Raw genomic sequence first — 57,671 nt, 5'->3', positions numbered from 1 at the left:
GGCGCTGCGCAAGCACCACCCGCCGCACACCGAGATCCTGCCGCTGTTCGCGCGGCTGTCGGCGGCCGACCAGGACAAGGTGTTCAAGGCGTCGAACGCGCGCCGCATCGTGCTCGCGACCAACGTGGCCGAAACGTCGCTGACGGTGCCGGGCATCCGCTACGTGGTCGATACCGGTCTTGCACGCGTGAAGCGCTATTCGTACCGGAACAAGGTCGAGCAACTGCAGGTCGAGTCGATCTCGCAGGCCGCCGCGAACCAGCGCGCGGGCCGCTGCGGCCGCGTGGCCGACGGCGTGTGCATCCGCTTGTACGAGGAAAGCGACTATCAGGCGCGCGCGCGCTTCACCGATCCGGAAATCCTGCGCTCGTCGCTCGCGTCGGTGATCCTGCGGATGAAGTCGCTGCACCTCACCGCGATCGAATCGTTCCCGTTCCTCGAACCGCCGCCCGGCCGCGCGATCGCGGACGGTTATCAATTGCTCAACGAGCTCGGCGCGGTCGATGACGACAACGCGCTGACGCCGCTCGGCCGCGAGCTCGCGCGGCTGCCGCTCGACCCGCGCGTCGGCCGGATGATTCTCGCCGCGCGCGACCAGCAGTCGCTGCGCGAGGTGCTGATCATCGCGAGCGCGTTGTCCGTGCAGGACCCGCGCGATCGCCCGATCGAAGCGCAGGAGCAGGCCGACCAGGCGCATCGCCGGTTCGCCGACGAGCGCTCCGAATTCCTGCAGTGGCTGAAGATCTGGGCGTGGTTCGAAGAGGCCGTCGCGCACAAGAAGTCGAATCGCCAATTGATCGACGCATGCCGGCAGAATTTCCTGTCGCACCTGCGGCTGCGCGAATGGCGCGACGTCCATTCGCAGCTGCTGACGGTCGTGCGCGAGCACGGCTGGCGGCTCAACGAAGCCGAAGCCACGTACGAGCAGATCCATCTGGCCCTGTTGACGGGCCTGCTCGGCAACCTTGGGATGAAGGCCGACGACGATCCGCATTACCTCGGCGCACGCGGAATCAAGTTCTACCTGTGGCCGGGCTCCGCGCTCGCGAAGAAGGCCGGCCGCTGGGTGATGGCGGCCGAGCTTGTCGAGACGAGCCGGCTGTACGCGCGCTGCCTCGCGAAGATCGAGCCGGAGTGGGTCGAGAAGATCGGCGCGCACCTGCTGAAGAAATCGCTGTCGGAGCCGCACTGGGAGAAGCGTCCGGCGCAGGTCAGCGCGTTCGAGCGCGCGACGCTGTACGGGCTGCCGATCTACCACCGGCGGCGCGTCGCGTTCGGCAAGCAGGACCCGGCGCGCGCGCGCGAGCTGTTCATCCGCGGCGCGCTGGTCGAAGGCGAATTCGACACGAAGCTGCCGTTCTTCGCGCACAACCGCAAGCTGCTCGCCGACATCGAGCAGCTCGAGCACAAGTCGCGCCGCCAGGACGTGCTGGTCGACGACGAGCTGATCTACGCGTACTACGACCACGCGATCCCGGAAGGCATCCATACGGGCGCCGCGTTCGAGCGCTGGTATCGCGACGAGGTGAAGAAGGGGGGCCAGTCCGAGGACAAGCAGCGGCTGCTGTACCTGTCCCGCGACGACCTGATGCGCCATGAGGCGGCCGGCGTGACGACCGACCTGTTCCCGAAGCGCGCGACGATGGCCGGCGTCGAGATGGCGCTCACGTACCACTTCGAGCCCGGCACGCCGCGCGACGGCGTGACGCTCGCGGTGCCGCTCTACGCGCTGAACCAGGTCGACGCACGCCGCTGCGAATGGCTTGTGCCCGGGATGCTGAAGGAGAAGGTGCAGCTGCTGCTGAAGTCGTTGCCGCAGAAGCTGCGCCGGCACTGCGTGCCGCTGCCCGAGTACGCGGCCGGCTTCGTCGAGCGGATGGGCCGCGAGCGCTTCGGCGCGGGCGGGCTCGTCGAGGCGCTGATCGCCGACGTGCGCGGCGAGACGCAGGTCGCGATGAAAACGGCCGACTTCAAGCTCGAGACGCTGCCCGCGCACCTGTTCATGAACTTCAAGGTGATCGACGAGCACGGCCGTCAGCTTGCGATGGGGCGCAATCTCGCGCAGCTTCGCCAGGAGCTGGGCGCGCAGGCGCAGCAGCAGTTCCAGAAGATCGCGGCGGCATCGACGATCGCGACCGGCGGCGACGCCGGCGCGGGCGACGCAGTCGACACGGCCGCGCCCGCCGCCACGCCGGGTTTGGCGGCGCGGGGCGGCAAGCCGGGCAAGGGCGGGGCGCCGCAGACGGCCGCTCCGGCCGACACCGGCGCAACCGCGCTGTACGAGAACCTGACGACGTGGAATTTCGGCAAGCTGCCCGAGCTGCTGGAGATCCGCCGGCGCGGCCAGACGCTGTACGGCTACCCGGCGCTCGTCGACCGCGGCACGCATTGCGACGTCGAGGTGTTCGATTCGCCGGAGGAGGCCGCGCGCATCCACCGGGCCGGCTTGCGGCGGCTGTTCGCGCTGCAGCTGAAGGAGCCGATCAAGTTCCTGGAAAAGAACCTGCCGGGCCTGCGCGAGATGGCGATGCAGTACATGTCGCTCGGCACGCAGGACGAGCTGCGCGACCAGCTGATCGACACGGCGCTCGACCGCGCGTGCCTGCAGGACCCGCTGCCCGACGACGACGCGAGCTTCCATGCGCGCCGCGACGAGGGCCGCAGCCGCCTGAACCTGCTCGCGCAGGAAATCGCGCGGCTCGTCGGGCAGATCCTGGCCGAATACGCGGGCCTCGTGAAGAAGCTCGCGCAGGCGAAGCCGTTCGCGCAGGCCCATGCGGACCTGCAGCAGCAACTGGCCGCGCTGGTCGGCAAGCGCTTCGTGATCGACACGCCTTACGCGCAGCTTGCGCACTTCCCGCGCTACCTGAAGGGCATCGCGCTGCGGATCGACAAGCTGAAGGCCGATCCGGCGCGCGACGCGAAGCAGTCGGCCGAGCTGCTGCCGCTCGCCCAGCAGTACCAGCGCGCGGTGTCGCAGCGCGGCGGCGTCGCCGATGCGCGGCTCGCGGAATTCCGCTGGCTGCTCGAGGAACTGCGGATTTCGCTGTTCGCGCAGGAACTGCGCACGCCGATGCCGGTCTCTGTCAAGCGTCTGCACAAGGTCTGGGAGTCGATGCAGCGCTAGCGCGACATCGGTAGGCCGGGCCTGCACCGTGGCGCACGCCGCTGCGGCTCGTCCCGCCGCCGCGGCGTGCGGCGAGGTGACGCAAAGGCGGCGCAAAAGCGGCGCAATACCGGCATGGGTCAACCGGAGGGGCCCGCCGAACGTTCTACAATGACTGCTGTTCCACGACGTGAGTCTTCATGCGCACTTTCCTTTCCTTCGGCCGCACGCTTGCGCTGGCCGCCGCCGTGCTGGCGCCTGCCGCACACGCGAATAACGTGATCGTCCTCAATTCGGCCGAAGCGACGCTTTCCCTGATCGACCAGCAGTCCCGCGAGGTCGTCTCCACGATGCCGACCGGGAAGGAGCCGCACCATTTGATGGCGACGCCCGACAATTCGTCGCTCATCGTCGCGAATTCGGTCTCGAACAGCCTGATGTTCGTCGATCCGAAGACGGGCAAGCTGCAGCGCACGGTCGAAGGCATCGAGGATCCGTACCAGCTCGGCTTCTCGCCGGACAAAAAGTGGTTCGTGTCGACCGGGCTGCGTCTCGACCGGCTCGACATCTACAGCTACGACGGCCGCGACCTGCATCTCGTGAAGCGCCTGCCGCTCGCGGTGATGCCGAGCCACCTCGCGTTCACGAAGGACAGCAAGACCGTGCTCGTGTCGCTGCAGGTGTCCGGCGAGATCGCGGCGGTCGACCTCGCGACGCAGACGGTCAAGTGGAAGATGCCGGTCGGCAAGGTGCCGGCGGGCCTGTGGATGACGCCGGACGACAAATACCTGCTGGTCGGCATGACGGGCGCCGATTACGTCGCGGTCGTCGACTGGCGCAATCAGAAGGTCGTGAAGACGATCCAGACGGGCAAGGGCGCGCACAACTTCCGCTCGCTCGCCGACGGCACGCACGTCGCGATCACGAACCGCGTCGCGAACACGATCAGCATCATCGACGAGATCACGCTCACCAAGGTCGGCGACATCACCGGCCTGCTGCCGGGCCCCGACGACATGGAGCTGTCCGCCGACAAGAAGACGCTGTGGGTGACGTTCCGTTTCGCGAAGAAGGTCGGGATCATCGATCTGGCGTCGCGCAAGCTGGTGCAGACGATCGCCGTCGGCCGCTCGCCGCACGGCATCTACTTCTACGACCGCGCGCCGTGGAAGGCGGCGAACGGCGCGTGACGGGCGGAGGCGGACGATGCTGCACCTGATCGATGCGTTCGTGTCGGACATCCAGACCTGGCTGTACGTCGACGTCGTGCAGCCGCTCCTCTTCAAGTTCAACCTGATGGACTATGACGAGGACACCTACGATGCGCTGTACTGGGTGATCGTCGGCGCGCTGCAGATGGTGCTGATGTTCGCGCTGCTGCGCCCGCTCGAGGCGCTGCTGCCGGTCGAGCGCTGGAAGAACCGCCGCGCGGTGCGGGTCGACGTGATCTACACCGCGATCTCGAAGCTCGGCATCTACACGCTGTTCTTCTTCTTCGCGCTGCAGCCGGTGTTCGACAACCTCCAGGCGTGGCTGCGCCTGCACGGCGTCGCGAACGTGAACCTCGACTATCTGTGGCCGGGCGTGACCTCGCGGCCGATCGTCGCATTCGCGATCTACCTCGTCGTGCTCGATTTCGCCGGCTACTGGTATCACCGCTGGCAGCACAAGTTCGGCATCTGGTGGGAGCTGCACGCGGTCCATCACAGCCAGCGGCAGATGTCGCTGTGGTGCGACGACCGCAACCACCTGCTCGACGACGTGCTCCAGTCGTGCTTCTTTGCGGCGATCGCGCTCGTGATCGGCGTGACGCCGTCGCAGTTCGTCGTGCTGACCGCGGTCACGAACTTCCTGCAGAGCGTTCAGCATACGAATGCGCGGCTGTCGTACGGCCGCATCGGCGAGCGCCTGCTCGTCAGCCCGATCTTCCACCGCCGGCATCATGCGGTCGGCTATGGCCACGAAGGCACCAAGTACGGCTGCAACTTCGGCGTGCTGTTCCCGTGGTGGGACATGCTGTTCGGCACCGCGTCGTGGAACCGCACCGTCGAGCCGACCGGCATCCGCGAGCAGGTCGACGGCGTGTCCTACGGCGACGGCTTCTGGTCGCAGCACGGCCTCGCGTTCGTGCGGATCTTCCGGCGCCTGTTCCCCGCGAAGCGCGGCGCGGCGTCGGCCTGATCCCGACCGGGCCTTTCTCCCGTTGAACGGCTTTCCCACGCGGCCCGCCTGCGCTTTGGCGCATGCGGGCCGTGTGGTTTATCCTTTCCCCGTTTTTCTCCATCGATACAGGTCCGCATGAACGACTTGCTGCGCTCCTTCGTCCGGGCGCTCGCCAGCGCGCTGCACCCGCGCATGCTGTGGCTCACCCTGATGCCGTTCGTCGTGTCGGCGCTGCTGTGGGGCGTCGTGCTGTGGTTCTCGTGGCAGACGCTGCTGGATCTGGCGCGCGGCGCGCTCGACGGTTTCGTGCTGACGGCCGCGCTGTATCGCGCGTTCGATGCGATCGGCATGTCGCAGCTGCATGCGGTCGTCGCGCCGTTCGTGGTCGTGTCGCTCGCGATCCCGCTGATCGTGCTGACCGTGCTGCTGCTGATCGCGACGATCTCGATGCCGGTCGTGATCAAGCACCTGTCGAACCGCCAGTTCGCGGCGCTCGAGCCGAAGCGGGGCGGCACCTTCATCGGCAGCGTGGTCAATTCGCTCGGCGCGGCGATCGTCGGCGTCGTGCTGCTCGTCGTCACGATCCCGCTGTGGCTGATTCCGCCGTTCTTCGCGCTGCTGCCGCCGGTGATCTGGGGCTGGCTCACGTACCGCGTGATGACCTACGACGCGCTCGCGCTGCACGCGAGCCGCGACGAGCGCCGCGCGCTCGTGCGCCGGCATCGCTGGCCGCTGATCGGCATCGGCGTCGCGACCGGGCTGCTCGGCACCGTGCCGACCTTCGTATGGGTCTCGTCCGTCTGGATGATGGTGCTGTTCCCGTTCGTCGCGGCCGCCATGATCTGGGTTTACGCTTTCATCCTCGTCTTCTCGGCGCTGTGGTTCGGGCACTACTGCCTGCGCGCGCTGGAAGACCTGCGCGCCAGTGCGCGCGCCACCGCAATCGACATGGGGCAGGCATGAGCATCGGCATCATCATCATCGGCGACGAAATCCTTTCGGGCCGCCGGCAGGACAAGCACCTGGCGAAGGTCATCGAGCTGCTCGGCGCGCGCGGCCTCGCGCTCGACTGGGCCGAATACGTCGGCGACGATCCCGCGCGCATCACCGCGACGCTCGCGCGTGCGATCGCGTCGGGCGACATCGTGTTCTCGACGGGCGGGATCGGCGCGACGCCGGACGACCATACGCGCCAGTGCGCGGCCGCCGCGCTCGGCGTGCCGCTCGAGCTGCATCCGGACGCGAAGGCGCTGATTGCGGAGCGGATCCGCGAAACGCACACCGATCCGGCCACGCCGGTCGACTTCGAGTCGCCGGAGAACCGGCATCGCTTCAACATGGGCGTGTTCCCGGCCGGCGCGACGATCATCCCGAACGGCTATAACCGGATTCCGGGCTTCTCGGTCGGCGATCTCCACTTCGTGCCGGGCTTCCCGGTGATGGCGTGGCCGATGATCGAATGGGTGCTCGATACGAAGTACGCGCATCTGCATCACGCGACGCCGCATGCCGAGCGCTCGCTGTACGTGTTCGAGCTGCCGGAATCGACGCTCACGCCGCTGATGGAGAGGATCGAGCGCGATTTTCCGGGCGTGCGCGTGTTCAGCCTGCCGAGCGTCGGCGACGCGGAGCGCGGCGGCATCTATGCGCGCCGTCACATCGATCTCGGCGTGAAGGGCGAGCCGGAAGCGGTCGCGGCCGCATTCGTGAAGCTGCGCGAAGGCGTGCACCTGCTCGGCGGCGACGTCGTCGAGCCCGATACGCCGCGCGCCTGAGCGGCGGCCTGCAACAACACGGCCGCACCAAAAGCAACGGGCCGCGCAACGCGGCCCGTCATCGGCATGTCATCGCCCGGCTCGACGATGAGGCTGTCGCAACCGGCGGGCGCGGCGCGCCGTCAGGCGCCGATCCACGGCAGTTTGCGGAAGCACCAGCCGTCGACCGTCTTGCGGTGGCCTTCGGCGTCCTTCGCGCCTTCGAAGCCTTCGAGCAGGTCGAACGCCTTCGTGAAGCCGGCCTGCGCGGACGCGACCGCGGCGAGCTTCGAGCGCGCGGCGCTGCGACACAGGAACAGGATCGGCGTATCGGCCGGGAGGGCGGCCTTCAGTTCGTTGACGAATTCGGCGTTCGGCACGCCGCCCGGGTAGCGCGTCCATTCGACGTGCAGGTACTGGCCGTCGCCGACGAGCGGCCGGCCGACCCAGTCGAGCTCGGCGCGCGTGCGCACGTCGACGAGGCGCGCGGACGGGTCGAGCTGCAGCAGTTCGAATGCCTCGACCGGCAGCAGCGCGCCGGCATAGTTGAGCGCGCCTTGCGCGCGGCGTTCGTCGGCCTTCGCGTAAAGCTGGTCCAGCGTACTCATGACGGGAAGTCTCCGTATCGGTCAAACGACCATTCTAGCGCGACGGCACCGCACGGACGTCCGCATGCGGCACGGTGCATGCGCCGGACACGCACTCACCAAAACGGTGCAGAATGGGCGGCATGCACCAGAATGGTCGCATTGCGCGGGTGCGCTCGATCGGTTGCACCATCGCGGTGCGATGTCGCCATCGCCGGTGCGGCGCCCGGCCCCGGAATCGCGCAGCGAAGCCCCGCTGCGGCGCGGGCCGGCGCGATTCGCGTCGGTTTTGCGATGGTTGGCACGGAAGCTGCTATATAGAATTCGGTCGAATCGGGGCGCGCTGCGCCAAAGCAAGACCCCGGTCAGCTCGATAAACGAGGCGGTTTCCCAGTCCGCCGGAATTGTTCAATCAGGAGAAGAGGTTATGAGTAAAACCGTCGCCGACGTCATGCAGCTCGTGAAGGACGAGGACGTCAAGTTTGTCGATTTCCGCTTCACGGATACGCGCGGCAAGGAACAGCACGTGTCGGTGCCGGTTTCGGCGTTTGACGAAGACAAGTTCGAAAGCGGTCATGCATTCGACGGTTCGTCGATCGCGGGCTGGAAGGGCATCGAGGCGTCGGACATGCTGCTCATGCCGGATCCGAGCGCTGCCTTCGTCGACCCGTTCTACGAAGAGTCGACCCTCGTGCTGACCTGCGACGTGGTCGAGCCGGCCGACGGCAAGGGCTACGAGCGCGATCCGCGTTCGCTCGCGAAGCGCGGCGAAGCGTACCTGAAGAGCACGGGCATCGGCGACACGGCGTACTTCGGTCCGGAACCGGAATTCTTCATTTTCGACTCGGTCCAGTGGAACACGGACATGTCGGGCTGCTTCGTGAAGATCAACTCGGAAGAAGCGCCGTGGTCGGCAGGCAAGGAATTCGAAGGCGGCAACACGGGCCACCGTCCGGGCACGAAGGGCGGCTACTTCCCGGTCGCGCCGGTCGACACGTTCCAGGACATGCGTTCGGAAATGTGCCTGCTGCTCGAACAGCTCGGCATCCCCGTCGAAGTGCACCACCACGAAGTGGCGGGCCAGGGCCAGAACGAAATCGGCACGAAGTTCTCGACGCTGGTTCAGCGCGCCGACTGGACGCAATGGTCGAAGTACATCATCCATAACGTCGCGCACTCGTACGGCAAGACGGCGACGTTCATGCCGAAGCCGGTCGTCGGCGACAACGGTTCGGGCATGCACGTTCACCAGTCGATCTGGAAGGACGGCCAGAACCTGTTCGCGGGCAACGGCTACGCGGGCCTGTCGGAACTGGCGCTGTTCTACATCGGCGGCATCATCAAGCACGCCCGTGCGCTGAACGCGATCACGAACCCGACGACGAACTCGTACAAGCGTCTGGTCCCGCACTTCGAAGCACCGGTCAAGCTCGCTTATTCGGCACGCAACCGTTCGGCATCGATCCGCATTCCGCACGTGTCGAACCCGAAGGGCCGCCGTATCGAAACGCGCTTCCCGGATCCGATGGCGAACCCGTACCTGTGCTTCACGGCGCTGATGATGGCCGGCCTCGACGGGATCCAGAACAAGATCCATCCGGGCGAAGCCGCGGACAAGAACCTGTACGACCTGCCGCCGGAAGAGGATGCAAAGATCCCGACCGTGTGCGCGGGCCTCGACCAGGCACTCGAAGCGCTCGACAAGGATCGCGAGTTCCTGACGCGCGGCGGCGTGTTCACGGACGGCATGATCGACGCGTACCTCGCGCTGAAGGAGCAGGAGTTGGCGAAGTTCCGCATGACGACGCACCCGATCGAGTTCGAGATGTACTACTCGCTCTAATCGGCGATGGCGCTTCGATTCAGCGCCGTCATGCCGGTTCGTTCCCGTCGCGCGGCTTGCGGCGGGAACGGCGGAGTCTGAAAGGGGACGGCGTCCGGCCGTCCCTTTTTTGTTCCGACGATTTTCATTTTCTGGCCCGGTGAGGCGCGACAAGCACGCAGATGGTTCTGAAGAATCTGATCAAGGCGAAAACGGGGCAGCCCGAACGACTGACGGACGACGAGCGGCTCGCGCGCTCGGGTCTGCTGGCGGGGCTCGAAGCACTGCCGACGGTCGTGATCGTGCTCGACCGCAAGACGCTGCGGGTCGCGTTCGCGAACCCGTCCGCGGAGGCGATGCTCGACATCTCGCGGCGGCAGCTCGCGCAGCGGCCGTGGGGCGAGATTTTCCCGAACGCGAACGAGCTCGCGTCGACGATCACCGCGATCGGCCAGGAACGCTTTCACGCGACGCACCTCGATACCGTGCTCGACCGGCCCGGCCGCGAACCGCTGCATGTGCATGCGATCGTCGGCTTCCTCGAGAGCGCACCCGATTTCGTGCTCGTCGAACTGTTCGAGAACGAACGGCAGTCGCGCACCGATCGGGAAGAGCGCATCCACGACCTGACCGCGGTCAACAAGCAACTGATCCGCAACCTCGCGCACGAGATCAAGAATCCGCTCGGCGGCATTCGCGGCGCAGCCCAGCTGCTCGAATTCGAGTTGGGCGAGCGCGAGCGCGGCGAGTTGCGCGAATACACGCAGGTGATCATCAAGGAGTCCGATCGCCTGCAGACGCTCGTCGACCGGTTGCTGGAGCCGCACCGGCATCCGCACATCGTCGGCGACGTGAACATTCATGAAGTATGCGAACGCGTGCGCGCGGTGATGCTCGCGGAATTCCCGCGCGGGCTCACGATCGAGCGCGATTACGACGTGAGCGTGCCGGACCTGCGCGGCGACAAGGAGCAGTTGATCCAGGCGCTGCTGAACATCGTGCGCAACGCCGCGCAGGCGCTGCGCGAACGAATCGCGCAGGGCGACGCGAAGATCGAGCTGCGCACGCGCATCGCGCGCAAGGTGACGATCGCCAAGCGCCTGTACCGGCTGGCACTGGACTTGCACGTGATCGACAACGGGCCCGGCATTCCGGAAGAGATCCGCGACCGGATCTTCTACCCGCTCGTGTCCGGACGCGACGACGGCAGCGGTCTCGGCCTCACGCTCGCGCAGACGTTTGTCCAGCAGCACGACGGGATGATCGAGGTCGAAAGCCGGCCCGGACGTACCGAATTTCAGATTCTGCTGCCGCTCGACCATTGAGCGGCGGCATTGCGATTCACCCATACCTGACCGACCTATGAAGCCGATCTGGATAGTAGACGACGACCAATCGATCCGCTGGGTGCTTGAAAAGGCACTCGCCCGGGACAGCTTCGCGACGAAGAGCTTCGCGAACGTGCGCGACGCGCTGGCCGCGCTCGACCACGAGACGCCTCAGGTGCTCGTGTCCGACATCCGGATGCCGGGCGGCTCGGGCCTCGAGTTGCTGCAGGCGATGCACGAGCGGCTGCCGGGCCTGCCCGTCATCATCATGACGGCGTTCTCCGATCTCGACAGCGCCGTCGCGGCGTTCCAGGGCGGCGCGTTCGAATATCTCGCGAAGCCGTTCGACGTCGACAAGGCGGTCGAGCTGATCCGTCGCGCGGTGGAAGAAAGCCTGCGCGGCGGCGCGCCGCAGGACGAGCGGGTGGCCGAGGCGCCCGAGATGCTCGGCCAGGCGCCCGCGATGCAGGACATGTTCCGCGCGATCGGCCGGCTGTCGCATTCGGCCGCGACCGTGCTGATCACCGGCGAATCGGGCACCGGCAAGGAGCTCGTCGCGCGGGCGCTGCACCGTCACAGCCCGCGCGCGAACGGGCCGTTCATCGCGCTGAACACGGCGGCGATTCCGAAGGATCTGCTCGAATCCGAACTGTTCGGCCACGAGCGCGGCGCGTTCACCGGCGCGCAGACGACGCGGCAGGGCCGCTTCGAGCAGGCCGAGAACGGCACGCTGTTCCTCGACGAAATCGGCGACATGCCGTTCGACCTGCAGACGCGCCTGTTGCGCGTGCTGTCGGACGGGCAGTTCTACCGGGTGGGCGGTCATAACCCGCTGCGCGCGAACGTACGCGTGATCGCGGCGACGCACCAGAATCTCGAGTCGCGCGTGCGGCAGGGGCTGTTCCGCGAGGACCTTTACCACCGGCTCAACGTGATCCGGCTGCGGCTGCCGCCGCTGCGCGAACGCAGCGAGGACATCGCGCTGCTCACACGCCACTTCCTGCAGAAGAGCGCGCGCGATCTCGGCGTCGAGCCGAAGCGCGTGTCCGACGACGCGCTCGCGTACCTGACGTCGCTGCCGTTTCCCGGCAACGTGCGGCAGCTCGAGAATCTCGCGAACTGGCTGACCGTGATGGCGCCCGCGCAGACGGTCGAGATCAAGGATCTGCCGCCCGACCTCGTGCCGGGCGGCACGCCCGCGGCGCCGGTCGTCGCGACGGGCGAGGGTGCGGACGCGCACGGCAGCGGCGGCCACGCGGCGGCCGTACCTTCCGCGATCGGCGCAACGCCGCTCGCCGCGGCGCCCGCCGCGAGCGCGGCGAACGGCAGCGCGCCGGCCGGCTACCCGCTGTGGGAGCACGGGCTGCGCACCGAAGTCGCGCGGCTGTTGCGCGAGAACTCGACCGACGTGATGGACGAACTCGCACGCCGCTTCGAGGCGGCCGTGATTCGCGAGGCGCTCGACTTCACGCGCGGCCGCAAGGTCGAGGCCGCGGAGCGGCTCGGCATCGGCCGCAACACGATTACGCGCAAGATCCAGGAACTCCATCTGGAGCCCTGACCGGGCACGATTCGCGGCATGCGCGGGCCCGCGCATGCCGCGATCGGACATAATCGCGGTTTGCACGCCGTTTGCCATTCCGCCGATCCTCCATGTCCGATTCCTTCCGCTGGCCCGCCGGGGCCGACCCGTTCCGTTTCCTCGAAGCGCTCGACAGCAAGCGCGCCCGTACGTGGGTCGACGAGCAGAATGCGCGCACGCGCGCCGCGCTGCGTGACGACGATGCCTATCGCGCGCTGACCGCGCGTCTCGCGAAAGCGTATCTGCCGCGCGAACGCCCGGTGATTCCGACCCGCTGGCGCGACTGGGCGTACGACCTGTGGCAGGACGATCTCCACCCGAAGGGACTGTGGCGCCGCACGCGCTGGGCCGACTGGCGAGCCGGCCAGCCGGCCTGGGAAACGCTGCTCGACGTCGACGCGCTCGGCGCGGAAGAGGGGGAGTCGTGGGTGTTCGAGCAGGAGGCGATCCTGTATCCGGACGGCGATCGCGTGCTGCTGTCGCTGTCGCCCGGCGGCGCCGACGCGGTCGTCGTGCGCGAATTCGATCTCGTCGAGCGCCGTTTCGTCGACGGCGGTTTCACGATCGACGAACCGGGCCATCACACGGTCGGCTGGATCGACCGCGACACCGTGTACGTGAGCTGGGATCGCGGCGAAGCACATGCGACCGCGGCCGGTTATCCGTATGAAGTGCGGCGCTGGGTACGCGGCACCGCGCTCGCCGATGCGCCCGTCGTGTTCAGCGGTGAGCCGGACGACATCAGCGCGGGCGCATGGTACGACCCGATCGACCGCCGCCACGTCGCGTGGCGCAGCGTCGACTTCTTCGACGCGCATGCGTATCGGCTGACCGACGCGGGCGAATGGGCGCGCTACGACGTGCCGACACATGTCGAGGTCGGGTTCTGGGAAGGCTGGCTCATGCTGGAGCCGCGCCTTGACTGGGATTGCGACGGCGTGCGCCACGCGGGCGGTTCGCTGCTCGCGATCCGCGAGCAGGCGTTCCTCGCCGGCGCGCGCACATTCACGACGCTGTTCGCACCGCGACCGACGACGTCCGCCTGCACGTGGACGCACACGCGCACCACGCTGATCGCGAGCTGGCTCGACGACGTGCACAACCGGACCATGCTGTGGCAGCCGAAGCAGGCCGACGACGGATCGTGGACGTGGGACGCACGGCCGTTCGAGTGGCCGGGCGACGCGCAGATCGACGTCGAGCCCGTCGAGTCGACGCTGAACGACGAGGTGTACGTCGACGTCGACACCACGCTCGATCCACCCGAATGCTGGCTGGCCGATCTTGCCGATCGCGCGGACGATGCGCCGTCGCGCCGCGTGCTGCTCGACCGGCCGCCGGTGCAGTTCGATGCGGCCGGGCTCGTCGTACGTCGCGCGAGCGCGCGTTCGCGCGACGGCACGGTGGTGCCGTACACGCTGATCGGGCCGCGCGATGCGCTCGATGCACCGGAAGGCGTGGCGCGCGTCGCGCGGCCATGCCTGTTGTCGGGCTACGGCGGCTTTGCGATTCCGAACCTGCCGGGCTACAGCGATGCGTTCGGCATCGGGTGGCTCGAACGCGGCGGCGTGATGGCGTTCGCGCACATCCGCGGCGGCGGCGAGTTCGGGCCGCGCTGGCACGTCGACGCGCAGCGCGAACACCGGCAGCGTTCGTTCGACGATTTCATCGCGGTCGCCGAGGATCTGATTGCGACCGGCGTGACGCGCGCCGCGCAGTTGGGGATCGAAGGCGGCAGCAACGGCGGGCTGCTGGTCGCCGCGTGCATGATGCAGCGGCCCGAGCTGTTCGGCGCGGTGCTGTGCCGCGTGCCGCTGCTCGACATGCAGCGCTATCCGAAACTGCACGCGGGCGCCGCATGGCTCGACGAATACGGCGACCCCGACGATCCGCGCGAAGGCGCGGCGCTGGCCGCGTATTCGCCGTATCACCGTGTGCGCGAAGGCGTCGCGTATCCGCCGTTGCTGCTGACGACGTCGACGCGCGACGACCGCGTGCATCCCGCGCATGCGCGCAAGATGGCCGCGCGCATGCAGGCGCTCGGTCACGAACGGGTGTGGTACTGGGAGAACACCGACGGCGGCCACGGCAGCGCCGACGATCTCGAACGCGCGGAAGCCGACGCCGCCGAATTCGGCTTCCTGTGGGCCCATCTCGGGCCGGCGCCCGCGCGGCGCTGATCGCGCGCGGGCCGCTTGGGGCCCGGTATCGGCGTGAACAGGCGCTGGACGATCAGCCGACGATCGCGACGACGGGCGTGTGGTCGGACGGCTGTTCCCACGTGCGCGGCACGCGATCGACCTCGCACGACGTGCAGGTCGCCGCGAGCGCCGGCGACAGCAGGATGTGGTCGATGCGCAGCCCCGCGTTGCGGCGGAACGCCATCATCCGGTAGTCCCACCACGTGAAGGTTTTCTCGGGCTGTTCGAAGCGGCGGAACGCATCGACGAAGCCGAGTTCGATCAGCTGCGCGAAGTGCGCGCGCTCCTGCGGCGACACGAGGTTCTGGCCTTCCCATTTCGCGGGATCGTGCACGTCGCGGTCTTCCGGCGCGATGTTGTAGTCGCCGAGCAGCGCGAGCTTCGGGTAGCGCTGCAGCTCGGTGCGCAGCCACGCCTGCAGCGCATCGAGCCATTGCATCTTGTAGACGAACTTGTCGGAGTCGAGCGCCTGGCCGTTCGGGAAGTACGCGGACACGATGCGCACGCCGTCGACCGTCGCGGCGATCACGCGCTGCTGCGAATCGTCGAAGCCGGGGATGTTGCGCACGACGTCGGATTCGTCGACGGCGAGCGTGTCGCGCGCGAGGATCGCGACGCCGTTGTAGGTCTTCTGGCCGGTGAACCAGCTGCGGTAGCCGGCCGCCTCGAGATCGGCGCGCGGGAATTTCTCGTCCGGCAGCTTCAGTTCCTGCAGGCACAGTACGTCGGCGCCGCTTTGCGCGAGCCAGTCGAGCACGTGCTGTTTGCGGACGTTGAGCGAATTGACGTTCCAGGTGGCGATTTTCATGAACGGGAGGATGCGTGCGGCGTGAATGCGAAGGCCGCCATCTTACCGCGAGCATGGGGTGCGAACGCGCGTCATGCGGGCTTGCGCATGTGCCACGCATCGCCGGTTGGGCAGCGGAAGCAGAAATTGTGACAAAGGTATTGACGTGAGTACTTCCTCACCCTATAATTTATTTCTCTGACGCGGGGTGGAGCAGTCTGGCAGCTCGTCGGGCTCATAACCCGAAGGTCACAGGTTCAAATCCTGTCCCCGCAACCAAGCACATTAGGCGATGTGCCGCGCAATTGACCGATGCGCACTTCGTCTACAAGAACCCGGCTTCGTGCCGGGTTTTTTGTTTTTCGCGCGCGGATCGCTGTCGCCGTTACCGCGCGGCCCACTCGACGGCAGCCTTCGCGTGCAGCGCGGTCGTATCGAATACCGGTAGCGGCGCATCGTCCGCGCCGATCAGCAGCGTGATTTCCGTACAGCCGAGGATCACGGCCTGCGCGCCGCGCGTCGCCAGTTCGTCGATGATCGACACATACGTTGCGCGTGATGCCGCCGAGATGACGCCGTGGCACAGCTCGTCGTAGATGATCCGGTGCACGTCGTCGCGCCCGCGCTCGTCCGGCACCAGCACGTCGAGCCCGAATTTCCCGCGCAGCCGTTCCGCATAGAACGGCAGCTCCATCGTATAGCGCGTGCCGAGCAGGGCGACGCGCTCGACGCCCGCGGCGCGCAGCGCTTTGCCGGTCGGATCGGCGATGTGCAGGAACGGCAGCGTCACCGCGGCCTCGATCGCGTCGTGCACGCGATGCATCGTATTCGTCGTCAGGACAACGAGATCGGCGCCGGCCGCTTCGAGCTGCCGCGCGGCGTCGGCCATCCGTTCGCCGAGCGCGGCCCAGTCGTGCGTGCGCTGCAGCGCTTCGATTTCGGCGAAGTCGACCGTGACCAGCACGCTCTTCGCGTTGTGATGGCCGCCGTGCAATGCCTTCGAGTGCCGGTTGATCATCCGGTAGTACTCGGCCGACGATTCCCAGCTCATGCCGCCGATCAGTCCGATCGTCTTCATCGATCACCTTTGCGTTTCGTGTATCGCGGCAGACGAGTATAGGCGCCGCTGCCCGTGCCCGGCCGGTACGATCCGCGCAAACCGGGCCGGTACGGCGCAGCCGATCGTGAGTGGCCGGCGCCGGGCGACTGGCTCCGGACATACGTGGCAGTTGAAACCGGCACTGTGTTTTTGTACAGTATCGGCACCGTGAGCCCGACCACCATCCCGCCTGCCGATTCGCACGCACCGCCGCCCGGCGACGCGCCGCCGCGCATGCGCAAGATCATTCATTGCGACTGCGACTGCTTCTACGCGTCGGTCGAGATGCGCGACGACCCGTCGCTGCGCAACCGGCCGCTCGCGGTTGGCGGCCGGCCTGACCAGCGCGGCGTGATCGCGACCTGCAACTACGAGGCGCGGCGCTACGGCGTGCATTCGGCGATGTCGTCGGCGCTGGCGATGCGCAAGTGTCCGGACCTGCTGATCCTGCCGTCCGCGATGGACAAGTATCGCGCGGCGTCGCGGCAGATCATGGCGATCTATCGCGACTACACGCCGGACGTCGAGCCGCTGTCGCTCGACGAGGCGTACCTCGACGTCAGCGGGTCGGAACGCTGCCAGGGCAGTGCGACGTTGATTGCGCGCGAGATCCGCGAGCGGGTGCGCGATACGGTCGGCGTGACCGTGTCGGCGGGCGTCGCGCCGAACAAGTTCATCGCGAAGATCGCGTCCGACTGGAACAAGCCCGACGGGCTATTCGTCGTGCGGCCGCACGAGATCGACGCATTCGTCGCGGCACTGCCGGTGCGCAAGCTGCACGGCGTCGGCAGGGTGACGGCCACGCGGCTCGACCGGCTCGGCATCCAGACCTGCGCGCAGTTGCGCGACTGGCCGCTGATCGACCTGCACCGCGAGTTCGGCGCGTTCGGGCGGCGGCTGTACGAACTGTCGCGCGGGATCGACGAGCGGCCCGTGCAGGCCGACCAGGAGCGCAAGTCGGTCAGCGTCGAGACGACCTACGTGACCGACCTGACGACGCTCGAGCAATGCGCGGACGAAATCCGCCGCCTCGTCGCGCAGCTCGACGCGCGAATCGAGCGCGCCGGCGCTGCGCGGTCGATCCGCAAGCTGTACGTGAAGATCCGCTTCGCCGATTTCCAGCGGACGACGGTCGAGTGCGTGGCCGACGCGACGAATGCCGAGACGGCCGTCACGCTGCTCGCGAAGGGGTTGTTGCGGCGCGCGCGGCCGGTGCGGCTGCTCGGCGTCGGCGTGCGCATCGACGAGGACACGGCCGAGCGCCACGGGCAATTCCTGCTGTTCGACGACGAAGTGGGCGACGACACGCCCGCGCCATGAAAAAAGGCACCGCCGAAGCGGTGCCTGTCGATGCAGCCTGAACAGCCGGCGTGGCCAGGCGGCGCGCTCAGTGCGCGGACGCCGCCATTCCGTTGTGGCGCAGTAGCGCGTCGATCTGCGGTTCGCGGCCGCGGAACGCCTTGAACGACTCCATCGCCGGACGGCTGCCGCCGACCTCGAGGATTTCGCGGCGATAGCGCGTGCCGGTTGCCGCGTCGAGCACGCTGCCGCTGGTCGCGGCCGCTTCCTCGAACGCCGCGTACGCGTCGGCCGACAGCACCTCGGCCCACTTGTAGCTGTAGTAGCCGGCCGCGTAGCCGCCCGCGAAGATGTGGCTGAACGTGTTCGGCCAGCGCGAGAACGCCGCCTGCGGGATCACGTGATAGCGCTCGTTGATCTCGCGCGCGAACGCGGTCACGCCGGTGGCGCCGGCCGGGTCGTAATCGACGTGCAGCAGCATGTCGAACATCGAGAACACGATCTGGCGCAGCGTGCCAAGCCCGCTCTGGAAGTTCTTCGCGGCGATCATCTTGTCGAACAGCTCGCGGGGCAGCGCGGCGCCCGTATCGACATGCGACGACATCGACGACAGCACGTCCCATTCCCAGCAGAAGTTCTCCATGAACTGCGACGGCAGTTCGACCGCATCCCATTCGACGCCGTTGATGCCCGACACGCCGAGCTCGTCGACGCGCGTGAGCATGTGGTGCAGCCCGTGGCCGAATTCATGGAACAGCGTGATGACCTCGTCGTGCGTGAAGCACGCGGGCTTGCCGCCGACCGGCGCGGAGAAGTTGCAGGTCAGGTACGCGACGGGCGTCTGCACGTCGCTGCCGCGCTTCGCGCGCGAACGCGCGTCGTCCATCCACGCGCCGCCGCGCTTGCCTTCGCGGGCGTACAGGTCGAGATAGAACTGCGCGACGAGTGAGCCGTCGCGGTTCTCGACGCGGAAGAAGCGCACGTCCTTGTGCCACACCGGCGCATCGTCCGGCTTGATCTTGACGCCGAACAGCGTTTCGGTGACGGTGAACAGGCCCTTCAGCGCGGCCGGTTCCGGGAAGTATTGCTTGACCTCGTTTTCCGAGAACGCATAGCGCTGCTGGCGGAGCTTCTCGGCCGCGTACGCGACGTCCCACGGCGCGAGTTCGGCGAGCCCGAGTTCCTTCGCGGCGAACGTGCGCAGCTCGTCCCAGTCCTTGTCCGCGTGCGGGCGGGCGCGCGTCGCGAGATCCTCGAGGAACGCGATCACCTGCTGCGGCGATTCGGCCATCTTCGGCGCGAGCGACACTTCGGCGAAGTTGCGATAGCCGAGCATCTGCGCCTCTTCGCGGCGCAGCTTCAGCGCGTCGGCGACGATCGCCGTGTTGTCCCATTCGGCCTTGCCGTCGCCGTACTGCGGCCCGAGCTCCGACGCGCGCGTTGCATACGCGCGGTAGAGCGTCTCGCGCAGCGCGCGGTTGTCCGCGTACTGCAGCACCGGGAAGTACGACGGGAAATGCAGCGTGAATTTCCAGCCTTCCTTGCCGTCCTTCTGCGCGGCTTCGCGGGCGGCCTCGATCGCGTCGCCGGGCAGGCCGGCCAGCTCGGCTTCGTCCTTCGCGAAGTACGCGTACGCATTGGTCGCGTCGAGCACGTGATCGGAGAACGCCTTCGACAGCGCGGCCTGCTGTTCCTGCAATTGCGCGAAGCGCGGCTTTTGCTCCTCGGGCAGCTCGGCGCCCGACAGCCGGAAGTCGCGCAGCGCATTGTCGAGGATCTTCTTGCGCTCGGCGGACAGCGTCGCGTATTCGGCGCTCGCGGCGATCGCCTTGTACTTTTCGTACAGCGCGAGATTCTGGCCGACGCTCGACCAGAACTCGGTCACGCGCGGCAGGTTCTCACCGTAGGCAGCCCGCAGTTCGGGCGTGTCGGCGACCGCATTCAGGTGGCCGACGATACCCCAGGCGCGGCCGAGCGGCTCCGTGGCCCGCTCGACCGTTTCGACGACGGCGGCCCAGGTCGACGGCGTGTCGCTCGCGCTCGCCGTTTCGACCGCGTGGCTGGCGGCATCGAGCAGCGTATCGAGCGCGGGCGTCACGTGTTCCGGGCGGATCTCGCCGAAACGGGGCAGGCCGGAGAAGTCGAGGAGCGGATTGGTGTTGGCGCTGGCGGACATTAAGACTCCCTGTCTGTTGCCGGATGAACCGGGGTGAAAAGGGTGAGGCGCGACGAAGCGGCGCCCGATACCGACATTATTGGGGCGCATCGTGCGCTTTCCAATCGTTAGTTTCTAATGACGCGATTGACGCAGGGTCGGAGCGGGCGGCCGGCCAGGCGCGGGCGGCCAGGCGCGGCCGGCGAGGTGCATCGGGCGCGCCGGCCGGCGCGATTGCAGCCGCGCGATTGCGGCTGGCGAGGCGCCGGCGCGCTGAACCGCGCGCCGGCCGGGCAAAGGCAGCGTCAGGCTGCGGCGGCAGCCGCGCGTTCGGCGGATTCGATCGTATTGATCAGCAGCATCGTGATCGTCATCGGGCCGACGCCGCCCGGCACCGGCGTGATGTAGCCGGCGACTTCCTTCACGCCCGCGAAATCGACGTCGCCGCACAGCTTGCCCGCGTCGTCGCGGTTCATGCCGACGTCGATCACCGTCGCGCCCGGCTTGACCATGTCGGCGGTCAGGATGTTGCGCTTGCCGACCGCGGCGACCACGACGTCGGCCTGGCGCGTATGCGCGGCGAGGTCGCGCGTCTTGCTGTGGCAGATCGTCACGGTCGCGCCGGCGTCGAGCAGCATCATCGCCATCGGCTTGCCGACGATGTTCGAGCGGCCGATCACGACCGCGTTCGCGCCTTGCAGCGCGATGCCGTGCGCTTCGAACATCTTCATCACGCCGTACGGCGTGCACGGGCGGAACAGCGGCTTGCCGGTCATCAGCGCGCCCGCGTTCGCGACGTGAAAGCCGTCGACGTCCTTCTCCGGGGCGATCGCCTCGATCACCTTGTGGCTGTCGATATGCGCGGGCAGCGGCAACTGGACGAGGATGCCGTGGATCTTCGGGTCGCGGTTCAGCTCGTCGATGCGCGCGAGCAGGTCGGCTTCCGACAGCGTGGCCGGGTACGCATCCTTCAGCGAGAAGAAACCGTTGTCCTCGCACGCCTTGATCTTGTTGCGCACGTAGACTTCGCTCGCCGGGTTCGCGCCGACGAGGATCACCGCGAGACCGGGCTGGTGGCCGCGTGCGGTCAGTGCGGCGGCGCGTTCGGCGGCCTGGGCACGCAAGGTCTTCGAAAGGGCGTTGCCGTCGATGAGGAGGGCTGTCATGGTGGTGGGTCCTGCCGGGAAGTTGGAATGCGGGCGTACGGCGCGCGAAGCGCCGTAGCAAAGCACGTAATTATACCGGTCGCCTGCTGCCGTCCGACAGCGAATCAACGGGAAGCGTCATGGCCGCGGCGTGCGTGCGCCGGGAGGAACGGCCGCCGCCGCGCGAGTGGGCCGCATCGCGCGGGGCGGCAAACGCCGGTGGCGGGCCGGGCGGCCGGGGCGCGCCGTGCCGCCGTGGCCGGAGAAACCGCTCAGGCCTGTTTCTTCGACAGCGCGAGGCGCAGCAGGTCGGCCACCGTGTTGACGTTGAGCTTTTCCATGATGTTCGCGCGGTGCGCCTCGACCGTCTTGATGCTGATGCCGAGATCGTCGGCGATCTGCTTGTTCAGGCGGCCCGCGATGATCCGTTCGAGCACCTGCTGCTCGCGCGCGGTCAGCTTCGACAGGCGTTCGCTCGCGGCGCGCTGTTCCTGGACGCTCTTGCTTTCGCTTCGGGCCTTGTCGAGCATCCGCTCGACGAGCTTGCGCAGCTCGGCTTCGTCGAACGGTTTCTCGATAAAGTCCATCGCACCCTTTTTCATCGTCGACACGGCCATCGGCACGTCGCCGTGGCCGGTGACGAAGATGATCGGCAGCGCGGCATTGTCGGCGATCAGGCGCTCCTGCAATTCGAGGCCACTCATGCCCGACATCCGCACGTCGAGGATCAGGCACGCGATCTGGCCGGCCTGCTGCGCCGGCTGGTACGCATCGAGGAACTGCTCGGCGCTCGAGAAGCATTGCACGCGATAGCCGTTCGCCTCCAGCAGCCAGCGCAGCGAGTCCCGTACGGCCTCGTCGTCGTCGACGACAAAGACGGTTTCCTGAGTGGTGGTGACAGGGCTATTCATAGTTCTCCCGTAACGGTATGTGATGCCGATGCCTCGCGCCCCCCTTGGCCGAGATCAGCGGGTTCCCCAATGGGCAGGCTGCAGTGGAACGTCGCGCCGGAAATGCGGCCGTCCGGCTCGACGTTGTTGACCACCCACAGACGCCCCCGATGCGATTCGATGATCGAACGGCAGATGTTCAGCCCCATGCCCATGCCGTCGGACTTGGTGCTGTAAAACGGTTCGAACAGGCGCTCGGCGGTTGCTTCGTCGACGCCCGGGCCCTGGTCGATCACGCGGATGTCGACGAAGCCGGCGTCGATGTCGGCGACGACGCGGATCACGCCGTCCACCGACGCCGGCTTCACGTCGGCCATCGCCTCGGCTGCGTTCTTCATCAGGTTCACGAGCACCTGCTCGATCAACACGGGGTCGACATAAATAATAGGCATTCTTGCGAGGATTTCCGTGACGATCCGGATCCTGCGCTTCCTGGCCTCGATTTCGGCGAGCCCGACCGCGTCGGCGACGATGTCCGCGACCCGCGCCGGCTGGCGCTTCGGCTCGCTGCGCTTCACGAATTCGCGGATCCGCTTGACAATCATCCCCGCGCGCAGCGCCTGCTGCGCGGTCTTCTCCAGCGCGGGCTGCAGCGTCTCGGGCGTGCCGCGGCCGCTCTTGACGAGCGCGAGCGTGCCCGAACAGTAGTTGTTGATCGCGGCGAGCGGCTGATTCAATTCGTGAGCAATCGACGACGCCATTTCGCCCATCGTCATCAATCGGCTCGTGAACTGCAGCTTTTCTTCCTGCTGGTGCGCGAGTTCCTGCGCCTTCTTGCGGGTCGTGATGTCGGTCGCGATCTGCATCTGCGCGAGGTGGCCGTCCACCCACTGGATGTACTGGCGGCGTACCTCGAACCACTTCTGGATGCTCTCGACGTACACCTCCTGCGCATCCGCCGTGCTGCTCGTCAGCGCGGCGGCCGGCAGGCCCGCGAACGCGTCGACCATGTCGATCGAGTCGGACGACGCCTGCGCGCGGTCGAAGCCGCCGCCCGACAGCTCCAGATGGCCGTCCGGGCGAATGCCGAACAGGTGGCGGTAGTAGCGGTTCGCGAACAGCAGCTCGGCTTCGTCGGCGGCGAGCACCGACACCGCGGCGTCGAGGCTTTCGAGCACCGTCGTGAAGCGTTCGTGCGCGGCCGCGAGCTCTTCCCGCGCGCGCTTGGGCTCGGTGATGTCCGTCATCGACGACATCCAGCCGGTCTGGCGGCCCGAGCTGTCGATCAGCGGCGACACGTACAGGCGCGCATGGAACAGCGTGCCGTTCTTGCGCCGCACGCGCAGCTCGAAGCCCGAGCTCGGCGCCTTGCCGCGCAGCGTCATGTCGAGCTGGCGCTGCATTTCAGGGTACGCGTCGCGCGGCCAGTACGGGAACGGCGCGACCTTGCCGACGAGATCGCTCTCGTCCCAGCCCGTCATCCGGCAGAACGCGGGGTTCACGTGCGTGATGCGGCCGTGCATGTCGAGCACGCGCATGCCGATCAGCACCGAGTTTTCCATCGCGCGCCGGAAGAACGCTTCCGCGTACAGCGCCTGCTGCGCCTCGAAGCGCTGGCGCGTGTGCTTCCACAGGCTCCAGAGGCTCCACAGCACGAAGCACGACAGGCCGGCGACGAGCCACACGAGCGTGTTGTTGGTCAGGTTCGTGAGTTGCGGGAACGCGTACACGCGCACCGTCAGCCCCTGGCCGGGCGGGTCGAGCGGGAGATCGTAGTGCGAGTCGCGCGGCAGGCGCGGGCGCGTCGACGTGGACGACAGTTCGCGGTTGTTCGAATCGGTGATCGAGATCTTGTACTTCGACGACAGTTCCTGCGGGATGTCGTGCTTCAGGATGCCCTCGACCGAAAACACCGCGGCGAGCGAGCCGAGATATTCGCGGTCGCCGCGCATCACGGGCGTCTGCAACGTGATGAAGCCGTTGCCGAACTCGTCGTAGATCAGCGGCGAATACGCCTGGCGGCGCGTGCTGCGCGCTTCGTCGTACGCGCCGCGCACGGCGTCCTGCATCTGCGCGTCGCCGGGCTTCGCGAGCCGCTGGCCGAGCAGCGGCGGATGCACGGCCGGCCAGCGCTGCACGCCCGGCGCCGTGTACCAGTTCAGGTAGAGGATTTCCGGATGCGTCTGCATCACGTCCGCGACGGCCATCTGGAACGCGTTCTGGTCGAGGCGGCCGGACGCGAGGTCGCGCGACAGCGCCTGCAGCTGTTCCTGCGCGCCCGTCATCGACAGGCGGATCTGTTGCTGGGCCCACGCGACGTTGCGAAACAGGGTGTCTTCCTGCTGCTGCTGTTCGCGCCGGTTGAGGCTCCACAGGATGAGGCTCATCACGACGAGGAACACCAGGATCGACAGCAGGGGCGTCAGCAAATAGGAGTTGGACCACCACGGTCCGTGGTGCCAACGGGACGGCTGCGACTCCGCCGGCGGGCCCGGCGGTCGCGCCGAGCGTGCGAAAAGCCGATCGGTCAACATGGCAGGATTGTAGCGCAGCGCAATACATGGAAAACCGATACCGGATAGGTTGAACGGAAACGGTTTTGTTCCGATGAGACGGGCCGCGGAGCCCCGAAATATGGGTGCAGCGCAGCAATATTTCGCATCATGAGAAAAGATCTCACGATTCGAAAATTTTGTTGCGCAGGCCCATCCACGCTCATTACAATCCGTCGGAGCTTGCCCGCAGCCGGCCGCGCCGCGTCGTCTGCACGAGAGCGATCCTCACATTCCAGGACCCAGGAGACGAGAATGTCCGCTGTACCGAACGAAGTGATGAAGTATGTCGCCGCCGAACGTGACGACGACCCGCAAGAAACCGTCGAGTGGCTGGAGTCGCTCGATGGCGTGATCTCCTCCGTGGGCACCGGCCGCGCGCATTACCTGATCGAAAAGCAGATCGAATTCGCTCGCATGCACGGCGAGCACCTGCCGTTCTCCGCCAATACCCCGTACATCAACACGATTCCGGTCGAAGCCCAGGCGAAGATTCCGGGCGACCAGGACATCGAGCACCGCATCCGTTCGTACACGCGCTGGAACGCGCTGGCGATGGTGCTGCGCGCGGGCAAGGACACGAACGTCGGTGGCCACATCGCATCGTTCGCGTCGGCCGCGACGCTCTACGACGTCGGCTACAACCATTTCTGGCACGCGGCGTCCGACCAGCACGGCGGCGATCTCGTGTTCGTCCAGGGCCACTCGTCGCCGGGCGTGTACTCGCGCGCGTTCCTGCTCGGCCGCCTGACGGAAGAGCAGCTCGACAACTTCCGCCAGGAAGTGGACGGGAAGGGCATCTCGTCGTACCCGCACCCGTGGTTGATGCCGGACTTCTGGCAGTTCCCGACCGTGTCGATGGGTCTCGGCCCGATCATGGCGATCTACCAGGCGCGCTTCATGAAGTATCTGGAATCGCGCGGCATCGCGAAGACGGAAGGCCGCAAGGTGTGGGCGTTCCTCGGCGACGGCGAGACGGACGAGCCGGAATCGCTCGGCGCGATCGGCATGGCGAGCCGCGAGAAGCTCGACAACCTCGTGTTCGTGATCAACTGCAACCTGCAGCGTCTCGACGGCCCGGTGCGCGGCAACGGCAAGATCATCCAGGAACTCGAATCGGAATTCCGCGGCGCCGGCTGGAACGTGATCAAGGTCATCTGGGGCAGCCGCTGGGATGCGCTGTTCGCACGCGACAAGACGGGCGCGCTGATGCGCCGCATGATGGAAGTCGTCGACGGCGAATACCAGACGTACAAGTCGGAGTCGGGCGCCTACGTGCGCGAGCACTTCTTCAACACGCCTGAACTGAAGGCGCTCGTCGCCGACTGGTCGGACGACGACATCTGGGCGCTGAACCGCGGCGGCCACGATCCGCACAAGATCTACGCGGCGTTCCACGAAGCGACCAACACGAAGGGCGCGCCGACCGTCATCCTCGCGAAGACCATCAAGGGCTACGGGATGGGCGAGTCGGGCCAGGCGATGAACATCACGCACCAGCAGAAGAAGCTGCCGGTCGAGCAACTGAAGAAGTTCCGTGACCAGTTCCGTCTGCCGATCACCGACGAGCAGATCGCCGACGTGCCGTACCTGAAGTTCGACGAAGGCTCGAAGGAACTCGAATACATGCGGCAGAAGCGCATGGACCTCGGCGGCTACCTGCCGCACCGCCGCGAGAAGGCGACGTCGCTGCCGGTGCCGGCGCTCGACGCGTTCGAGCCGCTGCTGAAGGGCACGGGCGAAGGCCGCGAGATCTCGACGACGATGGCGTTCGTGCGGATCCTGAACATCCTGCTGAAGGACAAGGCGCTCGGCAAGCGCGTCGTGCCGATCGTCCCGGATGAATCGCGTACGTTCGGCATGGAAGGCCTGTTCCGCCAGATCGGCATCTGGAACCAGGAAGGCCAGAAGTACGTGCCGGAAGATTCCGACCAGCTGATGTTCTACAAGGAATCGCAGACCGGCCAGATCCTGCAGGAAGGCATCAACGAAGCGGGCGGCATGTGCGACTGGATCGCGGCGGCGACGTCGTATTCGACGCACGGCGAGATCATGGTGCCGTTCTACATCTTCTATTCGATGTTCGGCTTCCAGCGCATCGGCGACCTCGCGTGGGCCGCGGGCGACATGCGTTCGCGCGGCTTCCTGCTGGGCGGTACCGCGGGCCGCACGACGCTGAACGGCGAAGGCCTGCAGCACGAAGACGGCCACTCGCTGCTGTGGGCGGCATCGGTGCCGAACTGCGTGAGCTACGACCCGACGTTCGGCTATGAACTCGCGGTGATCGTCCAGGACGGCCTGCGCCGCATGGTGCAGGACCAGGAAGACGTGTACTACTACATCACGGTGATGAACGAGAACTACGAGCACCCGGCGATTCCGCAGGGCGAGCACGTGGTGGCCGACATCATCAAGGGCATGTACGCGTTCAGGAAGGCCGACGCCGACAAGAAGGCGCCGCGCGTCCAGCTGCTCGGCGCGGGCACGATCTTCAACGAAGTGATCGCTGCCGCCGACCTGCTGAAGAACGACTGGGGTGTCGCCGCCGACCTGTGGAGCGTGCCGAGCTTCACCGAACTCGCGCGCGAAGGCCATCAGGTCGAGCGCTGGAACCTGCTCCATCCGACCGAGGAGCGTCGCCTGTCGCACGTGCAGAAGTGCCTGAAGGACACGCAGGGCCCGGTCATCGCATCGACCGACTACGTCCGTGCGCTGGTCGACCAGATCCGCGGCCAGATCGATCGCCGCTTCGTCGTGCTGGGCACCGACGGCTTCGGTCGTTCGGACACTCGCGAGAAGCTGCGTCACTTCTTCGAAGTCGACCGTCACTGGGTCACCGTCGCGGCGCTCAACGCGCTGGCCGACGAAGGCACGATCGAGCGCAAGGTGGTCGCGGACGCGATCGCCAAGTACAACCTCGATCCGTCCAAGCCCAACCCGATGACCGTTTAACGCACACGCCGTGTGATGCCGCGCGCCGCTCCCGCGGGGAGCGCGCGCGGCCATGGAGACAGAAACAGATGAGTCAAGCGATCGAAGTGAAGGTGCCGGATATCGGCGATTACAAGGACGTGCCGGTCATCGAGATCGGCGTGAAGGTCGGCGATACGGTCGAGCCCGAGCAGTCGCTCGTCACGCTCGAGTCGGACAAGGCGACGATGGACGTGCCGAGCCCGGTAGGCGGCGTCGTGAAGGAAATCAAGGTCAAGGTCGGCGATTCCGTGTCGGAAGGTTCGCTGATCGTCCTGCTCGAAGGCGGCGCGGGCGCGCAGGCGAACGGCGCGGCCGCGCCGGCGGCGGCTCCGGCTCCCGCTCCCGCAGCAGCGCCGGCACCGGCCGCTGCCGCACCGGCCGCGTCCGGCGGCACGCTCGAAGTGAAGGTGCCCGACATCGGCGACTACAAGGACGTCCCGGTGATCGAGATCGGCGTGAAGGTCGGCGACACGGTCGAGAAGGAACAGTCGCTCGTCACGCTCGAGTCGGACAAGGCGACGATGGACGTGCCGAGCCCGGCCGCCGGCGTCGTGAAGGACATCAAGGTCAAGGTGGGCGATTCGGTGTCGGAAGGCACGCTGATCGTGCTGCTCGAAGCCGCCGGCGCACCGGCTGCCGCCGCACCGCAGGCCAGCGCACCGGCTCCGGCCGCGCCGGCGCCTGCCGCCGCGCCGGCACCCGCGAAGGCTGCGCCGGCACCGGCTGCCGCCGCGCCGGCCCCGGCCGCCGCGCCGTCGGGCGAATATCGCGCCAGCCACGCATCGCCGTCGGTCCGCAAGTTCGCACGCGAACTCGGCGTCGAAGTCGCGCGCGTGCAGGGCTCGGGTCCGAAGGGCCGCATTACGAAGGAAGACGTCACGGGCTTCGTGAAGGGCGTGATGACGGGCCAGCGCGCGGCGCCGGCCGCGGCAGCCGCGCCGGCGGGCGGCGGCGAGCTGAACCTGCTGCCCTGGCCGAAGGTCGACTTCTCGAAGTTCGGCCCGTTCGAGGCGAAGCCGCTGTCGCGCATCAAGAAGATCTCGGGCGCGAACCTGCATCGCAACTGGGTGATGATCCCGCACGTCACGAACAACGACGAAGCGGACATCACCGAGCTCGAGGCGCTGCGCGTCCAGCTGAACAAGGAACACGAAAAGGCGGGCGTGAAGTTCACGATGCTCGCGTTCGTGATCAAGGCGGTCGTTGCCGCGCTGAAGAAATTCCCGACCTTCAACGCGAGCCTCGACGGCGACAACCTCGTGTTCAAGCAGTACTTCCACGTCGGTTTCGCGGCCGATACGCCGAACGGCCTCGTCGTGCCGGTGATCCGCGACGCGGACAAGAAGGGCCTCGTCGACATCGCGAAGGAAATGAGCGACCTCTCGAAGGCCGCGCGTGAAGGCAAGCTGAAGCCGGACCAGATGCAGGGCGGCTGCTTCTCGATTTCGTCGCTCGGCGGGATCGGCGGGACGAACTTCACGCCGATCATCAACGCGCCGGAAGTGGCGATCCTCGGGTTGTCGCGCGGCCAGATGAAGCCGGTGTGGGACGGCAAGCAGTTCGTGCCGCGGCTCATGCTGCCGCTGTCGCTGTCGTATGACCATCGTGTCATCGATGGCGCGGAAGCCGCGCGGTTCAATGCGTATCTCGGAGCGTTGCTCGGGGATTTCCGTCGCATCATTCTTTGATGAGCGGGGTGGGGCTCGCGGGGGCGTGGTTTTGGGTTGGTTCTCCACGCACTTGTCGGTGAACCTGTTGCGCTAACGGTCTGCTAGCGTCGCCCCCGCGCGGGGCGGCGGTCACTTTTCTTTGTCTTCCAAAGAAAAGTAACCAAAAGAAAGGCGCGTCCTTGGGCGGACGGCAAAGGTGGTTCTGCCCGGGTTCGCTGTTTTTGTCAGGCCGTAGCCGTAGTCGGTTCTCTCGCGGGTTCCTCCCCCTCTGTCTGCAGTCAATCAAGAAGGGGACAGTCATGAGTCTCATCGAAGTCAAGGTTCCGGATATCGGCGATTTCAGCGGCGTCGATGTCATCGAAGTCAACGTCAAACCCGGCGACGTGATCGAAAAAGAGCAGACGCTCATCACGCTCGAATCCGATAAAGCCTCCATGGAAGTGCCCAGCGACGTCGCCGGCACCGTCAAGGAAGTCAAGGTCAAAGCCGGCGAGAAAGTCTCGCAAGGCACCGTCATCGCCATCGTCGAAGCGTCGGCAGGCGCAGCCGCGCCCGCTCCCGCGAAAACGCCCGAAGCGCCGAAGCCCGCAGCCGCCGCACCGGCTCCGGCCGCAGCGGCGCCCGCGCCCGCGCCGCAAGCCGGCAGCTACAGCGGCGCCGCCGACATCGAGTGCGACATGCTCGTGCTCGGCGCCGGCCCCGGCGGCTACTCGGCCGCGTTCCGCGCCGCCGACCTCGGCATGAAGACCGTACTCGTCGAGCGCTATTCGACGCTCGGCGGCGTGTGCCTGAACGTCGGCTGCATCCCGTCGAAGGCGCTGCTGCATACGTCGCTCGTCGTCGAGGAAGCCGCGGCGCTCGCGTCGCACGGCATCACGTTCGGCAAGCCGCAGGTCGATCTCGACAAGCTGCGCGACTTCAAGGGCGGCGTCGTCAAGAAACTGACGACCGGCCTCGCCGGCATGGCGAAGGCGCGCAAGGTCGAAGTGGTCACCGGCGTCGGCGCGTTCGTCGATCCGTTCCACATGGAAGTGCAGGGCGAAAACGGCAAGAAGGTCGTCAAGTTCAAGCAGGCGATCATCGCCGCGGGCTCGCAGGCCGTGAAGCTGCCGTTCATGCCGGAAGACCCGCGCGTCGTCGATTCGACGGGCGCGCTCGAACTGCGCCAACTGCCCAAGCGCATGCTCGTGATCGGCGGCGGCATCATCGGCCTCGAAATGGCGACGGTCTACTCGACGCTCGGCGCCGAGATCGACGTCGTCGAAATGATGGACGGCCTGATGATGGGCGCCGACCGCGATCTCGTGAAGGTCTGGGAAAAGTACAACGCGAAGCGCTTCGGCAACGTGATGCTGAAGACCAAGACGGTCGGCGCGGAAGCGAAGGAAGACGGCATCTACGTGAAGTTCGAGGGCGAGAAGGCGCCGGCGGAAGCGCAGCGCTACGACCTCGTGCTCGTCGCGGTGGGCCGCAGCCCGAACGGCAAGAAGATCGGTGCCGACAAGGCGGGCGTCGCGGTCACGGATCGCGGCTTCATCGACGTCGACAAGCAGATGCGCACGAACGTGCCGCACATCTTCGCGATCGGCGATATCGTCGGCCAGCCGATGCTCGCGCACAAGGCCGTGCATGAGGGCCACGTCGCCGCGGAAGCCGCGCACGGCGAAAAGGCGTACTTCGATGCACTGCAGATCCCGTCGGTGGCCTACACCGATCCGGAAGTGGCGTGGGCCGGCAAGACCGAGGATCAATGCAAGGCCGAAGGCATCAAGTACGGCAAGGCCGTGTTCCCGTGGGCCGCTTCGGGCCGCGCGATCGCGAACGGCCGCGACGAAGGCTTCACGAAGCTGATCTTCGACGAGGAAACCCATCGCGTGATCGGCGGTGCGATCGTCGGCCTGAACGCGGGCGACCTGATCAGCGAAGTGTGTCTCGCGGTCGAAATGGGCGCGGACGCGGAAGACATCGGCAAGACGATCCACCCGCACCCGACGCTCGGCGAATCGGTCGGCATGGCCGCCGAGCTGTATGAAGGCGTCTGTACGGACCTGCCGCCGCAACGCAAGAAGTAACGCGACCGGCACGGCCGGCTGCGCGCCGGCCACGAAACAACGCCGCCGCCCGGGCAAACCGGGCGGCGGCGTTTTGTTTTGCCTGGCGCGCGACAGCGCTCGAAGGCGGCGGGCCGTTGCCGCCCGCGCACGCTGCCGCGCCAGAAACGAAAAAGCCGCGCTGGGCGCGGCTCTTTCAGGAGCAGGGGACGCTTACGCGGCCGGCTTGCTCGAACGACGTGCGGCAGCGGCGGTTGCGGCCTTCGTTGCGACGGCAGCAGCGGCGTTGAAGTTCGTTTCAGCGATTTCCACCGCTTGCTTCGTGGCCTTCTGAACCGTTTCGTACGTGGTGTTCGCAGCGTTCAGTGCCGACTTCAGTGCGGCGACAGCCGTTTCCGAACCGGCCGGGGCGTTCTTCGCGACGTTGTCGACGAGTGCCTGGACCTTCTTGTTCTGCTCGTCGAATTGCGCTTCGGCGACCTTCGCGAACTCGGCTTGCGTCGACGAGGCGATTTCGTACAGGTGACGGCCGTACGACAGCACCTTTTCCGCGACCGGCTGCGACAGGCTCGCTTGCAGCGCGATCAGTTCCTGCGCGTCCTTCACCGACAGCAGACGCTGCGCGTTTTCCTGGCCTTCGGCCAGCGTCGACTTCACGACTTGCAGGTTGAGTTCGATCAGCTTTTCGACGCCTTCGAACGCCTTGGTCGTCAGACCGAACAGGCTTTCGAGGTTGGCTTTTTGGGCGGCGGCGATTTGCTCGGGGGTCAGCAAGGACATGTCAGGCTCCTGAAAAGCGATCGCGTCGATCGCAGGATAAAGGGCACTACGCTGGGGAACTTCGGCGCCGCGTGCTTTGTGCAACGCAGCAATGAGGCCTATTTTAGGGCAGAGGGCACGGATGTCAAGCACTTTTTGTGCGTTGCACAATCGCGACAAATTATCGATAAAACAACGAGTTATGGCGCCCGTTCGGAATCGGTTTCATACGTGTTCCCACATGGTGCGCACGGCGGCGGGGCAAACGCGCCGCACCATGATCACGCACAGGTAAACCTGACAGGCCCATGGAACGTTATCCTTCTGCTCCTGTCGAAAAACGCGCCGTTTCGATGCGCGTGCCGTGGCGACGTGCCGCCGTCACGGTCGAGACCGGCGCCCTGGGCACGCCGAGCACCGGATACGTACTTTCCCCGCTTTAAATTGCCTCCGAAGTGACGTTATCTCAATTAACCGCGTGGTAATCGGGAGACGGGCGCTGTCGGGCAGTGCATCCCATCGATTTTTTCGATGGGAGCGGAAGGGTCGATTGGCCGGAGGTTGGCCGACTCTTACATTCCGGTTTAAAGACGATCGGTAAGTGCCTAATATTGCTCTTTTTTTCAGCTTTAACTACACTTGCGGAAACCTCCCGCCCGCTTTGTCCAGACCCCAATGAAAGCCGAATCGTTTTCACCGCGCAGATTGTTGCAGAGCATGACGCTCGGCACCGCTGTGTCGGTCGCAGTCGCGTTGCTGGCGACCACCGCGTCCGTCACGCCTGCTGACGCCTTCGCCGCCACTGCGAAGACCCAAGCCGCCAAGAAAAAGGCCGTCGCTCCTGCTTCGTCAGCGAAGAAGAAGTCGGCCAGGGCGACCTCCGACAAATCCGCCAAGGTCGCCGACGCCGATGCGCCGCGCGCGAAGGCGTCGCGAAAGCGCGTGACGCTCGCGGCGAACAACCTGCATGGCGGCCATCGCGGCGCGGTGCGCAAGGTCGCGTTCCAGCCGCGCCGTCCGACGGTCGGCCAGGCGTTCGGCCTGCACGACACGCCCGACGCGCTCGCGCTGCGCTCGAGCGTCGCGTACGTCGTCGACCAGAATTCCGGCGAGCCGCTGTTCGACAAGAATTCACACGCGGTCGTGCCGATCGCGTCGATCTCGAAGCTGATGACGGCAATGGTCGTGCTCGACTCGAAGTCGCCGATGACCGATCAGCTCGAAGTCACCGACGAAGACCGCGACTACGAGAAGGGCACGGGCTCGCGCCTGTCGGTCGGCTCGGTGCTGTCGCGCGAGGACATGCTGCACATCGCGCTGATGGCGTCGGAAAACCGCGCGGCCGCCGCGCTGTCGCGCTACTACCCGGGCGGCCGTCCGGCGTTCATCGCGGCGATGAACGCGAAGGCGAAGTCGCTCGGCATGACCGATACGCATTTCGAGAATTCGACCGGCCTGTCGAGCTCGAACGTGTCGAGCGCGCGCGATCTCGTGAAGATGGTCAATGCGGCGTACCAGTACCCGATGATCCGCCAGTTCTCGACCGATCGTACCTACGAGGTGTACACGGGCAAGCGCAATCTCGTCTACAACAGCACCAACGCGCTGATCCGCGGCAACGGTTCGTGGGACATCGGCCTGCAGAAGACGGGCTTCATCAACGAAGCGGGCGAATGCCTCGTGATGCAGGCGACGATTCACGGCCGGCCGATGGTGATGGTGCTGCTCGATTCGTTCGGCAAGTACTCGCGTTTCGCCGATGCCTCGCGCCTGCGCAACTGGCTCGACGCCGGCGGCGGCGAGCGCCTGACGGCGGCCAACACGCCGAGCGGCGGTACCTGATCGCGTGCGGTGGTTTGCCGCCGTACCGTACCGGTCGCCGCAACGAAAAGCCCCGCAATCGCGGGGCTTTTTTTGTCTCTCGGAACCGCCGCCGAACCTGGTCGACGGCGCGGCTTACGCCTGCCGCTGCAGCCCGTCCACGTCCTTCGCGGGCGCCGGCCGGTAGCCGAGCGATTCGGAGATGGTGAGCGCCGTCCGGCTCAACTGGCCGAGCCACGCGTCCTGCAGCCGGTCGGCCGGCGCCGACAGCGACAGGCCCGCGACGAGCTTGCCCGAATCGTCGTAGATGCCGGCCGCGATGCAGCGCACGCCGAGTTCGAGCTCTTCGTTGTCGCGCGCGCACGATTGCTGGCGGACGATCGTCAGCTCACGCTCGAGCTTCGCGATATCGGTGATGCTGTTCTGCGTATGGCCGGACAGCCCCGTGCGCGTCGCATACGCACGCACGCGCGACGTTTCGTCGGCCGCGAGGAACAGCTTGCCGACCGACGTGAGGTGCAGCGGCGCGCGGCCGCCGATCGCACGGACGACCTGCATCCCCGAGCGCTCGGAGTACGCGCGCTCGATGTAGACGATCTCGTCGCCCTGGCGCACCGACAGGTTCACGGTCTGCCCGGTGAGGCGGTGCAGCTCGCGCATCGGCATCAGCGCCGCGTCGCGCACCGACAGGCGCGCCTTCACGAGATTGCCGAGCTCGAGCAGCCGCATGCCGAGGCGGTAGGTGCCGGGATCGGAGCGGTCGACGAGGCGGCAGGTCACCATGTCGTTGAGGATGCGGTGCGCGGTCGACGGGTGCAGCTCCGTGCGCTGCGCAAGTTCCTTCAGGCTGACGGGGTCACTGTGCGCGGCGAGCGCGTCCAGCAACCGCATCATGCGTTCGATCACCTGGATCGACGTTTTTGAATCCGGGGTGGGTTGGCTCATGTCGGGGGAGGAATCGGTTGACGCGGCAAGCGGTGTTGGATCGATTGTATCTCGTATCGTGAAAAAAGCGAACGCCGTTCGAGGAAGTCCTCGTTTCGCGCATCGCGGGCTTGCGCGGGGGCCGGCGTTGGTCTTGCCGGACAAACGTCGGATAATGAGAGCCGTTTTCTCGAAGGAGCACGTATGCGAGTCGGTTTGTTCGTGACCTGCCTGGTCGACCTGATGCGCCCCGAAATCGGCTTTTCGGCGCTCAAGCTGATTCGCGACGCGGGCTACGAGGTGGTCGTGCCGCCCGCGCAGACCTGCTGCGGCCAGCCGGCCTACAACTCGGGCGACCGCGCGCTCGCGCGCGACCTCGCGGAAAAGACGCTGCGCGAGTTCGAGCCGTTCGATTACGTCGTCGCCCCGTCCGGTTCGTGTGGCGGGATGATCCGCGCGCACTACGCTGATCTGTTCCGCGACGATCCCGAGCTGATGGGGCGCTACACGCGGTTCCAGCAGAAAGTTTACGAACTGACCGATTTCCTCGCGAACGTCGCGAAGGTGTCGCTGGCGCCGGGCGAATTCGCCGGGCCGGTCACCTATCACGATTCGTGCTCGGGGCTGCGCGAGCTCGGCGTGAAGGCGCAGCCGCGCGCGCTGCTCGCGCAGCGCGGCGTGGCCGTCACCGAGATGAAGGACTGCGAGCACTGTTGCGGCTTCGGCGGCACGTTCTCGGTGAAGTACGGCGATATCTCGGCGGCCATCGCGGATGAAAAATGCGCGAACGTGCGCGCGTCGGGCGCGGCCACGGTGGTGCTCGGCGATCTCGGCTGCATGCTGAACATCGAAGGGCGGTTGCGCCGCACCGGCGACCGCGACACGCGCGTGCTGCACGTCGCGCAGGTGCTGGCGGGCGACGTCTGACGCCCGGTTCCGCTCACTTTTCCCCGATACCGCGATGCAAGTCCAATCGATGCATTTCAAGGCGCGCGCCGGCCAGAAGCTGGCCGACCAGCGCCTGCAGCAGAACCTGAAGAAGCTGTCGACGAAGTTCGTGTCCGCGCGCGCCGACGCGATGACCATGATCGACTTCCCGGCCACGCGCGCCGCGCTGAAAGCGCGCCGCAATCGCGCGCTCGAGAATCTCGACGTGTGGCTCGAGGCGTTCGAGCGCGAGGCGACGCGGCGCGGCACGACGGTGCTGTTCGCCGAAACGACCGCGGACGCCGCGCGGCTCGTGGCCGACATCGCGCGCCGGCACGACGTGAGGAAGGTCATCAAGACCAAGTCGATGGTGTCCGAGGAAATGCGCCTGAACGCGGTGCTCGCCGAGATGGGCGTGCAGTCGATCGAGACGGACCTCGGCGAATACATCCTGCAGATCAACGACAACGAGCCGCCGAGCCACATCATCGCGCCCGTCGTGCACAAGGACAAGGACGAGATCGCCGACCTGTTCGCGCGCACGCATGGGCGCGAGCGGCTCACCGAGATCCCGGACATGACGCGCGAGGCGCGCGAGGTGCTGCGCCCGCATTTCATGTCGGCCGACATGGGCGTGACGGGCGGCAACTTCGTGATCGCCGAAACGGGTTCGGTCGCGATCGTGACGAACGAAGGGAACGAGGGCATGTGCACGGTGATGCCGCGCGTGCATGTCGCGGTGACGGGCATCGAGAAGGTGCTGCCGACCCTCGAGGATCTCGCGACCGCGATGCGGTTGCTGCCGCGTTCCGCGACCGGGCAGAAGACGTCGAACTATTTCTCGCTGCTGACCGGGCCGCGCGGGCCCGGCGACGAGGACGGCCCCGAGCACAACTACGTGGTGCTCGTCGACGGCGGCCGCACGGGCCTGATCGGCGGCGAATTCCAGGAGATGCTGCGCTGCATCCGCTGCGGCGCGTGCATGAACCATTGCCCGGTGTACCAGAAGGTCGGCGGTCATGCGTACGGATGGGTCTATCCGGGGCCGATGGGATCGGTGCTGACGCCGAGCTACGTCGGACTCGAGCGCACGCTCGACCTGCCGCAGGCGGCGACGCTGTGCGGCGAATGCGACAGCGTGTGCCCGGCCGGGATTCCGTTGTCGCACCTGTTGCGCACGTTGCGCGAGAAGCAGGTCGAGCGCCACCTGCGGCCGTGGCGCGAACGCGCGGCGCTCGCCGCGTGGGGGTTCTTCGCCCGGCGCCCGATGCTGTATGCGCTGGCGACCAAACTCGCGGTGCGCGTGCTCGAACGGCTGGGCGGCGACGGCGGCATGCTGCGGCGCCTGCCGATGATGGGCGGCTGGATGGATACGCGCGACATGCCGACACCGACCGGGCGCACGTTCCGCGAGTTGTACGCGGCGTCGCAAAGTCACCTCGGCTGACACTGTTCAGCGAGCGGCAACAGTGCGTTCGCTATTTGCATATTTATCTTGATAGATGCGGTCTATAGAATCTCGTCTGTAGTCCCCGGAATCGGGTTTCGGGGTACGAGGTCAACGAGGTCCGCATCATGAAAAAGACAATATCGATGTACTGGCCGCTGGCGATCGTGGTTCCGCTGGCAGCGGTTGCCTATCTGCATGCGATGGCCGATGCGCCGTCGCGCGGCCCGCTCGCGGTTCACCAGGCGTCCGCCGAACTGGCGCGCGCGGTGTCGTTCGGGCTGGTCGGCGACGCCGCCCAGCCGCTGCCGGCAGCATCCGGCGACATGGCGCTCGCTGCGCCGAAGGCGCTGTAATGCATGGCGCCGTCGCTTCGCGCGGCGGCGCGATGTCGGCCGCCTTTGTATAATGGCGCGTTCTTCTCCCACGCGGTTCGCCGCGGCTTTCCGATAGTGCGATGACGCGCGTTGCGATCTGTTTCGTCTGTCTCGGCAACATCTGCCGTTCGCCCACCGCGGAGGGCGTGATGCGCCACCAGGTCGATGCGGCCGCACTGGCCGACCGGATCGCGATCGATTCGGCCGGCACCGGCGACTGGCACGTGGGCGAACCGCCCGATACGCGTGCGCAGGCGGCGGCCCGCAGCCGCGGCTACGATCTGTCGGCGCTGCGCGCGCGGCAGGTGAGCGCGGCGGATTTCGAGCGTTTCGACCTGCTGCTCGCGATGGACGAAGCGAATCTCGCCGAGCTGCGCCGCCGCTGTCCACCGCAGCATCGCGACAAGGTGCGCCTGCTGATGGAATTCGCGCCGGGCGCGACCGAAACCGAAGTGGCCGATCCGTATTTCGGCGGCGCGCAGGGCTTCGAGCAGGTGCTCGATCAAATCGAGCGCGCATGCGCGGGCCTGCTGGAGACGCTCCGCGCGCGCACGGCGCACTGACCGCGCGCTATTCAGCGGTCTGCGAATACCCTTTCAAAGGCATGGATACTTGACTAAAAACATCAAATATTTATACTTGACCAAAATCGTCAAGATTGCAGTCCCCTAGACACCATGAGACTCACCACCAAAGGCCGTTTCGCCGTCACGGCGATGATTGACTTGGCACTGCGCCAGGAGCAGGGCCCGGTGACGCTTGCAGGCATCAGCCAGCGCCAGCGGATTTCGCTCTCGTATCTCGAACAGCTGTTCGGCAAGCTGCGCAGGCATGAAATCGTCGAATCCGTGCGCGGCCCGGGCGGCGGCTACAACCTCGCGCGTCGCGCGCAGGACGTCACCGTTGCCGACATCATCATCGCGGTCGATGAACCGCTCGACGCCACGCAGTGCGGCGGCAAAGGCACGTGCGACGGCTCGAAGCAGCCCGACGGCCATTGCATGACGCACGAGCTGTGGTCGACGCTGAACCAGAAGATGGTCGAATACCTCGATTCGGTGTCGCTGCAGGATCTCGTCGATCAGCAGCGCGCACGCGAGGGCGCCCCTGCGGTGCTGCGCGACCGGCGCGCGCCGGAGCCCGTCGCCGCACCGGCCGAGCCCGTGCGCACGATGCCGCTCGGCCCCAATTCGGTGTTCAACATCGCGAGTTCGTGAGCGCGAAGGCGCCCGCCATACCCCATAACGCACATAGTCCCTGCATAGAATACCCGGAGCGACAGATGACCCAAGAGACTCTCCACCTGCCCATCTACATGGATTACAGCGCGACGACGCCCGTCGATCCGCGCGTGGTCGACAAGATGGTGCCGTACCTGCGCGAGCAGTTCGGCAACCCGGCGTCGCGCAGCCATGCCTACGGCTGGGACGCGGAGCGCGCGGTCGAGGAGGCGCGCGAGCAGGTGGCCGCGCTCGTGAACGCCGATCCGCGCGAGATCATCTGGACGTCGGGCGCCACCGAGTCGGACAACCTCGCGATCAAGGGCGCCGCGAACTTCTACAAGGGGAAGGGCAAGCACATCATCACGGTGAAGACCGAGCACAAGGCCGTGCTCGACACGTGCCGCGAGCTCGAGCGCGACGGTTTCGAAGTCACCTATCTCGACGTGAAGGACGACGGCCTGATCGACCTCGACGTGTTCAAGGCCGCGCTGCGCCCGGACACGATTCTCGTGTCGGTGATGCACGTGAACAACGAGATCGGCGTGATCCAGGACATCGAGACGATCGGTGAAATCTGCCGCGAGAAGGGCATCGTGTTCCACGTCGATGCCGCACAGTCGACTGGCAAGGTCGCGATCGACCTCGCGAAGCTGAAGGTCGACCTGATGTCGTTCTCGGCGCACAAGACCTACGGCCCGAAGGGCATCGGCGCGCTGTACGTGCGTCGCAAGCCGCGCGTGCGCATCGAAGCGCAGATGCACGGCGGCGGTCACGAGCGCGGGATGCGGTCGGGCACGCTGGCGACGCACCAGATCGTCGGCATGGGCGAGGCGTTCCGCATCGCGCGCGAGGAAATGGCGACGGAGAACGAGCGCATCCGCATGCTGCGCGACAAGCTGCTGCGCGGCCTGTCGCAGATCGAGGAAACCTACGTGAACGGCGACATGGATCGCCGTGTCCCGCACAACCTAAACATCAGCTTCAACTTCGTCGAAGGCGAGTCGCTGATCATGGCGATCAAGGACGTCGCGGTGTCGTCGGGGTCCGCGTGCACGTCGGCGTCGCTGGAGCCGTCGTACGTGCTGCGTGCGCTCGGCCGCAACGACGAGCTCGCGCACAGCTCGATCCGCTTCACGGTGGGCCGCTTCACGACGGAGCAGGAAGTCGACTTCGTGGTCGATCTGCTGAACAGCAAGATCGCGAAGCTGCGCGAGCTGTCGCCGCTCTGGGAAATGCACCAGGAAGGCATCGATCTGTCGACGATCGAATGGGCCGCACACTGATACCGCATTGAATGCAACCGCGGGCGGATTGACGCACGCAGACGTAACGAGTCAAGGAGTCTGAGTCATGTCTTACAGCAACAAGGTTCTGGATCACTACGAAAACCCGCGCAACGTCGGTTCGTTCGCGAAGGACGACGACACGGTCGGCACGGGCATGGTCGGCGCGCCGGCATGCGGCGACGTGATGAAGCTGCAGATTCGTGTCGGCGCGGACGGCGTGATCGAAGACGCGAAGTTCAAGACCTACGGTTGCGGTTCGGCGATCGCATCGAGCTCGCTCGTCACCGAATGGGTGAAGGGCAAGACGCTCGACGAGGCACTGTCGATCAAGAACACGCAGATCGCCGAGGAACTCGCGCTGCCGCCGGTGAAGATTCACTGCTCGATCCTCGCGGAAGACGCGATCAAGGCAGCCGTGGCCGACTACAAGAAGCGCCACGACACCAAGGAAAGCGATCAGGCAGCAGCCTGAACGGCATCGAGCGGCTAGGGAAGGAAACGCGGCGGGCCCCGGCGGCGCGCCGCGGCAAGGACATCATGGCAATTACACTGACCGAAAAAGCAGCACAGCACGTGCAGAAATACCTCGTCCGTCGCGGCAAGGGTGTGGGCCTGCGGCTTGGCGTTCGCACGACCGGGTGCTCGGGGCTCGCATACAAGCTCGAGTATGTCGACGAGCTGGCCCCCGAGGATCAGGTGTTCGAGAGCCATGGCGTGAAGGTCGTCGTCGATCCGAAGAGCCTCGCCTATATCGACGGCACCGAGCTCGACTTCGCCCGCGAAGGCCTGAACGAAGGGTTCAAGTTCAACAACCCGAACGTGAAGGACGAGTGCGGGTGCGGGGAATCGTTCCGCGTGTGACGCGGCTCCCTCCGCGCGATGCGGGCAACAGGCGGCACGGGCCGCCTTTTTAATGTGCGGCGTTTGCCGCGCGACGAACCGGAATTGAACGCGACGATGGTTTCGCTGAAAGACAGCCATTTCGACCTGTTTCATCTGCCGGCGCAATTCGCGCTCGACGAGACGGCGCTCGACGCCGCCTATCGGACGGTGCAGACGCAGGTGCACCCGGACCGCTTCGCGGCGGCCGGCGATGCGCAAAAGCGCATCGCGATGCAATGGGCCACCCGCGCGAACGAGGCGTACCGCACGCTGCGCGATCCGCTGAAGCGCGCGTCCTATCTGCTGTCGCTGCGCGGCGTCGACATCGGCGCGGAAAACAACACGGCGATGGAGCCCGCCTTCCTGATGCAGCAGATGGAATGGCGCGAGGGCATCGAGGATGCCGCGGCCGCCCGCAACGTCGACGCGCTCGATGCGCTCCTCGCCGAGTTGCGCGACGAGAAGCGCGTGCGCGTCGAGCGCCTTGGCACGCTGCTCGACAGCGGTGCGGACCAGGCCGCCGCGGAAGCCGTGCGTCAGCTGATGTTCATCGAACGGGTCGCGTCGGAAGTGGGCGCGCAGATCGAGCGCCTCGAAACTTAACCGCGTGCCTTGCGGCACGCGCAGCAAACGGGCCGAGCGCCCGAACGAACCAAGATGGCTTTACTGCAAATTTCCGAACCGGGCATGGCGCCGGCGCCGCACCAGCGGCGACTCGCCGTCGGGATCGATCTCGGCACGACGAACTCGCTCGTCGCCGCCGTGCGCAACAGCGTGCCCGAAGTCCTGCCGGACGAAGCGGGCCGCGTGCTGCTGCCGTCGGTGGTCCGTTACCTCGAGAAGGGCGGCCGCCGCATCGGCCACGAAGCGAAGGAGCAGGCCGCGACCGATCCGCGTAACACGATCGTGTCGGTCAAGCGCTTCATGGGCCGCGGCAAGGCCGAGGTCGAAGGCGCGGCGAACGCGCCGTACGAATTCGTCGACGCGCCGGGCATGGTGCAGATCCGCACGATCGACGGCGTGAAGAGCCCGGTCGAAGTGTCGGCCGAGATTCTCGCGACGCTGCGTTATCGCGCGGAAGACACGCTCGGCGACGAGCTGGTCGGCGCGGTGATCACGGTGCCCGCGTATTTCGACGATGCACAGCGCCAGGCGACCAAGGATGCCGCGCGCCTCGCCGGCCTCAACGTGCTGCGCCTGCTGAATGAACCGACCGCCGCGGCGATCGCCTACGGCCTCGACAATGCGGCCGAAGGCCTTTACGCGGTATACGACCTTGGCGGCGGCACGTTCGACCTGTCGATCCTGAAGCTGACGAAGGGCGTGTTCGAGGTGCTGGCCGCGGGCGGCGATTCCGCGCTCGGCGGCGACGATTTCGACCACGCGCTGTTCGGTCACGTGCTCGCGCAGGCCGGTATCGACGCGAAGACGCTCGCGCCCGAGGACGTTCGCCTGCTGCTCGACCGCGTGCGCGTGCTGAAGGAAGCGCTGTCGTCGGCACCCGAGGCTGCGCTCAACGTGACGTTGTCGAGCGGCGCGCATCTCGTGCAGACGATTTCGCACGACACGTTCGCGTCGCTCGTCGAGCCGCTCGTGCAGCGCACGCTCACGCCGACCCGCAAGGCGCTGCGCGATGCGCAGGTCACGCCGGCCGACATCAAGGGCGTCGTGCTCGTCGGTGGCGCGACGCGCATGCCGGTGATCCGCGACGCGGTCGCCAGATATTTCGGCCAGCCGCCGCTCGTGAACCTCGATCCGGACCAGGTCGTCGCACTTGGCGCGGCGATCCAGGCCGATCTGCTCGCGGGCAATCGCGGCACCGGCGACGACTGGCTGCTGCTCGACGTGATTCCGCTGTCGCTCGGTGTCGAGACGATGGGCGGCCTCGTCGAGAAGATCATTCCGCGCAACTCGACGATTCCGATCGCGCGCGCGCAGGAATTCACGACCTTCAAGGACGGCCAGACCGCGATGGCGATCCACGTCGTGCAGGGCGAGCGTGAGCTCGTCGCCGACTGCCGGTCGCTCGCGCGCTTCGAGCTGCGCGGCATTCCGCCGATGACGGCGGGCGCCGCGCGCATTCGCGTGACCTATCAGGTCGACGCGGACGGCCTGCTGTCGGTGTTTGCACGCGAGCAGTTGTCGGGCGTCGAGGCGTCGGTCGTCGTGAAGCCGTCGTACGGCCTCGCCGACGACGACATCGCGAAGATGCTGGAAGACAGCTTCAAGACCGCCGAAATCGACATGCGCGCCCGTGCGCTGCGCGAAGCGCAGGTCGAGGCCGAGCGGATGCTCGAGGCGACGCAGGCCGCGCTGGCGGCCGATGGCGAACTGCTCGAGGCCGACGAGCGCGCGCAGGTCGACGCGCTGGCCGCGGCGCTGCGCACGGTCGCGCAGGGCGACGATACGCATGCGATCGAAGCGGCGACCAAGGCGCTGGCCGACGGGACCGACGAATTCGCGGCGCGCCGGATGGACAAGAGCATCAAGCGCGCGCTGTCGGGCCGCCGGCTCGACGAGATCTGAACCTACGAACCGCGCATCGGCCGGCAACGGCCCGCGCGATGATGAACGTGCGGCGCATGGCGCCGCACCCTGACTGACGGAACGAACATGCCTCAACTGGTGGTGCTGCCTCACGTCGAACTGTGCCCGGACGGCGCGGTGATCGACGCGACGCCCGGCAAGAGTATCTGCGACAACCTGCTCGATCACGGGATCGAGATCGAGCATGCATGCGAGAAGTCGTGCGCATGCACGACGTGCCACGTGGTGATCCGCGAAGGCTTCAACGATCTGGCGCCGTCCGAGGAGGACGAGGATGATCTGCTGGACAAGGCGTGGGGCCTCGAGCCGACGTCGCGCCTGTCGTGCCAGGCGATCGTGAAGGAAGATTCGGACCTGGTGGTCGAGATCCCGAAGTACTCGATCAACCACGCGAAGGAAAATCACTGACAGGAACCGGAGGCAGGCGATGAAATGGACCGATTCGCGTGAAATAGCCATTGCGCTGGCGGACAAGCACCCGGACATCGACCCGCAGCGGATCAACTTCGTCGACCTGCGCCAGTGGGTGCTCGAACTCGACGGCTTCAATGACGATCCGGCGCACTCCGGCGAGAAGATCCTCGAGGCGATCCAGGCACACTGGATCGACGAATCGGATTTCGACGACGAGGACTGACCGGCCGGGGCGTGCATGGCAACGATGCACGCCGCGCCAATGAAAAACGGCTCGCGAGCGCTTTGCTCGCGAGCCGTTTTCGTTTTGAGCGAACTGCCCGCGCACGACACGCAGGCAGCGGCCGCCGATGATTACACCATCGGCGTTAAGCGCCGACCAGCGTGCCGTTCTCGATCCGCACACGCTGGCCCTGGCCGAACGGCGGCGGGTTGCGGTACGTGAACGTGCGCGTCGCGCCGCTTTCCATCTGCACTTGCACCTGATAGTCGGTTTCCGCGCGAACCTGCTTCTCGACCTGGTTGCCGGCGAGCCCGCCGCCCAGCGCGCCGATGATCGTCATCGCGGTGCGGCCGTTGCCGTTGCCGAACTGGTTGCCGAGCAGGCCGCCGGCCGCCGCGCCGCCCACGGCGCCGATCCCCGAGCTCTGGCCCGGCGTGCGCGTCTGCGTGATCGAGACGACCGTGCCGCAGCTCTGGCAGTAGGTCTGCGCAGGCGCCGACGGCTGCTGCGCGTATTGCGGGGGCTGCGGGGCGGTCGTGTGACGGCGGTGCGGCGCAGCCGGGCGCGGCGCCGGCTTCGGCTCGGCCTGCGCGACGGCCGCCTTCTGCTGCGCGGCCGCCTGTTCCGCTGCCTGCCGCTGCGCTTGCGCGGCCAGCGCGGCGCTGGCGGCCGCGGCCGTATCGACGGCCGGCTGCGACGCGATCAGCGCGGCCTGGGTCTGGCCGTTCTGCTCGTTGCTGCTGGTGGCTTTCGGGAAGACGCCCGTGATCGCTGCCGTCGCCGCGAGGCTGGCGACGATGACGGCGCCGGCCGCGGTGGCGATCAGCGGGTGGAGGCGTTGCTTTTGCGGCGTGGTCTGATTCTGGTTGTCCATTTTGTTCTCCAAGGTCGATCCGGATCGGCGCACGGCGCCGCAGCAGGATCCCACGCTCGGGAGCGAGCAGACTCGGCGTTCCGGCGCCTCGTTCTGGTCCCGTAGTCATGCGTGGTGACGCAACAGGAGTGTCGTCCACGGCCGGGCGGTGCGCCGTATCAAGGTGTAACGAATTGCAGCGGGGCATGGGCGGACGTTTCCGGGAAAACCCGGAGAAGCGCGTCGCCGCGAGGGAATAAAAAGGGGGAGGATCGTAGGCCGGCGGACGCCGGCTGGCGGGATTTACGCGTCGTTACAAAGCCGACGCGTGCGCGCCACGAGGGGGGCGGCGCACACGCGGGGGCGGCCGTCAGTCTTCGCGGCGCAGGTGCGGGAACAGCAGCACGTCGCGGATCGTCGGGCTGTCGGTCAGCAGCATCACCAGACGGTCGATGCCGATCCCGCAACCGCCGGTCGGCGGCATCCCGTATTCGAGCGCGCGGATGTAGTCGGCGTCGAAGAACATCGCTTCCTCGTCGCCCGCATCCTTCTGCTCGACCTGCTTCTTGAAGCGCGCGGCCTGGTCTTCCGGATCGTTCAGCTCCGAGAAGCCGTTCGCGATCTCGCGGCCGGTCATGAACAGCTCGAAACGCTCGGTGATGCCCGGCACCGTATCCGATGCGCGTGCGAGCGGCGACACCTCAACCGGGTAGTCGATGATGTAGGTCGGCTCCCACAGTTGCGATTCCGCGGTTTCCTCGAACAGCGCGAGCTGCAGCGCGCCGATGCCTGCATTCAGGAACGCCGGTTGCGACACGTCGACGCCGAGGCGCTTCAGTTCGGTGCGCAGGAACGCGTCGTCCGACAGCTGGCCGTCGGTGTAGTCGGGTGCGTACTTCTGGATCGCCTGCGTGATCGTCAGGCGATGGAACGGCTTCGCGAGGTCGAGCTCGCGGCCCTGGTACTGGATCGTCGCGGTGCCGAGCGCATCGATCGCCGCCTGGCGGATCAGTTGCTCGGTGAAGTCCATCAGCCAGCGGTAGTCGGTGTACGCGGCGTAGAACTCCATCATCGTGAATTCCGGGTTGTGACGCGGCGACACGCCTTCGTTCCGGAAATTGCGGTTGATCTCGAACACGCGCTCGAAGCCGCCGACGATCAGGCGCTTCAGGTACAGCTCCGGCGCGATGCGCAGGAACATCTGCATGTCGAGCGCATTGTGATGCGTGACGAACGGCTTCGCGGCCGCGCCGCCCGGGATCGGGTGCAGCATCGGCGTCTCGACTTCCATGAACTCGGCGTTGTCCATGAACTTGCGGATCGACGCGATCGTCTTCGTGCGGGCGCGGAACGTGTCGCGCGTTTCCGGCGTGACGATCAGGTCGACGTAGCGCTGGCGGTAGCGCATTTCCTGGTCGGACAGACCGTGGAACTTGTCCGGCAGCGGACGCAGCGCCTTCGACAGCAGGCGCAGTTCCTTGCACTGGACCGACAGCTCGCCCTTGTTGGTGCGGAACAGCACGCCGCGCGCGGCGACGATGTCGCCGAGGTCCCACTTCTTGAACGCGTCGTAGGTGTCGGCGCCGACGTCGTTCGGCGTCACGAAGAACTGGATCTGGCCCGACCCGTCCTGCACCGTCGCGAAGCTCGCCTTGCCCATCACGCGCTTGAGCATCATGCGGCCGGCGACCGACACCTCGACCGGATTCGCTTCGAGCGCGGCCTTGTCCGAATCGGCGAATCTGGCCTGCAGGTCGGCTGCGTGGTGCTCGGGCCGGAAATCGTTCGGATAGGCGACGCCTTGCTCGCGCAACGCGCGCAGCTTCTCGCGGCGCTCGGCGATGATCTGGTTGTCGTCCGCCGTGACGGCGGGCTGCGTTTGGGTCGGTTCGGTCATGATGGTCGGAATTCGGAGTGGGGTGCGGCAACGCAAACGGGAAGGGCGGCGCGGGCCGGCCGCGCCGCGGCGCTTACACGCCCTGTTTGAGGCTCGCGCTGATGAAGTCGTCGAGATCGCCGTCGAGCACCGCCCGCGTGTTGCTCATTTCGACGTTCGTGCGCAGGTCCTTCACGCGGCTCTGGTCGAGCACGTACGAGCGGATCTGGTGGCCCCAGCCCACATCGGTCTTGCTCGATTCGAGCTTGTCCTGCTCGGCCTGGCGCTTGCGCATTTCGACTTCGTACAGGCGCGACTTCAGCATCGCCATCGCTTCGGCGCGGTTGCGGTGCTGCGAGCGGTCGTTCTGGCACTGCACGACGATGCCGGTCGGCATGTGCGTGATCCGCACCGCGGAGTCGGTCTTGTTGATGTGCTGGCCACCCGCGCCGGATGCGCGGTACGTGTCGATGCGCAGGTCGGCCGGGTTGATCTCGACTTCGATCGAATCGTCGATTTCCGGATAGACGAACACCGACGAGAACGACGTATGGCGGCCGCCCGACGAGTCGAACGGCGACTTGCGCACGAGGCGGTGGATGCCCGTTTCGGTGCGCAGGAAGCCGTACGCGTATTCGCCCGTGACCTTGACCGTCGCGTTCTTGATGCCGGCGACGTCGCCGTCGGACTCTTCGAGCACCTCGGCCTTGAAGCCCTTGCGTTCGCAGTAGCGCAGGTACTGGCGCAGCAGCATCGACGCCCAGTCGCATGCCTCGGTGCCGCCGGCGCCGGCCTGGATGTCGATGAAGCAGTTGTTCGGATCGGCCGGGTTCGAGAACATCCGGCGGAACTCGATGTCGCCGACGCGCGCCTCGAGCTTCGCGGCGTCTTCTTCGGATGCGAGAAGGGTGTCTTCGTCGCCTTCCTCGCGCGCCAGCTCGAACAGGTCGAGCGCGTCGCGCAGGTCGCTATCGAGCACGGTGAGCGTCGTGACGACGCCTTCGAGCAGCTTTTTCTCGCGACCGAGCGCCTGGGCGTTCTTCGAATCGTTCCAGACGTTCGGGTCTTCGAGTTCCTTGTTGACTTCGGTCAGACGCGCAGCTTTGGCGTCGTAGTCAAAGATACCCCCGAAGCTCGCCCGCGCGGTTGCGCAGGTCGAGCAGGGAGCTTTCGATCGCGTTGAGACGTTCCGCTTCCATGATCGTTCGCTATTCTTGCTTCGTAAAAAAGCGGAATTATAGCCGATCGGTGGGGTTTCCCGGTGACGCGGAGTGTGCTTGCATGCGCGCCGCGGCCCCGTTCGGCGCGGCACGCATGCGGCTCGCGAGTGCCGCGGGCCGGTCGGCCGGGTGCCCGGCGCTCAGCCGGCCGCGTGTTCGACGATCAGCTGGACGCGCGTCACGCCGTTCCACGTATCGGCGACGAGCCGGTACGCGACCAGCGCGCTCGCCGGCAGCGGCTCGGTGTGGTTGAACCAGATCGCGTTGAAGCGCTGGCGGCCGCGCGCCAGCTGCAGCTTCAGGTGCTTTTCCTTCACGAGCGACTGCGACACGACGTCGAATTCGCCCGAGAAAAGCGGGGCCGGAAACCCTTGCCCCCACACGGCTTCGTCGAGCAGGCCGACGAACTGCGGCGTGAAGTACGCATCCTCGAGTTCGCCGTCGGTCTCGATCACGCGGGCCAGCGCATCGTCGGACAGCCATTCGCGCGCGACGGCCTCGAACGCGGCCGCGAAGCGCGGCACGTTTTCGGTGTCGAGCGTGAGGCCGGCCGCCATCGCGTGGCCGCCGAACGCGACGATCAGGTCCGGTTCGCGTTTCGACACGAGGTCGAGCGCATCGCGCAGATGGAAGCCGGCGATCGATCGGCCGGAGCCCTTGACCCGCTTGCCGTCGTCGTCGGCGTGCGCGAACGTGAACGACGGGCGGTGGAATTTTTCCTTGAGCCGGCCGGCGACGATGCCGATCACGCCCTGGTGCCATTCGGGATTGAACAGCGTGATCGTGCATGCGTCGGCCGGATCGACGTCGGCGAGATCGGCGAGCGCCTGCTGCTGCATGCCGGCCTCGATTTCGCGGCGCTCGCGGTTCATCACGTCGAGCTGCTGCGCGAGATCCCACGCGCGGCCGATGTCGTCGGTGATCAGGCATTCGATGCCGAGCGACATGTCGGACAGCCGCCCGGCCGCGTTCAGGCGCGGACCGAGGCCGAAGCCGAGGTCGAAGCCCGACGCGGTGCGCGCTTCGCGCGCGGCGGCGCGGAACAGCGCGGCGATGCCCGGCTGCATGCGGCCGTTGCGGATGCGCTGCAGCCCCTGCGCGACGAGCACGCGGTTGTTGCCGTCGAGCCGCACGACGTCGGCGACGGTGCCGAGCGCGACGAGGTCGAGCAGGCCGTCGAGGCGCGGTTCGGCTTCCTTGCTCGCGAACGCGCCGCGGCGACGCAGCTCGGCGCGCAGCGCGAGCAGCACGTAGAACATCACGCCGACGCCGGCGAGGTGCTTGCTCGGAAACGCGCAGCCGGGCTGGTTCGGGTTGACGATCGCGCGCGCGGCGGGCAGCGCGTCGCCGGGCAGGTGATGATCGGTCACGAGCACGTCGATGCCGCGTGCGTTCGCGGCTTCGACGCCGGCGACGCTCGCGATCCCGTTGTCCACGGTGATCAGCAGGTCGGGCTTGCGCGCGGCCGCGAGCTCGACGATCTCGGGCGTGAGGCCGTAGCCGTATTCGAAGCGGTTCGGCACCAGGTAGTCGATCTGCGCGCCGAACATCCGCAGGCCGCGCACCGCGACCGCGCAGGCGGTCGCGCCGTCGCAGTCGTAGTCGGCGACAACCAGCAGGCGCCGCTTGTCGGCGATCGCGTCGGCGAGCAGCACCGCCGCATCGGCACAGCCTTTCAGCTCGGTGGGCGGAACGAGGCGCGCGAGCGCGGTCTCGATATCGACGGGCGACTGCACGCCGCGCGACGCGTACAGGCGCGCGAGGACGGGGTGCAGGCCGTGGCGCGCGAGCGCTTCGGCGTCGGCGGGCGCGACGGGGCGGGTAACGATGCGGGTCATACGGGGGGGGCGGGTTATTCGAACAGGGAGGCAAGCGCACGGCGGCGCCAGAACTTGCGCAGGTCGGCGCGTGTGGCGTGCAGCGTGACGGAGCTCGTGTCGCCGCACAGCGTGACGTCGATGCTCGCCAGCTCGCCGTTTTGCAGCGCGGCGAGCGCGGGCGCGAACCAGTCGCGCTCCAGCGCGGCGAGGCCGTCGTGCCAGCGCGCCCAGTCCTGCTCGATGAACGGGGTGGTCAGCGTCGGCAGCTCGACGAGCGTCGCGCCATCGGCGGCGGGCAGCGCGCCGAACGTCGCGGGCAGGCCGCCGGCTTCGGCTCGTGCGGCGCGTGCGAGGCCGAGCGCGGCCTGCGATGCGGACAGCACGCGCGCGAAGGGTGTGCCGACCGGCTTCAGCGTGCCCTGCGCATGGAACCAGACCGAATTGACGGCCGGCAATCCACGCGCCTCGCGGGCTTCGTTGACCGGATGCTGGAACCACGCCATCTGTACTTCGTTCTGCAGCTTCATCCACATCCGCGAGCGCTCGCCCGTATGCGCCTCGTGCGGCAGCCAGATCTCGATGTTGCGGCCGCTGGCGCGCAGCGGCGCGGCGCCGGCAAGGCGCGCGAGCTGTTCGCTCGACAGGTACCAGCGCGCCGGGTTCGGCGCTTCAAGCCGCACGCCGAGCTCCTCGATCAGCGGCCGCGCGACCGCGAGCAGCGCGGCCGCGTCGCCGTCGTCGAGCGCGAGGGCGGCCGGATCGACGAGCACGAGGTGATCGTGCGCGATTTCGACGTGCACGGGCTCGACGCACGCCCATGCCTGGGTGCCGGGATCGCCGCCGTCGGCCAACAGCATGTAGGGCGCGAGCGGCGCCTCGTCCGCGGCGTTGCCCTGCGTGGCGCCGAAGCGGCTTGCCAGCCAGCGCTCGTGCGGCAGCGTGCGCTGGAAGTCCTCGCCGGCCACACGCTCGACGAGACTCGCGCGGGCGAGCAACTTTTGGAGCGCGGGGCTGTCCAGCGTGTGCAGGGACGAGGCCGCGTCGGCCGCCGACGGCAGCGCGAACGGAACGAGAAAATGGAGGCGTCGGTCGTGCATGATGGTGCGCATTGTATGGCAAACTGCGCGCGTGATCGGGCCGGCTGACGGCCCGTTCGCGTCCGGCGGCCGTTTTTTCGACCGTGCCCGGGCTGCCGGCCGCCACCCGGCGGCGGTCCGGCCGCGGCGCGCCTCCCGCCTCCCGCCGTAACCAGCAGAAAGGATTCGCTTGAAACTTCCGTACGAATGGCAGATCGGCTGGCGCTACACGCGCGCCGGCAAACGCACGACCGGCAACGGCTTCATTTCCTTCATCGCGCTCGTGTCGATGCTCGGGATCGCGCTCGGCGTCGCGGCGCTGATCGTCGTGCTGTCGGTGATGAACGGCTTCCAGAAGGAAGTGCGCGACCGCATGCTGTCGGTGCTCGCGCACGTCGAGGTGTTCTCGCCGACGGGTTCGATGCCCGACTGGCAACTGACCGCGCAGGAAGCCCGCCGCAATCCGTCGGTGATCGGCGCGGCGCCGTACGTCGACGCGCAGGCGCTGCTCACGCGCCAGGACGCGGTGAGCGGCGTGATGCTGCGCGGCGTCGAGCCGTCGCTCGAGCCGCAGGTCTCCGACATCGGCAAGGACATGAAGGCCGGGCAGCTCGGCGCGCTCGTGCCGGGCCAGTTCGGCATCGTGCTCGGCGACGCGCTCGCCGGCAATCTCGGCGTGACGGTCGGCGACAAGGTCACGCTCGTCGCGCCCGAAGGCTCGATCACGCCGGCCGGCATGATGCCGCGCCTGAAGCAGTTCACGGTCGTCGGCGTGTTCGAATCGGGCCACTACGAATACGACAGCACGCTCGCGATGATCAACATCCGCGACGCCGAGGCGCTGTTCCGGATGAGCGCGCCGACCGGCGTGCGGCTGCGGCTCACCGACATGCAGAAGGCGCCGCAGGTCGCGGTCGAGCTGTCGCATACGCTGTCGGGCAGCCTGTACATCCGCGACTGGACCCAGCAGAACAAGACGTGGTTCTCGGCCGTGCAGATCGAGAAGCGGATGATGTTCATCATCCTCACGCTGATCATCGCGGTGGCCGCGTTCAACCTCGTGTCGTCGCTCGTGATGACGGTGACCAACAAGCAGGCCGACATCGCGATCCTGCGCACGCTCGGCGCGCAGCCGGGGTCGATCATGAAGATCTTCGTCGTGCAGGGCGTGACGATCGGCTTCGTCGGCACCGCGTCGGGCGTCGCGCTCGGCTGCCTGATCGCATGGAGCATCCCGTGGCTGATCCCGATGATCGAGCACCTGTTCGGCGTGCAGTTCCTGCCGCCGTCGGTGTACTTCATCAGCGAGCTGCCGTCCGAACTCGTCGCGAGCGACGTGATCCGGATCGGGCTGATCGCGTTCGCGCTGTCGGCCGTCGCGACGCTCTATCCGAGCTGGCGCGGCGCGAAGGTGAAGCCGGCGGAGGCGCTCCGCTATGAATGACCGCGCGGCCGCATTCGCGGATTCACGACAACAACACAACAGACAGGATTCGGCAGGTATGCAGGAATACGTGCTTCAGGCGCGCGGGATCACGAAGGCGTTCGTGCAGGGCGGCTTCAACGTGCAGGTGCTCAACAACACCGAGCTGACGGTGCGGCGCGGCGAGAAGCTCGCGGTCGTCGGCGCGTCGGGGTCCGGCAAGAGCACGCTGCTGCACGTGCTCGGCGGTCTCGACGAGCCGAGCGCCGGCGAAGTGTCGCTGCTCGGCAAGCCGTTTACGCAGCTCGCCGAGCGCGAGCGCAACGAGCTGCGCAACCGCGCGCTCGGCTTCGTCTACCAGTTCCATCACCTGCTGCCCGAGTTCACGGCGCTCGACAACGTCGCGATGCCGCTGCGCATCCGCCGGATGACGACCGAGGACGCGCGCGCGCAGGCACAGGCGATGCTCGAACGCGTCGGTCTCGGCCCGCGGGCGAAGCACCGGCCGGGCGAGCTGTCGGGCGGCGAACGGCAGCGCGTCGCGATCGCGCGCGCGCTGGTCACGAAGCCCGCGTGCGTGCTCGCCGACGAGCCGACCGGCAACCTCGACGGCACGACGGCCGACACGGTGTTCAACCTGATGCTCGAACTGTCCGAGACGCTCGAAACGAGTTTCGTGATCGTCACGCACGACCCCGATCTCGCCGCGCGCTGCGACCGCATCATGCGGCTGCGCGACGGGGTGCTGCACGAGGAGCCGGCGCTGCCGGTGTAAAAAAGCCACGCCGTTGGCCGGCCGCCGGTTCGTCGCGGCACGGCGCAACGACGCAGGACCGCTGACATGTGGATCGACACGCACTGCCATCTCGATGCCGCCGAGTTCGACGCCGACCGCGACGGGGTCGCGCAGGCTGCGCGCGCGGTCGGCGTGTCGCGCATCGTGATCCCGAGCATCGGGCGCGACAACTTCACGACGGTGCGCGAACTCGCGCAGCGCACGCCGGGCGCGGTCTATGCGCTCGGCATCCATCCGATGTATACGCCGCAGGCGCGCGACGCCGATCTCGACCGGCTGCGCATGGAGATCGAGGCGAGCCTCGACGATCCGCGGTTCGTCGCGATCGGCGAGATCGGGCTCGACTATTTCGTGCCGGGGCTCGACGAAGCGCGGCAGCAGTTCTTCTATCAGGGCCAGCTCAGGCTCGCGCGGGAATTCGACCTGCCGGTGCTGTGCCACGTGCGCAAGTCGCAGGACCGCGTGCTCGCCGGGCTGCGCCGTTTCGGCGTGCGGCGCGGCATCGCGCATGCGTTCAACGGCAGTTTTCAGCAGGCCGAAGCGTACCTGGCGCAGGGGCTGCATCTCGGCTTCGGCGGCAACGTGACCTTCACGCGCGCGCGGCAGATCCGCCGGCTCGCCACCGAGTTGCCGCTCGACGCGCTCGTCGTCGAGACCGACGCGCCCGACATCGCGCCCGAATGGGCATACAAATCCCGCAATACGCCTGATCAGGTACCGCGGATCGGCGGCGTGCTCGCCGAATTGCGCGGGCTCGAGACTGGCGAACTGGCCGTATGCACTTCGGCTAACGCGCTCGCCGCGCTGCCGCGACTCGCACTTTCGTCCGCATAATCGTTGCCGGAAGGCGCCGCGTTGCAGGGGGCGGCGCCGGGTCGACGAGGAGGCGGAATGCGCGTGTGGTGGATCGCGTTCGCGCTCGGCGTCGTCGTGCTGCAGCGGCAGGCGGCGTTGCCCGGGGCGGTCGCATGGACGATCGGAGCAGCCGTGCTCGCGGGCTGCGCGGCGCTGGGCGCATGGTGCGTGCGTCGGCGGCGCACGCGCGCGGTCGTGGTATGCGGATGGATGCTGTGCGCGGTCGCGGCCTGCGTCGCGGGGTTCGGCTATGCGGCCGCGCGCGCCGAATGGCGGCTGCGCGACAGCCTGCCTGTCGAGTGGGAAGGGCGCGACATCGTCGTCACGGGCGTGATCCGCGGGCTGCCCGTCGTCGACGAGACAGGCGCGCGGCTGCTGTTGGCGGTCGAGTCGAACGATGCAGGCCTCGCCCGTTTTCCGCCGTTGATCCGGTTGTCGTGGCGCGCGTACGGCGCATCCGCGACACGCGATGCGCTTCCGGATTTGCGCGCTGCCGAACGCTGGCGTTTCGTCGTGCGTCTCAAGCGTCCGCATGCCGAGGCCAATCCCGGCGTGCGCGACAGCGAGGCGGCATGGCTCGCCGCGGGCATTCGTGCGATCGGCTATGTCAGTGCACCGCGTCGGGCGGTATTGCTCGATGCGCGCGTATCGGGATGGCGTGCATCGATCGATCGGGTGCGCGACACGCTGCGCGCACGCATCGGCGCGGTGCTGGGCACCGATGCGGCGCACCGGGGCATCGTCGCGGCGTTGGCGATCGGCGACCAGTCGGGCATTGGCGACGACGACTGGCGCGTCCTGCGCAACACGGGCACGAGCCATCTGGTCGCGATTTCCGGTCTCCATGTCGGGCTGGTCGGCGCGATTGCCGGCTGGCTCGTGTCGATGGTCTGGCGCCGCGTGCGCTGGCGCGCGCGGGCCGCGACGCTCGTGTTGCCGGCGCCGTACGCGGCCGCGCTTGCCGCGCTGGTTGCTGCCGCGGGCTACGCCGCGCTCGCCGGCTTCAACGTGCCGGCACAGCGCGCGTGGTGGATGATCGCGGGCGGCGGCGTCGCGTATCTGGCCGGCCGCAGCGTGCCGACGTCCGCGGTGTTGTGCGCGGCGCTCGGCGGCGTGCTGCTCGCCGATCCGTGGGCCGTACTGTCGGCCGGCTTCTGGCTGTCGTTCGGTGCGGTCGCGGTGATCCTGCTGGCCGTCGCCGGCTGGCGTGCGGTGCGCGAGCTCGACGATGTCGACGAAGCGGGCGCGGAAAGCGGCGCGGCCCGCTTGCGAAGCCGGTTGCGCGGGTGGGCGACGCGTGGCCGGCGCCGCATCGCCGAGGCGACGCGCGTGCAGTACGCGGTGACGATCGGTCTTGCGCCGCTCACCGCCGCCTGGTTCGCGCAGGTTTCCCTGTCGGGTCCGTTCGGCAATGCGTTCGCGATTCCGTGGGTCAGCTCGGTCGTGACGCCGGTCGTGCTGGCCGGCATCGCGTTGCCGCCGCCGCTCGATGCGGCGGCCTTTCGGCTTGCGCATGCGGCGCTCGCACCGATGATGACGCTGCTCGCGCACCTGGCCGACTGGCCGGCCGGCGTGTTCTGGCTGCGCATGCCCGACTGGCCGGTACTGGCGCTCGCATGCGTGGGCGTCGCGTGGGCGCTGATGCCGCGCGGCTGGCCGTTGCGCTGGGCGGCGCCGCTGACGTGGCTGCCGCTCGTCGCGCCGGCGCCCGATGCGCCGCCGCCGGGCGGCTTTCGGCTGACCGTGCTCGACGTCGGGCAAGGCGCGGCGGTGCTGGTCGAAACCGCGCGGCGGACGTTGCTGTTCGATGCGGGGCCGGGCGCGGAGTCGTCCCACGCCGGTACGCGGATCGTCGCGCCGGCGTTGCGGGCGCGCGGCATCGCGACGATCGACTCGCTCGTCCTCAGTCACGCGGATGCCGATCATGCGGGCGGCGCGCCGGCCGTTTATGCGGCCGCCGACGTGCGTCAGCTGCTGGCCGGTATTGCGCCGCGGCACCGGCTGTGGCGCGATGCGCAGGCGGCCGGCGTGGCCGATCGGCTGCCTTGCGCAGCCGGGCAGCGGTGGAGCTGGGACGGCGTCGTCTTCACGATGCTGTGGCCGCCGGGCGGGGTGGGCACGGGTTCGTCCAACGGACAATCGTGTGTGCTGCGTATCGACGCCGGCGGCACCTCCGCGCTGCTGACGGGCGACATCGAGGCTGCCGCCGAGCGTCGGCTGGTGGCCGACGCGCGCGACGCGCTGGCCGCGCAGATCCTGGTCGTTCCGCACCATGGCAGCCGTACGTCGTCGATCGAGCCTTTCCTCGATTCGGTCGGGCCGCGCGTCGCGGCTTTTCCTGTAGGCTATCGCAATCGCTTCGGCCATCCGCACCGGACGGTCCTCGCCCGCTACGAGGCGCGCGGGATTCCGCTGCCGCGCACCGATCGCGACGGCGCCGTGCGGTTCGACGTCGCGCCGGCCGGCGGCGGGTTCGCATTCGCGCGCTATCGCGACGAACGGCGCCGGTACTGGATGGACCGGTGAGCGCGGCGAAGGCCGGCGTATCGGGACGGAAAGCGCCAGGCCGGCCTACCGTGCCGAAGCGCGGTTCCGACACAGATAAATACGAAGCATGGGGCTGGCGTAAGCGCTGAAGCGCTTACGCCCACCGACCGCGAAGCATGGGTGGGAGTACGTGCTGAAGCACTGACTCCCGCCGACAAAGGAGACATCGGCGTTTGAAGGACATCCTCCACTTCTCGCATGCGAACGGCTTTCCGGCGTCGACGTACCGGACGATCTTCGCCGAACTGGCCGACGACTACGAGCTGCGCTACATCGAACGGATCGGCCACGATCGCCGCTACCCGGTGACGCGCGACTGGCCGCATCTCGTCGAACAACTGCTCGACGATATCGGCAGCCGCTACGAGCGCCCGGTCTGGCTCGTCGGCCATTCGCTCGGCGGCTACCTGTCGCTGATGGCCGCGTTGAAGAAGCCGCAGTGGGTGCGCGGCGTCGTGATGATCGATTCGCCGATCATCGCGGGCTGGCGCGCCGGCGCGCTGCGCGCGAGCCAGTGGGCGGGGCTCGACGAGCGGCTGTCGCCGGCCGCCGCGACGCGCAACCGGCGCACGCGCTGGACGAGCCGCGACGAAGTGTGGCGGCACTTTCGCGAGAAGCCCGCGTTCGCGCGCTGGGACGAGCGGATGCTCGCCGACTATATCGACCACGGGATCCCTCAGGCCGGCGCCGACGGCGAGCGCGCGCTGGCGTTCGACCGGCAGGTCGAATACCTGATCTACCGGACGCTGCCGCACACGCTTGGCCCGCGGCTCGCGCACGGCGCGCCGGTGCCGCTCGGCTTCCTCGCCGGCACGCGCTCGCGCGAGGTGCGGCAGGTCGGGCTCGATGCGACGCGCCGCGCGACGCGCGGGCGCATCGAATGGCTCGAGGGGAGCCACCTGTTCCCGATGGAACGGCCGATCGAGACCGCCCGCGCATTGCAGCGGATGCTGAATTCGCTGAAGGCGGAGGAGGGCGGCGTTTCGCAGGCAGGCGCGCCGCTCGCGAAGCGCGCCTGACGCTTCGCCGGGCGGCCGGAACGCCCGCCGGCGCGCATGCGCGCGGCGCCGACCGGCCGGCCGGTTCGTGTCGGCGTGGGCCCGCACGAAAGGGCGCGATCATCACGTCAATTGCTGAGAGAAGGGCGGGCTTTACGGTATAATCCGTTTTTCCCGCGAGCATCCAGCGATGACCAAATATGTTTTCGTCAC

At 67.4% G+C, this 57,671-nt stretch carries 46 protein-coding genes and 1 tRNA gene (2 of these 47 only partly in view); 33 read left to right on the top strand and 14 right to left on the bottom strand.

Features of this window, described 5'->3' with window-relative positions; all coding sequences use genetic code 11:
- From hrpA to CFB49_RS11895, 5 genes are all read left to right on the top strand, one after another.
- Nucleotides 1–3,127: the 3' portion of an ATP-dependent RNA helicase HrpA gene (gene hrpA / locus CFB49_RS11915; protein ID WP_089491377.1), read on the top strand. The gene continues 1,094 nt to the left of window position 1, outside the view; only the last 3,127 of its 4,221 coding nucleotides appear in the window; its start codon lies off the left edge, out of view; the stop codon is at nt 3,125–3,127.
- 179 nt (nt 3,128–3,306) lie between these two features.
- The gene (locus CFB49_RS11910; protein ID WP_069621806.1) at nt 3,307–4,296 is read left to right on the top strand and encodes a YVTN family beta-propeller repeat protein; all 990 of its coding nucleotides are present in this window, start codon (nt 3,307–3,309) and stop codon (nt 4,294–4,296) included.
- A 16-nt stretch (nt 4,297–4,312) separates the two neighbouring features.
- Nucleotides 4,313–5,287 (top strand): sterol desaturase family protein, encoded by a 975-nt coding sequence (locus CFB49_RS11905; RefSeq protein ID WP_069621807.1) that lies wholly within the window; start codon nt 4,313–4,315, stop codon nt 5,285–5,287.
- 117 nt (nt 5,288–5,404) lie between these two features.
- Nucleotides 5,405–6,232 (top strand): EI24 domain-containing protein, encoded by an 828-nt coding sequence (locus CFB49_RS11900; RefSeq protein WP_089491376.1) that lies wholly within the window; start codon nt 5,405–5,407, stop codon nt 6,230–6,232.
- Complete coding sequence (locus CFB49_RS11895) at nt 6,229–7,044, top strand: competence/damage-inducible protein A (RefSeq protein ID WP_069621809.1); 816 nt, start codon at nt 6,229–6,231, stop codon at nt 7,042–7,044. The genes CFB49_RS11900 and CFB49_RS11895 overlap by 4 nt, the downstream gene beginning before the upstream one ends.
- 122 nt (nt 7,045–7,166) lie before the next feature.
- Here CFB49_RS11895 and CFB49_RS11890 read toward each other — a convergent pair whose 3' ends face one another.
- Nucleotides 7,167–7,631 (bottom strand): rhodanese-like domain-containing protein, encoded by a 465-nt coding sequence (locus tag CFB49_RS11890; protein ID WP_059583291.1) that lies wholly within the window; start codon nt 7,629–7,631, stop codon nt 7,167–7,169.
- A 406-nt stretch (nt 7,632–8,037) separates the two neighbouring features.
- Between CFB49_RS11890 and glnA the strand changes: the two genes are divergently transcribed.
- From glnA to CFB49_RS11870, 4 genes are all read left to right on the top strand, one after another.
- Nucleotides 8,038–9,453, top strand: coding sequence for a type I glutamate--ammonia ligase (glnA, locus tag CFB49_RS11885; protein ID WP_017331833.1), 1,416 nt, complete (start codon nt 8,038–8,040; stop codon nt 9,451–9,453).
- Between the two features lie 161 nt (nt 9,454–9,614).
- On the top strand, nt 9,615–10,757 hold the full coding sequence (gene glnL / locus CFB49_RS11880) for a nitrogen regulation protein NR(II) (RefSeq protein WP_179234889.1): 1,143 nt from the start codon (nt 9,615–9,617) through the stop codon (nt 10,755–10,757).
- Nucleotides 10,758–10,794: 37 nt separating this feature from the next.
- Nucleotides 10,795–12,321, top strand: a complete 1,527-nt coding sequence (ntrC, locus tag CFB49_RS11875; protein WP_069621810.1) for a nitrogen regulation protein NR(I) — start codon at nt 10,795–10,797, stop codon at nt 12,319–12,321.
- Nucleotides 12,322–12,413: 92 nt separating this feature from the next.
- Nucleotides 12,414–14,522 carry a prolyl oligopeptidase family serine peptidase gene (locus CFB49_RS11870; RefSeq protein ID WP_089491375.1) on the top strand — a complete coding sequence of 703 codons (2,109 nt, stop codon included), beginning with the start codon at nt 12,414–12,416 and terminating at the stop codon, nt 14,520–14,522.
- Between the two features lie 52 nt (nt 14,523–14,574).
- On the opposite strand, the gene xth is transcribed toward CFB49_RS11870, so the two are convergent.
- Complete coding sequence (gene xth, locus CFB49_RS11865) at nt 14,575–15,351, bottom strand: exodeoxyribonuclease III (protein WP_069621812.1); 777 nt, start codon at nt 15,349–15,351, stop codon at nt 14,575–14,577.
- 181 nt (nt 15,352–15,532) lie between these two features.
- On the opposite strand from xth, the gene CFB49_RS11860 reads away from it, so the two are divergent.
- A tRNA-Met gene (locus tag CFB49_RS11860) sits at nt 15,533–15,609 on the top strand.
- 106 nt (nt 15,610–15,715) lie between these two features.
- Here CFB49_RS11860 and CFB49_RS11855 read toward each other — a convergent pair.
- Complete coding sequence (locus tag CFB49_RS11855; RefSeq protein WP_089491374.1) at nt 15,716–16,408, bottom strand: aspartate/glutamate racemase family protein; 693 nt, start codon at nt 16,406–16,408, stop codon at nt 15,716–15,718.
- A gap of 165 nt (nt 16,409–16,573) precedes the next feature.
- On the opposite strand from CFB49_RS11855, the gene dinB reads away from it, so the two are divergent.
- Nucleotides 16,574–17,749, top strand: coding sequence for a DNA polymerase IV (gene dinB, locus CFB49_RS11850; RefSeq protein WP_089491482.1), 1,176 nt, complete (start codon nt 16,574–16,576; stop codon nt 17,747–17,749).
- 67 nt (nt 17,750–17,816) lie between these two features.
- Here dinB and CFB49_RS11845 read toward each other — a convergent pair whose 3' ends face one another.
- The 4 genes from CFB49_RS11845 to fixL all read right to left on the bottom strand — a co-directional run bounded on the left by CFB49_RS11845 (nt 17,817) and on the right by fixL (nt 24,452).
- Nucleotides 17,817–19,904: a M3 family metallopeptidase gene (locus CFB49_RS11845; protein WP_089491373.1), complete on the bottom strand. Its 2,088-nt coding sequence runs from the start codon at nt 19,902–19,904 to the stop codon at nt 17,817–17,819.
- A gap of 284 nt (nt 19,905–20,188) precedes the next feature.
- A complete protein-coding gene (gene folD, locus CFB49_RS11840) occupies nt 20,189–21,049 on the bottom strand; it encodes a bifunctional methylenetetrahydrofolate dehydrogenase/methenyltetrahydrofolate cyclohydrolase FolD (RefSeq protein ID WP_069621816.1) in 861 nt (286 codons plus the stop codon).
- Between the two features lie 251 nt (nt 21,050–21,300).
- On the bottom strand, nt 21,301–21,939 hold the full coding sequence (gene fixJ, locus CFB49_RS11835) for an oxygen response regulator transcription factor FixJ (protein ID WP_006493245.1): 639 nt from the start codon (nt 21,937–21,939) through the stop codon (nt 21,301–21,303).
- The gene (gene fixL / locus CFB49_RS11830; protein ID WP_089491372.1) at nt 21,936–24,452 is read right to left on the bottom strand and encodes an oxygen sensor histidine kinase FixL; all 2,517 of its coding nucleotides are present in this window, start codon (nt 24,450–24,452) and stop codon (nt 21,936–21,938) included. Before fixL ends, fixJ begins: the two co-directional genes overlap by 4 nt.
- Before the next feature lie 273 nt (nt 24,453–24,725).
- On the opposite strand from fixL, the gene aceE reads away from it, so the two are divergent.
- From aceE to lpdA, 3 genes are all read left to right on the top strand, one after another.
- Nucleotides 24,726–27,422, top strand: coding sequence for a pyruvate dehydrogenase (acetyl-transferring), homodimeric type (aceE, locus tag CFB49_RS11820; RefSeq protein ID WP_089491371.1), 2,697 nt, complete (start codon nt 24,726–24,728; stop codon nt 27,420–27,422).
- 68 nt (nt 27,423–27,490) lie between these two features.
- Entirely contained in the window at nt 27,491–29,131 is a 1,641-nt protein-coding gene (gene aceF, locus CFB49_RS11815; protein WP_089491370.1) for a dihydrolipoyllysine-residue acetyltransferase, read from the top strand.
- A 281-nt stretch (nt 29,132–29,412) separates the two neighbouring features.
- A complete protein-coding gene (lpdA, locus tag CFB49_RS11810) occupies nt 29,413–31,185 on the top strand; it encodes a dihydrolipoyl dehydrogenase (RefSeq protein ID WP_089491369.1) in 1,773 nt (590 codons plus the stop codon).
- A 192-nt stretch (nt 31,186–31,377) separates the two neighbouring features.
- Here the strand turns inward: lpdA and CFB49_RS11805 are convergent, their stop codons facing one another.
- Nucleotides 31,378–31,944, bottom strand: coding sequence for a phasin family protein (locus tag CFB49_RS11805; protein ID WP_034188948.1), 567 nt, complete (start codon nt 31,942–31,944; stop codon nt 31,378–31,380).
- Nucleotides 31,945–32,598: 654 nt separating this feature from the next.
- Between CFB49_RS11805 and pbpG the strand changes: the two genes are divergently transcribed.
- Nucleotides 32,599–33,765, top strand: a complete 1,167-nt coding sequence (gene pbpG, locus CFB49_RS11800; RefSeq protein WP_050013009.1) for a D-alanyl-D-alanine endopeptidase — start codon at nt 32,599–32,601, stop codon at nt 33,763–33,765.
- 114 nt (nt 33,766–33,879) lie between these two features.
- Here the strand turns inward: pbpG and CFB49_RS11795 are convergent, their stop codons facing one another.
- Nucleotides 33,880–34,689 carry an IclR family transcriptional regulator gene (locus CFB49_RS11795; protein ID WP_050013008.1) on the bottom strand — a complete coding sequence of 270 codons (810 nt, stop codon included), beginning with the start codon at nt 34,687–34,689 and terminating at the stop codon, nt 33,880–33,882.
- A 183-nt stretch (nt 34,690–34,872) separates the two neighbouring features.
- Here CFB49_RS11795 and CFB49_RS11785 point away from each other — a divergent pair, with 183 nt between their 5' ends.
- The 12 genes from CFB49_RS11785 to iscX all read left to right on the top strand — a co-directional run bounded on the left by CFB49_RS11785 (nt 34,873) and on the right by iscX (nt 43,994).
- The gene (locus CFB49_RS11785) at nt 34,873–35,595 is read left to right on the top strand and encodes a (Fe-S)-binding protein (RefSeq protein WP_089435269.1); all 723 of its coding nucleotides are present in this window, start codon (nt 34,873–34,875) and stop codon (nt 35,593–35,595) included.
- A gap of 34 nt (nt 35,596–35,629) precedes the next feature.
- Entirely contained in the window at nt 35,630–37,042 is a 1,413-nt protein-coding gene (locus CFB49_RS11780; protein WP_089491368.1) for a lactate utilization protein B, read from the top strand.
- 128 nt (nt 37,043–37,170) lie between these two features.
- Nucleotides 37,171–37,398, top strand: a complete 228-nt coding sequence (locus CFB49_RS11775; RefSeq protein ID WP_050013005.1) for a hypothetical protein — start codon at nt 37,171–37,173, stop codon at nt 37,396–37,398.
- Nucleotides 37,399–37,499: 101 nt separating this feature from the next.
- Nucleotides 37,500–37,982: a low molecular weight protein-tyrosine-phosphatase gene (locus CFB49_RS11770; protein ID WP_089491367.1), complete on the top strand. Its 483-nt coding sequence runs from the start codon at nt 37,500–37,502 to the stop codon at nt 37,980–37,982.
- Between the two features lie 114 nt (nt 37,983–38,096).
- Nucleotides 38,097–38,636, top strand: coding sequence for a Fe-S cluster assembly transcriptional regulator IscR (gene iscR / locus CFB49_RS11765; RefSeq protein WP_006401955.1), 540 nt, complete (start codon nt 38,097–38,099; stop codon nt 38,634–38,636).
- A gap of 65 nt (nt 38,637–38,701) precedes the next feature.
- The gene (locus tag CFB49_RS11760) at nt 38,702–39,925 is read left to right on the top strand and encodes an IscS subfamily cysteine desulfurase (protein ID WP_069621823.1); all 1,224 of its coding nucleotides are present in this window, start codon (nt 38,702–38,704) and stop codon (nt 39,923–39,925) included.
- Between the two features lie 67 nt (nt 39,926–39,992).
- Complete coding sequence (iscU, locus tag CFB49_RS11755) at nt 39,993–40,400, top strand: Fe-S cluster assembly scaffold IscU (protein ID WP_006478389.1); 408 nt, start codon at nt 39,993–39,995, stop codon at nt 40,398–40,400.
- A 65-nt stretch (nt 40,401–40,465) separates the two neighbouring features.
- Entirely contained in the window at nt 40,466–40,789 is a 324-nt protein-coding gene (gene iscA, locus CFB49_RS11750) for an iron-sulfur cluster assembly protein IscA (RefSeq protein ID WP_011885413.1), read from the top strand.
- 96 nt (nt 40,790–40,885) lie between these two features.
- A complete protein-coding gene (gene hscB, locus CFB49_RS11745) occupies nt 40,886–41,413 on the top strand; it encodes a Fe-S protein assembly co-chaperone HscB (protein ID WP_006491598.1) in 528 nt (175 codons plus the stop codon).
- Nucleotides 41,414–41,467: 54 nt separating this feature from the next.
- Nucleotides 41,468–43,336 (top strand): Fe-S protein assembly chaperone HscA, encoded by a 1,869-nt coding sequence (hscA, locus tag CFB49_RS11740; RefSeq protein WP_089491366.1) that lies wholly within the window; start codon nt 41,468–41,470, stop codon nt 43,334–43,336.
- Between the two features lie 87 nt (nt 43,337–43,423).
- Nucleotides 43,424–43,765 (top strand): ISC system 2Fe-2S type ferredoxin, encoded by a 342-nt coding sequence (gene fdx, locus CFB49_RS11735; protein ID WP_089491365.1) that lies wholly within the window; start codon nt 43,424–43,426, stop codon nt 43,763–43,765.
- Between the two features lie 19 nt (nt 43,766–43,784).
- Nucleotides 43,785–43,994 carry a Fe-S cluster assembly protein IscX gene (gene iscX / locus CFB49_RS11730; protein WP_069621826.1) on the top strand — a complete coding sequence of 70 codons (210 nt, stop codon included), beginning with the start codon at nt 43,785–43,787 and terminating at the stop codon, nt 43,992–43,994.
- A gap of 145 nt (nt 43,995–44,139) precedes the next feature.
- Here the strand turns inward: iscX and CFB49_RS11725 are convergent, their stop codons facing one another.
- From CFB49_RS11725 to CFB49_RS11705, 5 genes are all read right to left on the bottom strand, one after another.
- Nucleotides 44,140–44,868, bottom strand: coding sequence for a glycine zipper 2TM domain-containing protein (locus CFB49_RS11725; protein WP_089435265.1), 729 nt, complete (start codon nt 44,866–44,868; stop codon nt 44,140–44,142).
- A 349-nt stretch (nt 44,869–45,217) separates the two neighbouring features.
- Entirely contained in the window at nt 45,218–46,744 is a 1,527-nt protein-coding gene (lysS, locus tag CFB49_RS11720) for a lysine--tRNA ligase (RefSeq protein WP_089491364.1), read from the bottom strand.
- A 73-nt stretch (nt 46,745–46,817) separates the two neighbouring features.
- Nucleotides 46,818–47,922 (bottom strand): peptide chain release factor 2 gene (gene prfB / locus CFB49_RS11715; protein ID WP_124504323.1). Its coding sequence is split into 2 segments (ribosomal slippage): nt 46,818–47,840 and nt 47,842–47,922, totalling 1,104 coding nucleotides; the frame shifts between segments, so codons are not numbered across the junction.
- Between the two features lie 161 nt (nt 47,923–48,083).
- Nucleotides 48,084–49,781: a single-stranded-DNA-specific exonuclease RecJ gene (recJ, locus tag CFB49_RS11710; RefSeq protein ID WP_089491363.1), complete on the bottom strand. Its 1,698-nt coding sequence runs from the start codon at nt 49,779–49,781 to the stop codon at nt 48,084–48,086.
- A 14-nt stretch (nt 49,782–49,795) separates the two neighbouring features.
- Nucleotides 49,796–50,872, bottom strand: coding sequence for a regulator (locus CFB49_RS11705; RefSeq protein ID WP_179234888.1), 1,077 nt, complete (start codon nt 50,870–50,872; stop codon nt 49,796–49,798).
- 157 nt (nt 50,873–51,029) lie between these two features.
- Between CFB49_RS11705 and CFB49_RS11700 the strand changes: the two genes are divergently transcribed.
- From CFB49_RS11700 to CFB49_RS11675, 6 genes are all read left to right on the top strand, one after another.
- On the top strand, nt 51,030–52,283 hold the full coding sequence (locus tag CFB49_RS11700; RefSeq protein ID WP_006483000.1) for a lipoprotein-releasing ABC transporter permease subunit: 1,254 nt from the start codon (nt 51,030–51,032) through the stop codon (nt 52,281–52,283).
- Nucleotides 52,276–53,037 carry a lipoprotein-releasing ABC transporter ATP-binding protein LolD gene (lolD, locus tag CFB49_RS11695; RefSeq protein WP_175806125.1) on the top strand — a complete coding sequence of 254 codons (762 nt, stop codon included), beginning with the start codon at nt 52,276–52,278 and terminating at the stop codon, nt 53,035–53,037. Before CFB49_RS11700 ends, lolD begins: the two co-directional genes overlap by 8 nt.
- Nucleotides 53,038–53,103: 66 nt before the next feature.
- Nucleotides 53,104–53,892, top strand: a complete 789-nt coding sequence (locus tag CFB49_RS11690; protein ID WP_069617733.1) for a TatD family hydrolase — start codon at nt 53,104–53,106, stop codon at nt 53,890–53,892.
- A gap of 57 nt (nt 53,893–53,949) precedes the next feature.
- Nucleotides 53,950–56,439, top strand: coding sequence for a DNA internalization-related competence protein ComEC/Rec2 (locus CFB49_RS11685; protein WP_089491362.1), 2,490 nt, complete (start codon nt 53,950–53,952; stop codon nt 56,437–56,439).
- Nucleotides 56,440–56,633: 194 nt separating this feature from the next.
- A complete protein-coding gene (locus tag CFB49_RS11680; protein WP_069617731.1) occupies nt 56,634–57,479 on the top strand; it encodes an alpha/beta fold hydrolase in 846 nt (281 codons plus the stop codon).
- A gap of 169 nt (nt 57,480–57,648) precedes the next feature.
- Nucleotides 57,649–57,671, top strand: the 5' end (the start) of a protein-coding gene (locus tag CFB49_RS11675; protein ID WP_006478404.1) for a CTP synthase. The gene runs 1,636 nt beyond the window's last position; 23 of the gene's 1,659 nt are visible here — the first part of the coding sequence; the start codon lies at nt 57,649–57,651; its stop codon lies off the right edge, out of view.

The sequence above is a fragment of the Burkholderia sp. AU17457 genome, assembly GCF_002223255.1.
Lineage (GTDB): Bacteria > Pseudomonadota > Gammaproteobacteria > Burkholderiales > Burkholderiaceae > Burkholderia > Burkholderia sola.
The sequence above is the reverse complement of the archived record's forward strand: the minus strand, read 5'-3'. Positions and strand labels throughout refer to the sequence as shown.

Bases quoted from the DNA above. Each gene is read 5' to 3' on its own strand.
- fixL (WP_089491372.1), bottom strand. From the start codon at position 24,452: ATGTTGACCGATCGGCTTTTCGCACGCTCGGCGCGACCGCCGGGCCCG.
- CFB49_RS11725 (WP_089435265.1), bottom strand. From the start codon at position 44,868: ATGGACAACCAGAATCAGACCACGCCGCAAAAGCAACGCCTCCACCCG.
- lpdA (WP_089491369.1), top strand. From the start codon at position 29,413: ATGAGTCTCATCGAAGTCAAGGTTCCGGATATCGGCGATTTCAGCGGC.
- CFB49_RS11805 (WP_034188948.1), bottom strand. From the start codon at position 31,944: ATGTCCTTGCTGACCCCCGAGCAAATCGCCGCCGCCCAAAAAGCCAAC.
- CFB49_RS11795 (WP_050013008.1), bottom strand. From the start codon at position 34,689: ATGAGCCAACCCACCCCGGATTCAAAAACGTCGATCCAGGTGATCGAA.
- CFB49_RS11870 (WP_089491375.1), top strand. From the start codon at position 12,414: ATGTCCGATTCCTTCCGCTGGCCCGCCGGGGCCGACCCGTTCCGTTTC.
- CFB49_RS11895 (WP_069621809.1), top strand. From the start codon at position 6,229: ATGAGCATCGGCATCATCATCATCGGCGACGAAATCCTTTCGGGCCGC.
- CFB49_RS11760 (WP_069621823.1), top strand. From the start codon at position 38,702: ATGACCCAAGAGACTCTCCACCTGCCCATCTACATGGATTACAGCGCG.
- CFB49_RS11775 (WP_050013005.1), top strand. From the start codon at position 37,171: ATGAAAAAGACAATATCGATGTACTGGCCGCTGGCGATCGTGGTTCCG.
- CFB49_RS11910 (WP_069621806.1), top strand. From the start codon at position 3,307: ATGCGCACTTTCCTTTCCTTCGGCCGCACGCTTGCGCTGGCCGCCGCC.
- hscB (WP_006491598.1), top strand. From the start codon at position 40,886: ATGGTTTCGCTGAAAGACAGCCATTTCGACCTGTTTCATCTGCCGGCG.
- iscU (WP_006478389.1), top strand. From the start codon at position 39,993: ATGTCTTACAGCAACAAGGTTCTGGATCACTACGAAAACCCGCGCAAC.
- pbpG (WP_050013009.1), top strand. From the start codon at position 32,599: ATGAAAGCCGAATCGTTTTCACCGCGCAGATTGTTGCAGAGCATGACG.
- xth (WP_069621812.1), bottom strand. From the start codon at position 15,351: ATGAAAATCGCCACCTGGAACGTCAATTCGCTCAACGTCCGCAAACAG.
- fixJ (WP_006493245.1), bottom strand. From the start codon at position 21,939: ATGAATAGCCCTGTCACCACCACTCAGGAAACCGTCTTTGTCGTCGAC.
- CFB49_RS11705 (WP_179234888.1), bottom strand. From the start codon at position 50,872: ATGCGCACCATCATGCACGACCGACGCCTCCATTTTCTCGTTCCGTTC.
- glnA (WP_017331833.1), top strand. From the start codon at position 8,038: ATGAGTAAAACCGTCGCCGACGTCATGCAGCTCGTGAAGGACGAGGAC.
- iscA (WP_011885413.1), top strand. From the start codon at position 40,466: ATGGCAATTACACTGACCGAAAAAGCAGCACAGCACGTGCAGAAATAC.
- CFB49_RS11785 (WP_089435269.1), top strand. From the start codon at position 34,873: ATGCGAGTCGGTTTGTTCGTGACCTGCCTGGTCGACCTGATGCGCCCC.
- CFB49_RS11900 (WP_089491376.1), top strand. From the start codon at position 5,405: ATGAACGACTTGCTGCGCTCCTTCGTCCGGGCGCTCGCCAGCGCGCTG.
- ntrC (WP_069621810.1), top strand. From the start codon at position 10,795: ATGAAGCCGATCTGGATAGTAGACGACGACCAATCGATCCGCTGGGTG.
- CFB49_RS11690 (WP_069617733.1), top strand. From the start codon at position 53,104: ATGTGGATCGACACGCACTGCCATCTCGATGCCGCCGAGTTCGACGCC.
- CFB49_RS11685 (WP_089491362.1), top strand. From the start codon at position 53,950: ATGCGCGTGTGGTGGATCGCGTTCGCGCTCGGCGTCGTCGTGCTGCAG.
- glnL (WP_179234889.1), top strand. From the start codon at position 9,615: ATGGTTCTGAAGAATCTGATCAAGGCGAAAACGGGGCAGCCCGAACGA.
- iscR (WP_006401955.1), top strand. From the start codon at position 38,097: ATGAGACTCACCACCAAAGGCCGTTTCGCCGTCACGGCGATGATTGAC.
- hscA (WP_089491366.1), top strand. From the start codon at position 41,468: ATGGCTTTACTGCAAATTTCCGAACCGGGCATGGCGCCGGCGCCGCAC.
- lolD (WP_175806125.1), top strand. From the start codon at position 52,276: ATGAATGACCGCGCGGCCGCATTCGCGGATTCACGACAACAACACAAC.
- aceF (WP_089491370.1), top strand. From the start codon at position 27,491: ATGAGTCAAGCGATCGAAGTGAAGGTGCCGGATATCGGCGATTACAAG.
- CFB49_RS11855 (WP_089491374.1), bottom strand. From the start codon at position 16,408: ATGAAGACGATCGGACTGATCGGCGGCATGAGCTGGGAATCGTCGGCC.
- CFB49_RS11770 (WP_089491367.1), top strand. From the start codon at position 37,500: ATGACGCGCGTTGCGATCTGTTTCGTCTGTCTCGGCAACATCTGCCGT.
- folD (WP_069621816.1), bottom strand. From the start codon at position 21,049: ATGACAGCCCTCCTCATCGACGGCAACGCCCTTTCGAAGACCTTGCGT.
- recJ (WP_089491363.1), bottom strand. From the start codon at position 49,781: ATGACCCGCATCGTTACCCGCCCCGTCGCGCCCGCCGACGCCGAAGCG.
- fdx (WP_089491365.1), top strand. From the start codon at position 43,424: ATGCCTCAACTGGTGGTGCTGCCTCACGTCGAACTGTGCCCGGACGGC.
- CFB49_RS11845 (WP_089491373.1), bottom strand. From the start codon at position 19,904: ATGTCCGCCAGCGCCAACACCAATCCGCTCCTCGACTTCTCCGGCCTG.
- iscX (WP_069621826.1), top strand. From the start codon at position 43,785: ATGAAATGGACCGATTCGCGTGAAATAGCCATTGCGCTGGCGGACAAG.
- aceE (WP_089491371.1), top strand. From the start codon at position 24,726: ATGTCCGCTGTACCGAACGAAGTGATGAAGTATGTCGCCGCCGAACGT.
- CFB49_RS11890 (WP_059583291.1), bottom strand. From the start codon at position 7,631: ATGAGTACGCTGGACCAGCTTTACGCGAAGGCCGACGAACGCCGCGCG.
- CFB49_RS11780 (WP_089491368.1), top strand. From the start codon at position 35,630: ATGCAAGTCCAATCGATGCATTTCAAGGCGCGCGCCGGCCAGAAGCTG.
- lysS (WP_089491364.1), bottom strand. From the start codon at position 46,744: ATGACCGAACCGACCCAAACGCAGCCCGCCGTCACGGCGGACGACAAC.
- CFB49_RS11905 (WP_069621807.1), top strand. From the start codon at position 4,313: ATGCTGCACCTGATCGATGCGTTCGTGTCGGACATCCAGACCTGGCTG.